Source organism: Enterobacter sp. 301B (genome assembly GCF_003850715.1).
Classification (GTDB): domain Bacteria; phylum Pseudomonadota; class Gammaproteobacteria; order Enterobacterales; family Enterobacteriaceae; genus Enterobacter; species Enterobacter intestinihominis.
This window is the reverse complement of record NZ_PQTC01000004.1, coordinates 115,343-173,013: the sequence shown is the minus strand read 5'-3', so window position 1 is coordinate 173,013 and position 57,671 is coordinate 115,343. Positions and strand designations below refer to the sequence as shown.

Sequence of the window (57,671 nt, the reverse complement as noted above, 5' to 3'; positions counted from 1 at the left end):
AGAGCTGATCGGCATGACGCTGGCGCTCTCCTCGACGGCGATTGCCATGCAGGCAATGAACGAACGTAACCTGACGGTCTCGCAAATGGGGCGCAGCACCTTCTCCGTACTGCTGTTCCAGGATATTGCCGCCATCCCGCTGGTAGCGATGATCCCGCTGCTGGCAACCAGCGGCGCTTCAACGACGCTGGGGGCATTTGCCTTATCTGCGCTGAAGGTTGTCGGTGCGCTGGCGCTGGTAATTCTTTTGGGGCGCTACGTAACGCGTCCGTTGCTGCGCTTTGTGGCTCGCTCTGGCCTGCGCGAAGTATTCAGCGCCGTTGCGTTATTCCTGGTGTTTGGTTTTGGATTGCTGCTTGAAGAGGCTGGGCTGTCGATGGCGATGGGCGCTTTCCTCGCAGGGGTCTTACTGGCAAGCTCCGAATATCGTCACGCGCTGGAAAGCGATATCGAGCCGTTTAAAGGATTGCTGCTTGGGCTGTTTTTCATCGGCGTCGGGATGTCTATCGACTTCGGGACGCTGGTAACCCACCCGCTGCGCATCATCATTCTGCTGGTGGGTTTCCTGGTCATTAAAATGGCGATGCTGTGGCTGATTGCCCGACCGTTAAACGTGCCAAAACCGCAACGCCGCTGGTTTGCCGTGCTGTTGGGGCAGGGGAGTGAGTTTGCTTTCGTGGTCTTTGGCGCAGCGCAAATGGCAAATGTACTCGATCCGGAATGGGCAAAAGCGCTGACGCTGGCGGTCGCGCTGTCGATGGCCGCAACGCCAATTCTGCTGGTGCTGCTGACGCGTCTGGAAAAAACGGGAAGCGAACAGGAGCGAGAAGCCGATGAGATCGACGAGGAGCAGCCTCGCGTGATCATCGCCGGATTTGGCCGCTTCGGGCAGATCGCCGGCCGTTTACTGCTCTCCAGCGGTGTGAAAATGGTTATCCTCGATCACGATCCTGACCATGTTGATACGCTGCGTAAATTCGATATGAAAGTGTTTTATGGTGATGCGACCCGGGCGGACCTGCTGGAATCCGCCGGGGCGGCGAAAGCCGAGGTGCTGATTAACGCCATCGACGATCCTGAGACCAGCATGCAGATGGTTGAGCTGGTTAAAGAGCATTTTCCGCATCTGACCATTATCTCACGTGCGCGCGATGTGGATCACTACATCCAGCTGCGTCAGGCGGGGGTGGCAGCCCCTGAACGTGAAACCTTCGAAGGGGCGCTCAAATCTGGCCGCATGGCGCTGGAAAGTCTGGGGCTTGGTGCGTATGAAGCGCGTGAACGTGCCGATCTGTTCCGCCGCTTTAACCATGAGATGGTGGAAGAGATGGTGGCGATGGCGAGCAGTACGGCAACCGAACGCGCAGCGGTGTTTAAACGCACCAGCACCATGCTGACGGAAATCATCAACGAGGATCGTAATCACCTGTCGCTGGTTCAGCGCCACGGCTGGCAAGGGACGGAAGAGGGCAAGCATACCGGCGATCCTGCGGATGAACCGGAGAGTAAACCCTCTGCGTGAAGTGGAGTTGCCAGCAATATTAAAAAATTTCTAATTCTTTACCCTGCCGCCAGTCGACGAAAGATTAAGCTTTCCGTATAGTGGCGGCAATTTTTTGCATCCGGGAAATTTTCAATGATCAGTCTGATTGCAGCGCTGGCGGTAGACCGCGTTATCGGCATGGAAAACGCCATGCCGTGGAACCTGCCTGCCGATCTCGCATGGTTTAAACGTACTACGTTAAACAAGCCGGTAGTGATGGGCCGCCTGACCTGGGAGTCGATTGGTCGTCCATTGCCGGGTCGTAAGAATATTGTGATCAGTAGCCAGCCGGGCACTGACGATCGCGTGCAGTGGGTGAAATCCGTTGATGAAGCGATTGCCGCCTGCGGCGATGCCGAAGAGATCATGGTGATCGGTGGTGGTCGCGTGTATGAGCAGTTCCTGCCAAAAGCGCAGAAACTGTATCTGACGCACATTGATGCGGAAGTGGAAGGGGATACCCATTTTCCGGATTACGATCCGGACGAGTGGGAGTCCGTATTCAGTGAGTTTCACGATGCGGATGCGCAGAACTCGCACAGCTACTGCTTCGAAATTCTGGAACGTCGTTAACGTTTTCATCCTCTCCCCAAAGGGAGAGGATAAACATCTTCAGGAGGCGACCGCCTCTCCCTCGCCTAAATCCAGCTGTCGGTTGGATGGCTGGACAAAGTAGGTTTTATCTTCCCAGCGTAAGCAGGTTAAATCCCCGCCCCAGCAGCATCCGGTATCCAGCGCATAGATATTTTCCGGGGTGCCTTTTCCTTCCAGTGATGCCCAGTGCCCAAATACCACGCTATATTCGTTTGTCACGGGGCCCGGAATCGCAAACCATGGCTTAAGCGGCGCAGGGGCATTTTCCGGCGTATCTTTGCAATACATATCCAGCTGCCCGTTCGGGAAGCAGTAGCGCATCCGCGTAAAAGCATTGGTGATAAAACGTAGCCGCGCCAGGCCGCTGAGGTCATCACTCCAGTTATTCGGCATGTCGCCGTACATCGCATCAAGGAAGAACGGGTAGGAGTCGCTCGCCAGCACCGCTTCGGCGTCGCGCGCACAGGTTTTTGCCGTCTCAAGATCCCACTGAGGCGTGATGCCGGCATGAGCCATCACCAGCTTTTTCTCTTCGTCAATTTGTAGCAGTGGCTGGCGACGCAGCCAGTTGAGCAACTCATCGGCATCCGGTGCTTCCAGCAGGGGGGTAATGCGATCTTTCGGCTTATTACGGCTGATCCCGGCGTATACGGCCAGCAGATGCAGATCGTGGTTGCCCAGTACCAGCCGCACGCTGTCGCCCAGAGATTTGACGTAACGCAGGACGTCAAGGGAGCCAGGGCCGCGCGCCACTAAATCGCCTGTAAGCCAGAGCGTGTCCTGCCCGGGAGTAAAATCGACCTGTTTTAATAATGCGATCAGTTCATCGTAGCAACCGTGAACGTCGCCAATCAGATATGTAGACATTAGATTAATGAATAAGTGTAGGTACGGCGAGACGGAACACAGGAATAGCAATGCGAAAAGCATTACCGTCGGCATCGACCATTTCGTAATGGCCTTGCATGGTACCCAGTGGCGTTTCAATGACCGCACCGCTGGTGTACTGATACTCTTCGCCAGGGGCGATATGGGGTTGTTCACCGACCACACCTTCACCCTGGACTTCAATTTCGCGGCCATTGCCGTTGGTGATAAGCCAGTAGCGCCCGAGCAGTTGCACAGGCATCCGCCCCAGATTGCGAATGGTTACGGTATAAGCAAAGACAAAACGTTCTTCATCCGGTGTGGATTGGGACTCAATGTAGACGCTTTGAACCTGAACACAGACGCGGGGCGAATCAATCATGGCTTAGCTCTCCTTCGGCGGCGCATTGTCGCTGATGTAATTAGCCAGCTTGCAGTACTGCTCTACGGAAATATTTTCCGCACGCATTGCCGGGTCGATGCCCAACTCAGCTAACACGTCAACGGTAAACAGATTGCCAAGGCTGTTACGAATCGTTTTACGGCGCTGGTTAAAGGCTTCTGTCGTGATACGGCTCAGCACGCGCAGGTCTTTGACCGGATACGGCATCGTTTTATGTGGCACCAGGCGCACAACCGCAGAATCCACTTTTGGTGGTGGCGTGAACGCGGAAGGCGGCACTTCTAATACCGGGATCACGTTACAGTAATATTGCGCCATCACGCTTAAACGACCATACGCTTTACTGTTCGGCCCTGCAACCAGACGGTTAACGACCTCTTTTTGCAACATGAAGTGCATGTCGGCAATGGCATCAGTATAGCTAAACAGATGGAACATCAGCGGGGTGGAGATGTTGTACGGCAGGTTACCGAACACGCGCAGCGGCTGTCCCATTTTTTCTGACAGTTCGCCAAAGTTCATGGTCATCGCATCCTGCTGATAAATCGTCAGCTTCGGCCCGAGGAAAGGGTGCGTTTGCAGACGCGCGGCCAGATCGCGGTCGAGTTCGATAACGGTCAGTTCGTCAAGGCGTTCGCCTACCGGCTCGGTCAGCGCGGCAAGACCCGGGCCGATTTCGACCATGGCCTGGCCTTTCTGCGGATTAATGGCAGAAACGATACTGTCGATCACAAACTGATCGTTGAGGAAGTTTTGCCCGAAGCGTTTACGGGCTAAGTGGCCCTGATGGACTCGATTAGTCATTGAGTATTAACAATCATTTTGATGGCGAGATTAAGCGCCGTGATAAAACTGCCGACATCCGCTTTTCCCTGGCCTGCCAGATCCAGCGCAGTACCGTGGTCAACGGACGTTCGAATAAAGGGTAAGCCGAGGGTGATATTCACCCCGCGACCAAATCCCTGGTATTTTAGCACGGGCAGACCCTGATCGTGGTACATCGCGAGTACGGCATCGGCTTTATCCAGGTATTTGGGCTGGAAAAGGGTGTCGGCAGGCAGTGGCCCGCTGAGGTTCATCCCCTTCGCCCGCATCTCCTCAAGCACCGGAATGATGGTGTCGATCTCTTCAGTGCCCATATGTCCGCCCTCACCCGCGTGCGGATTCAGGCCGCAAACCAGCACATGCGGCTGCGGAATACCGAATTTGGTTTGCAGATCGTGATGCAAAATGCCAATGATCTCACGCAGGAGTTCAGGCGTAATGGCATCCGGAATGGCTTTGATCGGCAGGTGCGTTGTTACCAGCGCAACGCGCATTGCTTCGGTTGCCAGCATCATCACCACTTTCGGGCTGTGCGAACGCTCTTCGAAAAATTCGGTATGCCCGGTAAACGGAATGCCCGCGTCGTTGATTACGCCTTTATGCACCGGACCGGTGATCAGGGCGGCAAATTCGCCCTGAAGGCAACCGTCACAGGCGCGCGCCAGCGTCTCGACAACGTAGTGGCCGTTTTCGATGTGTAACTCACCGGGGACAACAGGTGCACGGAGCGGAACTGAAAGCAGGGTGAGAGTACCAGCCTGCTGCGGTGCGGGCTGTTGGCCTTCAACGTAAGGGAGGAGCGTTAAAGGCAGACCGAGCAAGGCTGCCCGGTCTTGTAACAGTGTTGCATCTGCGCAAACAACCAACTCTACCGGCCAGCTGCGCTGGGCGAGCTGAACCACAAGGTCAGGCCCAATCCCGGCGGGTTCGCCGGGAGTGATCACAACACGATGCGGTTTCATTAGTTGCTCAACACTTTCACGTAAGCGCTGGCGCGTTGTTCCTGCATCCAGGTTGCGGCTTCTTCAGAGAACTTACGGTTAAACAGCATGCGATACGCACGATCTTTCTGCGCCGCGTCGGTTTTATCCACGTTGCGCGTGTCCATCAGCTGGATCAGATGCCAGCCGAAGGAGGAGTGCACTGGCGCGCTCATCTGACCCTTATTCAGCTTCATTAACGCATCGCGGAAAGCTGGATCGTAAATATCCGCTGCCGCCCAACCCAGGTCACCGCCCTGGTTTGCAGAGCCAGGATCCTGAGAGAACTCTTTTGCCGCTTTATCGAAGGTGGTTTTACCGCTCTTGATGTCTGCGGCGATCTGTTCCAGCTTCGCACGGGCCTGATCGTCAGTCATGATCGGAGACGGTTTGAGCAGGATATGGCGCGCATGCACTTCGGTAAACGAAATGTTCTGGCTCTGACCGCGCAGGTCGTTCACTTTCAGAATGTGGAAGCCCACACCGGAACGGATTGGACCGACGATGTCGCCTTTCTTCGCCGTGCTCAGCGCCTGGGCAAACAGGGATGGCAGCTCCTGAATACGGCCCCAGCCCATCTGGCCGCCTTTCAGCGCCTGCTGGTCAGCAGAGTAGGTGATCGCCAGTTTGCCGAAGTCATCGCCATTACGCGCCTGCTCAACGATAGCGCGCGCCTGACTTTCCGCCTCAGCCGCCTGATCGGAGGTTGGGTTTTCCGGCAGTGGGATCAGGATGTGGCTCAGGTTAAGTTCAGTGCTGGCATCATTCTGATTACCCACCTGTTTCGCCAGGGCATCCACTTCCTGAGGCAGGATGGTGACGCGGCGACGGACTTCATTGTTACGCACTTCTGAAATCAGCATCTCTTTACGGATCTGATTACGGTAGGTGGCATAGCTGATGCCGTCATAGGCCAGGCGGCTACGCATCTGGTCCGGGGTAATGTTGTTCTGCTTTGCAATGTTGGCGATCGCCTGATCGAGCTGCTCGTCAGAGATCTTCACACCCATTTTCTGGCCCATTTGCAGGACAATCTGATCCATGATCAGACGTTCCAGGATCTGGTGGCGCAGCGTAGCGTCATCCGGAAGTTGTTGACCTGCCTGGCCCGAGTTGAGCTTTACAGATTTCATCAAACCGTCAACGTCACTTTCAAGCACGACGCCGTTGTTAACCACAGCCGCGACTTTATCGACAACCTGTGGGGCCGCGAAGCTGGTATTCGCAACCATAGCGACACCGAGTAGCAGCGTTTTCCAGTTCTTCATACTTTTTCCATTTCAATTAACCGCAAAGCGGATTACGTTGTAAATCAAGCACATTACAATGAACTACGATACGGCAGAATGTTCGAGCGCAGCATCTGCTGCGTGCCCAGACCGTAGTTAGAGCTCAGGCCGCGCAACTCGATATTAAAGCCAATCACGTTATCGTATTTGCCCTGACTGTTTTGCGTATCCCAGCCGTTAAGTTTGCGTTCGTAACCGACACGTATTGCGTAACAGCAGGAGTTATATTGCAGACCCAGCATCTGGTCAGCAGGTTTTTGGGCATTCGTGTCATAGTAGTAGGCTCCGACGACTGACCAACGATCGGCGATAGGCCAGCTCGCGGCGGTACCCACCTGTGAAATACCGTCTTTGTATTGGTCTGTATTCGCATAGTTTGGCAGTGTCGCCTGGATATACTCCGGGCTGGCGTAACGGTACGTCAACTGCAACATGCGATCTTCATCACGACGATATTCGATGGCAGCGCTGCCCGTCGCGATATTGTCCAGTCGTGTATCGTACTGAACACCACCGCGCAGACCCCAACGATCCGTCATACGCCAGTAGGTGTCGCCCGCCCATACCAGTGAGCCCGTTTTGTTGTCTTTCTCCCAGTTAATGTCGTCATCACCGGTACGAGACTCGGTGAAATAGTAGATTTGACCAACAGAAATGTTAAAACGTTCAACGGCAGCATCATCATAAACGCGCGTTGTGACGCCGGTCGTTAACTGGTTAGCAGACGCAATACGGTCAAGGCCGCCGTAGGTACGATCGCGGAACAGGCCGCTGTAGTCTGATTGCAGGAAGGACGAATCGTAGTTTTGAATTTTGCTCTGATCGCGATAAGGCACGTACAGATACTGCATACGTGGCTCAAGCGTCTGGGTGTATCCATCCGCGAGAAGAGCCATGTCACGTTCGAAAATCAGCTTCCCGTCCATTTTAAATTGCGGAAGCGTACGGTTTACCGACTCTTCAAGATCGGTGCCATAGCGTTTGTTATACCAGTCCAGATTTTTCTGCTGATAGTGGGTGGCCATCAGCTTGGCTTCGGTATTCAGGCTTGCCCAGTCGTTTGACCACGGCAGATTGATCGTCGGCTCGATATGCAGACGCGTTGATTCCGGCATATCCGAGTTGGTGTTGACGAAATGGACCGCCTGAGCGTAAACGTGCGTGTCGAAAGGACCCACATCGTTCTGGTACCAGTTCACGTCCAGCTGCGGCTCTGCACCATAGGTACTACGCGATTGCGTATCAAATACCTGGAACTGCTTGGTCGACACCGTCGCGTCAAAGTTCTCAATGGCGTAGCCCACGCTGAATTTCTGCGTGGCGTAACCGTCGGTACTGGACCCGTATTTAGAGTCGAAGTCGTTGAAGTAATACGGATCGCTGACTTTGGTGTAGTCGATGTTGAAGCGCCACACCTGATCCAATACCCCGGCGTGCTTCCAGTAGTACATCCAGCGGTGCTTATCACCTTCGCTCGGATGTTCGTCCTGGAACACCTTATCTGATGGCAGATAATCAAACTCCATCAGACCCGCGCCCGCTTTGGTCAGATAGCGGAATTCGTTCTCCCACATGATGTTACCGCGCTTATGGATGTAGTGCGGCGTGATCGTGGCGTCCATGTTGGGCGCAATGTTCCAGTAGTACGGCAGGTAGAACTCAAAGTAGTTCGACGTGCTGTACTTGGCGTTCGGGATCAGGAAGCCTGAACGACGTTTGTCACCCACAGGCAGTTGCAGGTAAGGACTATAGAAAATGGGCACCGGGCCGAGTTTAAAACGGGCGTTCCAGATCTCTGCAACCTGTTCTTCACGGTCGTGGATCACTTCGCTGCCCACAACGCTCCAGGTATTTGACCCTGGCAAACAGGACGTAAACGAGCCGTTTTCGAGAATAGTGTAGCGGTTCTCGCCGCGCTGCTTCATCAGGTCTGCGGTACCGCGCCCCTGACGACCGACCATCTGATAATCACCTTCCCAGACGTTGGTGTCTTTGGTATTCAGATTCGACCAGGCTTTCGGACCTTTCAGGATGACCTGATTGTCGTCATAGTGCACATTACCCAGCGCATCCACCGTACGGACAGGCGCCTGAGCACCTTCCGGCTGCTTCTGGTGCAATTGCACTTCGTCAGCCAGCAGACGGCTGTTACCCTGGTTAATATCGACATTGCCCGTAAAGGTTGCATTGTCAGGATAATTACCTTTTGCGCTGTCGGCATTAATGGTGACGGGTAAGTCATTCGTATCGCCTTTCACCAGTGGGCGATTGTAACTTGGGACGCCAAGCATACACTGCGAGGCGAGATCGGCTGCGAGCCCCTGTTGGCTGTACAGGGCGGTGCCAATCATTGTGGCCAGAAGGGTGGGGATACGTTTTTTCATACGTTGTATTTTATTGTTCCGTCATCAGTGGCTACGGCTTACAAACGCTCAGAGACTATCTTACTCATCAGCGCAGTACCAGCGTTAATCCTGCCCGTTTGCGCGCCAGAGTGTTAGGCTCGCTATCGAATGACGAGTATGATAATGCAAATTATAGGCGATGTCCCTCAATTGACCGTGGCGCGACCACTGTAATGATGGCGTTGCGTCGGCCAGGAACATGACCATTCGGGGAGTATATGCAGTATTGGGGTAAAATAATCGGCGTTGCGTTCGCAATTATTATGGGTGCCGGATTCTGGGGTGTTGTTCTTGGCCTCATTATCGGCCATATGTTTGATAAAGCACGCAGCCGCAAAATGGCCTGGTTTGCCAACCAGCGCGAGCGCCAGTCACTCTTCTTCTCCACCACCTTCGAGGTGATGGGGCACTTAACCAAATCAAAAGGGCGCGTAACGGAAGCCGATATTCAGGTTGCCAGCGTCTTTATGGATCGCATGAATCTGCACGGCGAATCCCGCGTCGCGGCGCAGAATGCATTCCGGATTGGTAAAGCGGATAACTACCCGCTGCGTGAAAAAATGCGGCAGTTCCGTAGCATCTGCTTCGGGCGCTTTGATTTAATTCGGATGTTTCTGGAAATTCAAATCCAGGCCGCCTTCGCGGATGGCTCTCTGCATCCGAATGAACGGGACGTCCTGTATGTGATTGCTGAAGAGCTGGGCATTTCCCGCATGCAGTTCGATCAGTTCCTGCGCATGATGCAGGGCGGCGCGCACTTTGGCGGCGGTTATCAACAGCAATCGTCCGGTGGCGGCTGGCAGCAGGCGCAGCGTGGCCCTACGCTTGAAGATGCCTGTAATGTCCTCGGCGTGAAGCCCTCTGACGATGTCACGACCATCAAACGCGCCTATCGTAAGCTGATGAGCGAGCACCATCCGGATAAGCTGGTGGCGAAAGGCCTGCCGCCTGAGATGATGGAGATGGCGAAACAGAAAGCGCAGGAAATCCAGAAAGCCTACGAGCTGATTAAAGAGCAGAAAGGTTTTAAATAAAAAAATGGCCCGACAGTGTCGGGCCATTTTTTCAGAAGTCCACCGGGGCTTTGAACGTCATGGCGTTGCCGAAAGCAGGGTGGGTGATGGTGAGCGTCTGCGCATGCAGTTGCAGGCGCGGCGCTAACGCCAGCGCTTCCGGCGGCGCATAGAATCTGTCACCCAGAATCGGGTGACCCATCGCAAGCATATGCACACGCAGCTGATGGGAGCGCCCGGTAATCGGCTTCAGCAGGACGCGCGCGGTATTATCCGGCGCGTACTCCAGCACTTCATACTCGGTCTGCGCAGCCTTGCCGGTTTCATAACACACCTTCTGCTTTGGCCGGTTCGGCCAGTCGCAAATCAGCGGTAAATCCACCAGCCCTTCCGCCTGCGCCGGATGGCCCCACACGCGGGCGACATACTGCTTCTTCGGCTCGCGCTCGCGGAACTGACGCTTCAGCTCACGTTCTGCCGCCTTATTAAGAGCCACCACAATCACGCCGCTGGTCGCCATATCCAGACGATGGACAGACTCGGCCTGGGGATAATCGCGCTGGATACGCGTCATCACGCTGTCTTTATGCTCTTCCAGACGCCCCGGCACGGACAACAGGCCACTCGGCTTGTTAACCACCATAATGTGCTCGTCCTGATACAGAATGACCAGCCACGGATCCATCGGGGGATTGTAGGGCTCCATTACCATTTTGCGCTCCGCTTACTGATGCGTCACAACGATAAGACGCAGGGCGTCGAGACGCCATCCCGCCTGATTCAGACTTTCCAGCACCTGCTGGCGGTTGCTCTCAATGGCGGCCAGCTCATCGTCACGAATGTTCGGGTTCACCGCTTTCAACGCTTCCAGACGCGACAGCTCGGCAGAAAGCTTCTCATCGGCTTCGCTGCGCGCCGCATCAATCAGCACTCTGGCCGCTTTTTCGGCCTGGGTTTCACCCAGTTGCAGAATGGCATGCACGTCCTGTTGCACCGCATTCACCAGCTTGCTGCCGGTATGGCGGTTCACCGCGCTCAACTGACGGTTGAAGCTTTCAAACTCCACCTGGCCGGCCAGATTCGTACCGTTTTTATCCAGCAGCAGACGCACCGGCGTTGGCGGGAGGAAGCGGTTAAGCTGAAGCTGTTTCGGCGCCTGCGCTTCCACAACGTAGATCAGCTCCACCAGCAGCGTGCCCACAGGCAAGGCTTTGTTCTTCAACAGGGAAATGGTGCTGCTGCCGGTATCGCCGGAGAGGATCAGATCCAGACCGTTGCGGATCAGCGGGTGCTCCCAGGTAATGAACTGTGCGTCTTCGCGGGACAGCGCCACATCACGCTCAAAGGTGATAGTGCAGCCGTCTTCCGGCAGGCCCGGGAAATCCGGCACCAGCATATGATCGGACGGGGTCAGCACGATCATGTTCTCGCCGCGATCGTCCTGGTTTATACCGACGATGTCGAACAGATTCATGGAGAAGCTGATCAGGCTGGTGTCGTCGTCCTGCTCTTCAATGCTTTCGGCCAGCTGCTGCGCTTTTTCACCGCCGTTGGAGTGGATCTCCAGCAGGCGATCGCGACCCTGCTCCAGCTGCGCTTTCAGTGCGTCGTGCTTCTCACGGCAGGATTTAATCAGCTCATCAAAGCCCTCGCTATTTTCAGGCGCGGCCAGGTAACCGATCAGATCGCCATGGACCTGATCGTAAATGGTGCGGCCGGTCGGGCAGGTGTGTTCAAACGCGTCCAGCCCTTCGTGGTACCAGCGCACCAGCACGGACTGGGCGGTTTTCTCCAGATACGGCACGTGGATCTGAATATCGTGCGCCTGCCCGATACGATCCAGACGGCCAATACGCTGCTCCAGCAGATCCGGGTTAAACGGCAGATCGAACATCACCAGATTGCTGGCGAACTGGAAGTTACGGCCTTCAGAACCGATTTCAGAGCACAGCAGAACCTGCGCGCCGCTGTCCTCTTCACCAAACCAGGCCGCAGCGCGGTCGCGCTCAACTATGGACATGCCTTCGTGGAACACGGCGGCGCGAATGCCTTCGCGCTCACGCAGAACCTGCTCCAGCTGCAATGCGGTAGCGGCTTTGGCGCAGATCACCAGCACTTTCTGGGAACGGTGAGCGGTGAGGTAGCCCATCAACCACTCCACGCGCGGATCGAAATTCCACCAGGTGCCGGTGTCGCCTTCGAATTCCTGATAAATCTGTTCCGGGTAGAGCATGTCGCGCGCGCGATCTTCCGCAGATTTACGGGTGCCCATAATGCCGGAGACTTTAATCGCCGTCTGGTACTGGGTCGGCAGCGGCAGTTTGATGGTGTGCAGCTCGCGTTTCGGGAAGCCTTTCACGCCGTTACGGGTGTTACGGAACAGCACGCGGCTGGTACCGTGGCGATCCATCAGCATGTCGATCAGCTCTTTACGCGCGGATCCCGCATTATCGCTGTCGCTGTTCGCGGCCTGAAGCAGCGGCTCAATATCCTGCTCGCCAATCAGATCGCTGAGAGTGTTAAGCTCATCATTAGAGAGACGATTACCGGCCAGCAGCAGCGCGACGGCGTCCGCCACCGGGCGGTAGTTTTTCTGCTCTTCAACAAACTGCTCAAAATCGTGGAAACGGTTGGGATCGAGCAGACGCAGACGGGCGAAGTGGCTCTCAAGACCCAGCTGCTCCGGCGTGGCGGTCAGGAGCAGAACGCCCGGTACGCGCTCGGCAAGCTGCTCAATCGCCATGTATTCACGGCTTGGCGCGTCTTCGCTCCAGACGAGGTGGTGCGCTTCGTCGACGACCATCAGATCCCATTCAGCGTCGCACAGATGCTCCAGGCGCTGCTTGCTGCGGCGCACGAAGTCCAGGGAACAAATGACCAGCTGTTCGGTTTCAAACGGGTTGTCCGCGTCGTGCTGGGCTTCGGCATAGCGCTCATCGTCGAACAGGGAGAAGCGCAGGTTAAAGCGGCGCAGCATTTCAACCAGCCACTGATGTTGCAGCGTTTCTGGAACCACAATCAGCACGCGCTCGGCAGCGCCAGAGAGCAGCTGCTGGTGCAGGATCATGCCTGCTTCGATGGTTTTACCCAGGCCCACTTCGTCAGCCAGCAGCACGCGAGGCGCATGGCGACGGCCCACGTCATGGGCGATATTCAGCTGATGGGGAATAAGGCTGGTACGCTGACCGCGCAGGCCGCTCCACGGCATGCGGTACTGCTCACTCTGGAACTTACGCGCGCGGTAGCGCAGGGAGAAGCGATCCATTCGGTCGATTTGCCCGGCAAACAGACGGTCCTGCGGCTTGCTGAACACCAGTTTGCTGTCGAGCAGCACTTCACGCAGGATGACATTCGTCTCGTCGGTATCAAGACGCGTTCCGATGTAGGCGAGCAGTCCATTCTCTTCTTTTACGTCTTCAACCTTCAGTTGCCAGCCGTCATGGCTGGTCACGGTATCACCCGGATTGAACATTACGCGGGTAACAGGGGAGTCATTGCGAGCGTACAGGCGGTTTTCACCGGTAGCAGGGAAAAGGAGGGTAACCATGCGCGCATCGACGGCAACGACGGTTCCTAATCCAAGTTCGCTTTCTGTATCGCTGATCCAGCGTTGACCAAGTGTAAAAGGCATAGTTGTTCGGCTCTAATCTTTAATTGCAGGCAATAGTTCGACCCCGTCAAAAAAGACGGTCATCGAAAAATGGGTCCGGGAATGGAAAGGGCGCTATGGTACTGGATGGCAACGGTTTCGTCACGCGTCAAAATAGCCCAAGTTGTCCTGTCACTAGTGTAGCAAAGTCGTCGTTGATGAACGGTAAAATTCCCTCCGCAACAGGCTGAAGCTGGCGGGTCAGGTAGTGATCGTAATCGAGCGGAGACTGCTGGTAATCAACGGGTTCTGGTCCGTTCGTTGTCCAGACGTATTTGATCGTTCCCCGGTTCTGATACTGCGGCGCGCGGCCCCGGCGAACGTTCTCTTCATCCGCCAGCCGCGCCGCGCGGACGTGCGGAGGAACATTACGCTGGTAGTCCGCCAGCGGGCGGCGCAGGCGCTTGCGATACACCAGCTGCGCGTCAAGTTCGCCCGCCATCAGGCTGGCTATCGTCTCGCGCACGTAGTCCTGATACGGCTCATTGCGGAACACCCGCAGATAAAGCGTTTGCTGAAACTGCTGTGCCAGCGGCGTCCAGTCGGTGCGCACTGTCTCCAGCCCTTTAAACACCATCCGCTGCTTGTCGCCTTCCTGAATCAGTCCGGCGTAGCGCTTCTTGCTGCCCTGGTCGGTCCCGCGAATGGTCGGCATTAAAAAGCGGGCAAAATGGGTTTCAAACTCCAGCTCTAACGCACTGGTTAACCGCTCTTTTTGCAAACTTTCGCGCCACCAGGCGTTCACGAAGGCGACCAGTTCTTTGCCGATTTGCGCGGCGTCGTCTTCTGAACGGGCCGATTTCAGCCAGACAAAGGTGGAATCGGTGTCGCCATAAATAACGTCATAACCCCGGGATTCAATCAACGCTTTGGTCTGGCGCATAATGTCGTGCCCGCGCATGGTGATGGACGACGCCAGACGCGGATCAAAGAAGCGGCAGGCGCTGGTGCCCAGCACCCCGTAAAAGGCGTTCATAATGATTTTCAGCGCCTGTGAGAGCGGCTTGTTGCCGTGGCGTTTTGCCTCGTCGCGGCCGTGCCAGATGTTTCCCACGATCTCAGGCAGGCAGTGTTTTTCGCGCGAGAAGCGTGCCCCGAGAAAACCTTCAGTACTGTGCGCATCGTCTGGCTGCGCCATCCCCTCGACCAGCCCTACCGGATCAATCAGAAATGTGCGGATAATCGACGGGTACAGACTTTTATAATCCAGCACCAGCACCGAATCATACAGCCCGGGCCGTGAATCCATCACGTAACCTCCGGGACTGGCCTGCGGCGGCACGTCGCCGAGGTTAGGGGCCACATAGCCCGCCCGGTGCATCCGCGGGAAATAGAGGTGGCTGAAGGCCGCTACCGAGCCGCCGTGCCTGTCGACCGCGAGACCGTTCACCGTTGCGCGTTCCAGCAGGAAGGGCATGATCTCGGTTTTATGGAAAATCTGCGTTACCAGCTCACAGTCTTTCAGGTTATAGGTAGCGAGCGCTGGCTTATCCTCATTAAAGCGCCGGTCGATCTCGTCCATTCGGTCCCAGGGATTGTCGATGGATTTACCTTCGCCGAGCAGCGCCTGGGCGACCGCTTCCAGCGAGAAGGAAGAGAAGTTCCAGAAGGCGGATTTCAGCGCCTCGATGCCGTCGACAATCAGACGACCGTTAGCCTGTGCGAAGAATACGCCGTTCTTAAAACCGTGCTCACGCCACTCCAGCTCCGTGTTTCCGCGCCCTAACGTCAGGGGAATGCGGTACCGCTCGGCATGTTTTTGCAACACGCGCAGGTCAAACTGCACCACGTTCCAGCCGATCAGCACGTCGGGATCGTGCTCGGCAAACCACTGGTTAAGCTTCTCCAGCAGCTGTGGTCGGCTGGTAACGTATTCCAGATGAAAATCCAGCGCGGACGCATCGCCGTTTGGGGGCCCGAGCATATAGACAACCCGCTGCCCGCAGCCTTCAAGGCCGATGCAGTACAGCTCGCCGTGACGGGTGGTTTCGATATCCAGCGAGACCCACTTCAGCGGCGGGCGATAGTGCGGGTTAGGCTTCAGGCGCGCGTTCACGAGACAACCGTTCTGCTCAGCGCCGTCCACCCAGACGGGGGCGGTGATAAACCGCTCCATCAGAAAACGTTCCGGCGGGCGAATGTCCGCTTCGTAGAGCGTCACGCCCGCTTCGCGGAGCAATTTTTCATAGCGCATCAGCTGGCGATGGGCGCGGCAGTAGAGGCCATAAACCGGCTGGCGGTGGAAGTCTTTTAGCTCAAGGGGAGTAAGGCGCCAGCCGTTTTCACCGCGCAGCAGCTGCTTTACCTTCTCGACGTGGTGTTCAGGGATAAACGCCACGGACTCCTGAGGCGGCAGGGTAACGTGCAGCGGGCCGTTATCCGTCGCCAGCCAGAACGCAACCTCGGTGCCCTGAGGGGTATCCCGCCAGTGTCGGGTCAGTAAAAAGCCTTCTTGCGCCTGTGCCACGCCGCTATCCCACAAAACAAAACCAGGCCTGATTATAGCCTGGTTGAGGGGTGTTTGCTGGGGTTTTATACAGTGCCTGTTTTGCCGGATGGCGCTACGCTTATCCGGCCAACAGGATCCGTAGGCCCGATAAGCGCAGCGCCACCGGACAATGTTTTACTGCCCGTAGTACGCCTTCGCGCCGTGCTTGCGCAGATAATGCTTATCGAGCAGGGTTTGCTGCATATCCGGCAACTGCGGTGCCAGCTGGCGGCAGAAGATCCCCATGTAGGCGACTTCCTCCAGCACGATCGCGTTGTGCACCGCGTCCTCCGCGTTTTTACCCCAGGCAAACGGGCCGTGGGAGTGCACCAGCACGCCGGGCATTTGCGCCGCGTCGATACCCTGTTTTTCGAAGGTTTCGACGATCACGTTCCCGGTTTCCCATTCGTACTCACCGCCGATCTCCGCATCGGTCATCAGACGCGTGCAGGGAATGGTGCCGTAAAAGTAGTCCGCGTGGGTGGTGCCGGTGGCCGGAATAGGCTGGCCCGCCTGCGCCCAGATGGTCGCGTGACGCGAATGGGTATGCACAATCCCACCGATGGTCGGGAAGGCCTGATACAGCAGGCGGTGAGTGGGCGTATCGGAGGAGGGCTTTTTATCGCCTTCAACCACTTCACCCGTTTCGATGCTGACCACCACCATATCTTCCGCGGTCATCACCGTGTAATCCACGCCCGAAGGCTTGATCACGAACACGCCTTTTTCCCGGTCAACGGCGCTGACGTTGCCCCAAGTCAGGGTCACCAGGTTATGTTTTGGCAGCGCCAGGTTGGCTTCGAGTACCTGACGTTTGAGATCTTCTAACATTGTCGTCTCCTGCCGGATGGCGCTTCGCTTATCCGGCCTACAGAACCGTAGGCCCGGTAAACGAAATGCCACCGGGCATTCAGGGCTTAGCGTTTTGAACCGTAATAGACTTCGTTCCAGCGCAGCGCGTCTTTAAAGGCTGGCAGACGTGTGTCGTTATCAATCACGGTCAGTTCGATGTCGTGCAGCTCGGCAAACTGACGCATATCGTTCAGGTCAAGCGCGTGGCTGAAGACGGTGTGGTGCGCGCCGCCGGCCAGGATCCAGGCTTCCGACGCGGTTGGCAGGTCAGGCTGCGCTTTCCACAGGGCGTTGGCGACCGGCAGTTTCGGCAGAGAATGCGGAGTTTCCACAGCATCGACGCAGTTCACCAGCAGGCGGAAACGGTCGCCGAGGTCGATCAGGCTGGCGTTAATGGCCGGGCCGGTACGGGTGTTGAAGATCAGACGGGCCGGATCCGCTTTGCCGCCAATGCCGAGGTACTGCACATCGAGGATCGGTTTCTCTTCGACGGCGATAGAGGGACACACTTCCAGCATGTGCGAGCCGAGCACCAGATCGTTGCCGTTCTCGAAGTGGTAGGTGTAGTCCTCCATAAAGGAAGTGCCGCCCTGCAGACCGGTCGACATCACCTTCATGATGCGAAGCAGAGCGGCAGTTTTCCAGTCGCCTTCGCCCGCAAAACCGTAGCCCTGCTGCATCAGACGTTGTACCGCCAGACCCGGGAGCTGTTTCAGGCCGTGGAGATCTTCAAAGGTGGTGGTGAAGGCATGGAAGCCGCCCTGTTCCAGGAAGCGCTTCATGCCCAGTTCAATGCGTGCGGCATCCAGCACGTTCTGGCGCTTGTCACCGTTGACCTGTGCCGCAGGCGTCAGGCGGTAGCTGCTTTCGTACTCGTCCACCAGCGCGTTCACGTCGCCATCGCTGATGTCATTCACCACCTGCACCAGGTCGCCCACCGCCCAGGTATTTACGGAGAAGCCGAACTTGATCTGCGCGGCCACTTTATCACCGTCGGTTACGGCAACTTCACGCATGTTGTCGCCGAAACGCACCACTTTAAGGTGACGGGTATCCTGCTTAGAGACCGCCTGACGCATCCATGAGCCAATGCGTTTTTGTGCCTGGCCGTCCTGCCAGTGGCCGGTCACCACGGCATGTTGTTGACGCATACGTGCGCCGATGAAGCCGAACTCGCGACCGCCATGCGCGGTCTGGTTCAGGTTCATGAAGTCCATGTCGATGCTGTCCCACGGCAGGGAGGCGTTGAACTGAGTGTGGAATTGCAGCAGCGGTTTGTTGAGGATAGCCAGGCCGTTGATCCACATTTTGGCTGGCGAGAAGGTGTGCAGCCACACCACCAGGCCAGCGCATTTGTCATCGTAATTGGCATCGCGGCAGATGTTAGTGATTTCGTCCGGCGTAGTACCCAGCGGCTTCAGCACCAGTTTGCACGGCAGTTTGGCTTCCGCGTTCAGCGCATTCACAACGTGCTCCGCGTGTTTCGTCACCTGCTGCAACGCTTCCGGTCCGTATAAATGCTGGCTGCCAATCACAAACCACACTTCATAATTATTAAAAATGGTCATTATCGTGTCCTTAATGTGTCAGGGTTGCCGTAGTGTCCGCGGTGCTTTTGGCCGGGGCGGCGACAGGGAGATAGTGAAGTTCGGCGCTTTTTGCCCATTGCTGGTAGCGCTGATAAAGCTGTTCAAAGCGTTGTGCCTGCTGAGCCTGCGGCTGGAGTGTACTTTCGACGGCGCTCGCCATATGCTGTTGCGCGGTCGGGATATCCGCATGGACGCCTGCGGCCACGGCCGCGAAAATCGCTGCGCCCAGCGCACAGCACTGATCGGAGGCCACAATTTGCAGCGGACGGTTGAGCACGTCGCAGCAGGCCTGCATGATCACCGGGTTTTTACGGGCGATACCGCCCAAAGCCATCACGTTGTTCACGTCAATGCCCTGCCCGGTGAAGCACTCCATAATGGCGCGCGCGCCGAACGCGGTGGCGGCGATCAGGCCGCCAAACAGCGCGGGCGCGTCGGTCGCCAGGTTGAGATCGGTAATCACCCCTTTCAGACGCTGGTTGGCAAACGGCGTACGACGGCCATTGAACCAGTCCAGCACCACCGGCAGGTGATCGAGAGACGGATTTTTTGCCCAGGCTTCGGTGAGCTGCGGCAGGAGCTGTTTTTTGCTCGCGGTAATCTGGGTTTTCAGTTCAGGATGCGCGGCCGCCAGCTGATCCAGCGGCCAGCCGAGCACCCGGCCAAACCAGGCGTAGATATCGCCAAACGCGGACTGACCCGCTTCGAGGCCGATAAAATCGGGCACCACGCTGCCGTCAACCTGACCGCAGATACCCTTCACCGCGCGGTCGCCAACGGTCGTTTTATCCGCCGTCAGAATGTCGCAGGTGGAGGTGCCAATCACTTTCACCAGCGTGTTAGGCTGCGCACCCGCGCCCACGGCGCCCATATGGCAGTCGAACGCGCCGCCGGAAATGGTCACGTTTTGCGGCAGACCGAGGCGTTTCGCCCACTCTTCGCAGAGCATGCCGACCGGAATATCGGCGGTGAAGGTGTCGGTAAACAGCGGGTATGTCAGGTTTTTGTTGATGATCGGGTCGAGTTCATCGAAGAACGCTGCCGGAGGCAGACCACCCCAGCTTTCATGCCACAGCGATTTATGCCCGGCGCTGCAACGGCCACGGCGAATAGCCTGCGGGCGAGTGGTGCCGGAAAGCAGAGCGGGAACCCAGTCGCACAGCTCAATCCATGACGCCGCTGCCTGTGCGACCGACGCGTCCGCGCGGGTAACGTGCAGGATTTTTGCCCAGAACCATTCGCTGGAGTAGATCCCGCCGATGTAGCGCGAGTAGTCGGTTTTGCCCGGCTGGTGGCATAAGCGGGTGATGGCTTCCGCCTCTTCCACGGCGGTATGGTCTTTCCACAGCACAAACATGGCGTTCGGGTTATCGGCAAACTCCGGGCGAAGCGCCAGTACGCGGCCTTCTGCATCAACCGGGGCCGGCGTTGAACCGGTACTGTCGACGCCAATCCCCACGACGTCGGCCCGCTGGGCATCCGTCAGCTCCGCCAGCACGGTTTTGATCGCCGCTTCCATTGATTCAATGTAATCGCGCGGGTGGTGACGGAACTGGTTGTTCGGCGCATCGCAGTAGCGCCCCTCTTGCCAGCGCGGATACCACTCAACGCTGGTTGCTATCTCCCGGCCAGTCGTACAGTCCACTGCCAGCGCGCGAACTGAGTCGCTGCCAAAATCGAGGCCAATTGCAATTGCCATGGTGTTGCTCCATCCAAAACAGGTATGGAAGAACATTAGAGACTGAGGACAAAGATCGTCAGGCAGGATCCGCTAATCTTATGGACTAAATTGCTGTAGCAGCGGAAAGTGTGACGCCGTGCAAATATTCAATGTGGACATTTCTGCCGTACTTATAGACACTTTTGTTACTGCTTATCCGCCCGTGCTGGCGGAGAAATCAGGGGAAAAGGCTGAAACATGGCGGACGTAAAAGAGGCGTGATGCTTTTTGGATCTTTTCGCGGGCCATTTTTATACTGCTTTTATCGATATGGACAATTGGTTTCCTTCAGGACCCTTGGGAGAACTGAATCTATGGCCGAACCGCAAAACGATCCCCTGCTGCCGGGATACTCATTTAACGCCCATCTGGTGGCGGGGCTGACGCCCATTGAGGCCGAGGGGTATCTCGATTTCTACGTCGATCGACCGCTCGGAATGAAAGGGTATATTCTGAACCTGACCGTTCGCGGGGAAGGGGTGATTAAAAACGGCGATCGGCAGTTTATCTGCCGCCCCGGCGATATGCTGCTGTTCCCGCCGGGGGAGATCCACCACTACGGGCGCCACCCGGATGCCAAAGAGTGGTATCACCAGTGGGTCTATTTCCGTCCGCGCGCCTACTGGCAGGAGTGGCTCTCGTGGCCGGCCATTTTCGCGCAAACCGGTTTTTATCGCCCGGATGAGGCGCATCTGGCGCAGTTCCGTGAGCTGTTTGCACAGATTATTGAGGCAGGGCAGGCGGGAGGGCGCTACGCTGAACTGCTGGCCATCAATCTGCTTGAACAGGTGCTGCTGCGCCGCATGGAGGCCATCAACGAGTCGCTTAATCCGCCGCTGGACAACCGCGTCCGCGACGCCTGCCAGTACATCAGCGACCACCTTGCCGACAGCCAGTTTGATATTGCCAGCGTCGCCCAGCATGTGTGCCTGTCGCCGTCACGGCTGTCGCATCTGTTCCGCCAGCAGCTTGGCGTGAGCGTACTCAGCTGGCGCGAGGATCAGCGCATCAGCCAGGCGAAACTGCTGCTCAGCACCACCCGAATGCCTATCGCCACCGTCGGGCGTAACGTCGGCTTTGAAGATCAGCTCTATTTCTCTCGCGTGTTTAAGAAGTGCACCGGTGCCAGCCCGAGCGAATTCCGTGCGGGATGTGAATAATCGGTAAACATTCAGGTGAACTTCAGGCGCATCTTGTAAACTATTCAGACAATTGATGCCTTGACGCGGTGCAGGGCGCTAAGCAGAATCGCTGATTCGTTTTCTGACCGGAATAGTTATGCAGGCATTGCTGGAACATTTTATTACCCAGTCCGTTATGTATTCGCTCATCGCCGTGGCGCTGGTGGCGTTTCTGGAGTCGCTGGCGCTGGTCGGGCTGATCCTGCCCGGCACCGTGATGATGGCGGGGCTTGGGGCGCTTATCGGCAGCGGCGAGGTCAATTTCTGGCAGGCGTGGATGGCCGGTATTATCGGCTGTTTGCTGGGGGACTGGATCTCCTTCTGGCTGGGCTGGCGCTTTAAGAAGCCGCTACACCGCTGGTCGTTCATGAAAAAAAACAAAGCGCTGCTGGATAAAACCGAGCACGCGCTGCACCAGCACAGCATGTTCACCATCCTCGTGGGGCGCTTCGTTGGGCCAACGCGTCCACTGGTGCCGATGGTGGCCGGGATGCTGGATCTGCCCGTCGCGAAGTTTGTGGTGCCGAACATTATCGGCTGCGTCTTCTGGCCGCCGTTCTACTTCCTGCCGGGTATCCTGGCGGGCGCGGCGATTGATATTCCTGACGGTATGCAAAGCGGTGAGTTTAAATGGCTGCTGCTGGGTACGGCGGTGCTGCTGTGGCTGGCGGTTTGGCTCTGCTGGCGCCTGTGGCGCAGCGCGAAAGCGAGCGTCGATCGCCTGACCCGCTATCTCCCGCGCACGCGCCTGCTCTGGCTGGCCCCACTTACGCTCGGCGTGGCGGTGGTAGCGCTGGTGGCGCTGATCCGTCACCCGCTGATGCCGGTGTACGGAGAGATCCTGTTGAAGGTGGTGAGCCGTTAAGGTGTTTTCCCTCTCCCCGTGGGAGAGGGCCAGGGTGAGGGCATCAGACCGCACGAATGCCCAACAATGAAGATGCCCCTGCGTTACCACTCAGAAGTTCTTCTGTTTCTCCATCCCACAAAATACGTCCCTCTGCGATCACCACCGATCGCGGCGCGATGCGTGCGGCATCTTCAATGCTGTGCGAAACCATCAGCATCGTCAGTTGCTCGCGCTCGCACACCTCCTCAACCAGCGAGAGCATCTCCTGGCGCAGAGCCGGGTCGAGCGCCGAAAAGGGTTCGTCGAGCAGCAGCAGCGGCTGCTCGCGCACCAGACAGCGTGCCAGCGCCACGCGCTGGCGCTGGCCGCCGGAAAGCTCCCCCGGAAGTCTGTTGATAAACGCAGACAGGCCCATTTGTTCGGCGATCGCCTCCAGCGTCTGACGCTGCGCAGCACTGAGCTTTAACCCCGGATCCATACCCAGCGCGATGTTCTGCCAGACCGTAAGATGATTGAACAGATTGTTTTCCTGAAACAGCATCGACACCGGGCGCTTAGCCGGCGGAGCGTAGGTAAACTCGCCGTTATCAATGACGATCGACCCGCTGGCAGGCTGCAAAAAACCGGCAATCAGATTGAGCAGGGTACTTTTTCCGGCCCCGCTGGGGCCAAGCACTGCGATTCGCTCTCCCTGACGAACGGAGAGGGTAAAACGCATTGGCAGGTGCTCATAAAGCCAGGTTACATCAGTCAGTTTTAACATCACGCCCCGGAAGTTTTTCGATAACGGTAAATAACGCAAAGCACAGCAGCAACAGGAGCAGCGCCGTGACGGCGCCGTCCTGGCTACGATAGGAGCCAATTTGCTGATAAAGCCAGAACGGCAGCGTGCGGAAATCCTCGTTGCCGAAGAGCGCCACTACGCCAAAATCGCCAATCGACAGCACGCAGGCAAACGCCAGCGCCTGGGCGAGCGGACGTTTCAGTGCGCGCAATTCTACCACCTTCAGACGCTGCCAGCCCTGCATGCCCAGCGACTGACACAGCAAGCTGTAGCGGCTGTTGACGTCGCGCATCGGGTTTTCCAGTACCTTGAGCGCGTAAGGGATGGCCATCAGTGCGTTGGTAAAAATGACGATGCCGTCGGCGCTTTCCGGCAGGCCGATGGTGCTGTTGAACAGTAAAAAGAATCCGGTCGCCAGCACAATGCCCGGCATCGCCAGGATCAGCATACCCGTCAGTTCCAGCGCGTGTCCGGCTTTACGGGCATGACGCGCGTACAGCTCGCGGCTGCTCCAGAGCAGCATCATGGTCAGGATCACGCACAGTAGCCCGGCTGCCAGCGCAATGCGCAAGGAGGTCCACGTCGCTTGCCACAGGACAGGTTGTTGCAGTACCGACAACACATTGCGATTCAGTCCATCAACGATAACGGCCAGCAGCGGGGGCAGCAAAAGCAGGAGTGCCAGTGCGATCAGCATAAAATCCGCGACGCGGCTATACAGGCTGTCCTGCGGATCGCGCCAGCCCGTCATGTTATTGCTTCCTGTGGGGATCGTTTTGCTTAGCCTCTGGCTGAGTAACACCAGTGCCAGACAGCATACCATCTGCACGATCGCCAGCAGCGCGGCGCGGCCCGGATCGTAGTCGTAACTTAAAGCCTGATAGATCGCCAGCTCAATGGTGGTGGCCTGCGGCCCGCCGCCGAGAGAAAGTACGGTCGCGAAGCTGGCAAAGCAGAGCATAAAGATTAGCGCGGCAACCGGGGCAATCTGGCGTCGCAGCCACGGCCATTCGACAAAGCGGAAGAACGACCAGCCGCGCATGCCAAGCTGGGCGGCAATCTGACGCTGCTCACCGGGAATGTTTTCCAGCGCCTGTAAAAAGAGGCGCGTGGCCATCGGCATATTGAAAAAAATATGCGCCAGCAGAATGCCTTTCAGGCCGTATGGCGAGAAGGTCCATTCCAGACCAAGCAGGTTGAAAAGGAATGCCAGCCATCCCTGCCGACCGTAGACGCTCAGAATGCCGAACACCGCCACCAGCACGGGCAGGATCAGCGTCATCGCGCACAGCCGCAGCAGGGCAAGCCTGCCGGGGAAACGTCTGCGATAGAGGGCGCGCGCGAGGAAAATGGCCGGGAGCGTCGACAGCAGCGCGGAGAGAAACGCCTGCCAGAAGGAGAAACGGATGACGTGCCAGAGATAGCTATCGTGCCAGAGCGCGAGCAGATCGCTCTCTGGCGCGTTAAACCACAGCGCGAGAAACGCTCCCAGGCTGACGACCACCATCAGTATAGCGGCGAGCAGCCCGGGAACTAACCAGCCGGGGATCAGCGGCTGACGGCGCGTTGCCATTCACTTATCCATGCGGCGCGCTGGGTGGCAACCTGCTGCGGCGTAAATTCCAGGGAGGTTTGCGGTTTGTTCAGCTGCTCAAAACCTGCCGGCAGCGCAACATCAGTGACCGGGTACATCCAGTTTCCTGTCGGAATAGTATTCTGGAATGCCGGTGAAACCATAAACTTCAGGAATTTCTCGGCGAGCTCCGGCTGTTTGCTCGCGGCGGTGCGGGCGGCCACTTCCACCTGCAAATAATGCCCTTCAGCAAAGTTCGCGGCGGCGTAGTTGTCTTTCTTCTCGGCGATAATGTGGTAGGCCGGAGAAGTCGTGTAGCTCAGCACAAGGTCGCTTTCGCCTTTCAGGAACAGGCCGTAGGCTTCGCTCCAGCCTTTGGTGACGGTAACGGTTTTCGCAGCCAGTTTCTGCCACGCCTCAGGCGTTTTGTCGCCATAGACTTTCTGCATCCACAACAGCAGCCCCAGACCCGGCGTGCTGGTGCGCGGATCCTCATAAATCACGCGCCACTTCTGATCGCTTTCGACCAGCTCTTTCAGGCTTTTGGGCGGATTCTTCAGCTTGTTTTTATCGTAGACAAACGCAAAGTAACCGTAATCAAAGGGAACGAAGGTGTCGTTTTTCCAGCCGCCCGGCACGTTGACGGCATCTGCCGCCACGCCGCTTTTGGCGAACAGTCTGGTTTGAGTGGCGGCTTGCAGCAGGTTGTTATCCAGCCCGAGCACCACGTCGGCTTTGCTGTTTTTGCCTTCCATACGCAGCCGGTTAAGCAGAGAGACACCATCTTCCAGTGCCACGAATTTCAGCTCGCAGTTGCAGTCGGCTTCAAAGGCTTTTTTCACCGCCGGGCCGGGGCCCCAGTCGGCGGAGAAGGAGTCGTAGGTGTAGACCGTCAGGACAGGCTTAGCAAAAACAGGCAGCGCAAACAGCGCCAGCAGAGGAAGAACGTTTTTTAACACTTTGCACCTCAGGGTTGAGTGGCAAAGGATTTTGAGAGACAGCCTCAAATCCCTTCGCCGGCGTTATCCGGATCAGGTTCGACGGGTATTATCTCAGCGCACATCAGTGATGCAGCACCCCGTTGAGAACGGCGCTATTGTAATGATTTGGTGAATATTACGAAAGCGTTATGGCTCCGGCGGCGCAAACCACGCGGATTTAAAATCAAACCAGCCCAGGGTATTCATTCGCAGGCCGCGCATGCTGCGCTGCCCTTGGATCAGCAGCCAGTGGTGAATCAACGGTACGATCGTCTGCCCGGCCAGCAGCTCCTGACACCAGGCGGCCAGATCCATTTCTCCTGCCCGCCACCGTGCGGCGTCTCGCTGCCAGTCCCGATTGATACAGTGCTGAATCAGGGGCACTTCATACAGGTGAGAGAAGAGCGAAAAATCAAGCGGCAGCGTGAAGTTCGCACTGTTGAGCCAGATATCGCTGATAACATCTCCACGGTGCCATTCATCATAGTCCACTTCCTGTATCGCCAGCGTCACGCCCTCGGCTGCCAGCAGCTTACTCATGATCCTTGCGATAAACCGGTGTTCAATGTGATCGCGATAGTAGCTGAGGGTGATGGTCTCCAGTCCGGCAGGTTTTTCACTGCGTACTGGCTGCGCATGGTGCCAGCGCGGAAGCAGGCCATAGGCCGGGAACCACCAGGTCTGGTATTGCTCCTCTGCGTGATAAATCAGGTTAGCGGGCGCCAGAACATGGCTGATCCACCTGCGTACGTCGTGATTCGCCCCGCGATGGCTGCGGCTATCGAAGAGCAGGTAATAGCAGCCCTCCTCCAGGCGGCTTTCGAACGCCTTTTCACCGGCTGTTGGCCCTTCCAGCGTCAGGCCTGCGCTCAGCTCTTCGTTGAGATCCGGTAGCACCCAGACGTTGACTTCGTCGATCAGCGCCCTATAGCCAAAGTAATCATCAAAGGCGCGGATCTTCAGCTGATTACTGTTGTTCCGTGAAACGGAGTAGGGGCCCGTACCAATCGGCTGGCTGGAAAAATTGTTCAGGGATCGCCACTCGGCAGGCAGGATCATCGAGGGCACGTAGCCCAGAAGCCACGGAAGCCATTTGTCCGGCTGCGATAGCTCAATATCCAGCGTCCATGCCGTTGGGGAGTGGATCCGCGCGATATGCGAGTAGAGCGGCAGCGTGCGGGCGCGCTCTAAGGAGTCGATAACGTCGCGCATCTCCAGCTCGCGTCCATGGTGGAAATGAATGCCGGGACGTAAAAAGAAGCGCCAGTGCAACGGAGACACCTGTTGCCAGTGATGGGCAATATCCGCTTCCAGTTCCCCGTTTTCCTCATTTATCCGCGTCAGGCCGCTAAAAATCTGCCGGGCCATGTAGGTTTCAGAGCGACGTAACGCCGTACCGGGCAACAGATTTTTCATTGGGCGATAGTAAAGCACTCGCAGAATGTGGCGTCCCTGACGAAAGCTGCGTCCCAGATGCGAGACCAGCATCTGGCGCACGGCGGCTTTGTCGCCCACCAGCTGGACCAGCTGATCGATGCGGTCTTGCTCCAGCAGATCCTCCGCCCGCTGTTGCTGCAACGCCAGGCCGGTATAGAGGAAAGTCAGGCGCGAGCGCTTACCGCGTCCGGCTTCGGCCTCCCAGTTTAGCCAGCCCTGCTGCTGCATGGTGTTAAGGAGGGTACGCATATGACGCCGGGAGCAGTTGAGGAGCTCAGCCAGCTCGTTCAGCGTGGTCTCCTGCGATTGCCCCTCGCAGCACTGCCAGAGGCGGATAAATTGTTGTTGCAGACGACCAGAAGGCATAAAAGAGGAACTCCTGACAAAAAATCAGCAATTTATTAATCCCTATATTAAGCCAATAATCCTTATCGATGAAGCGAGGAGGTAAATTATGAAGAGGTCTACCGCACGTCAGTTTTATCAGCACTATTTTTCAGCGACAAAGGGAGTGTCCTGGCTGGCCCGCCAGTGCGCAGAGCAGCGGCTGAGAATACTGGAAGATCTGATGCAGTGGGACGTTACGAAACCGACCTCTTCTCGCTAACTCGCCTCGATCATGTGTGACTGAGTATTGGTGCTAATCACCCGCCAGCAAAATGTTTTTGCTGGCTTTTTTCGTTTACTATTTCACCCAATTTCGATTCGCTTTCATAAGGACTTGCGCATGCTCTGGTTGATGACGATGGGGCGACGCCTGAACGGCGTGTACGCCGCTTTTATGCTGGTGGCCTTCATGATGGGCGTGGCCGGTGCGCTACAGGCGCCGACGCTGAGCCTGTTTCTCAGTCGTGAGGTTGGGGCGCAGCCATTTTGGGTAGGCCTGTTCTACACCGTCAACGCCATTGCCGGGATCCTCGTCAGCCTGTGGCTGGCGAAACGATCCGACAGCCAGGGCGATCGCCGCAAGCTGATCCTCTTTTGTTGCGCCATGGCCGTGGGCAACGCGTTGCTGTTTGCCTTTAATCGTCACTACCTGACGCTTATCACCTGTGGCGTGCTGTTGGCCTCTCTGGCGAACACCGCCATGCCGCAGCTCTTCGCTCTGGCCCGGGAGTACGCCGACAACTCGGCGCGGGAAGTGGTGATGTTCAGCTCGGTGATGCGTGCGCAGCTCTCTCTCGCATGGGTCATCGGCCCCCCGCTGGCGTTCATGCTGGCGCTGAACTACGGTTTCACCGTCATGTTCACCATCGCCGCGGGAATTTTTGCCATCAGCCTGGCGCTGATAGCCTTTGTGCTGCCATCGGTGGCGCGCGTAGAGCAGGTGACGGACAAGCCCATCACCCAGGTAAGCGGCTGGCAGGATAAAAACGTCCGCATGTTGTTTATCGCCTCCACGCTGATGTGGACCTGCAACACCATGTACATTATCGATATGCCGCTGTGGATCAGCAGCGATCTGGGACTGCCCGACAAGCTCGCGGGGATCCTGATGGGCACCGCTGCCGGGCTGGAGATCCCGGCGATGATTCTGGCGGGTTACTACGTAAAACGTTTCGGAAAGCGTCGGATGATGGTCGTCGCCGTGGCGGCTGGGGTGGTGTTCTACGCGGGGTTAATCCTTTTCCATTCGCGGGAAGCTTTGCTGGCGTTACAGCTATTTAACGCGGTATTTATCGGAATCGTTGCCGGGATCGGCATGCTCTGGTTCCAGGATTTAATGCCGGGGCGAGCAGGCTCCGCGACCACGCTGTTTACTAACAGTATCTCTACCGGCGTGATTCTGGCAGGGGTGATTCAGGGGGCGCTGTCGCAAAGCTATGGACATGCATCCGTGTACTGGGTGATCGCAGCGATTTCGGTCATCACGCTTGTGTTAACGTGCCGGGTTAAAGACGTTTGATTCTGGAAGGCGGCTTCACGAAATGAAACGATTTTCTGACAGGAGCAGAGAAGGCGCATAGAGTGCGTGACGGGTGCTTGAGGCTGTTTGCCTCAGGCTTTCGCAAGAGGCAAACAGTGGAGAGTCCCACATCAAAAAAATGATGGGGAGACCAACTTCACAACCAACATTGCGAGGTTAGTCTCTTCATTGCCGAAAAGCAATAAGGAGGCTGGAATGCCAAAACGTACTCTGCTGTTAGGTTTGTTTCTGATCTGTACGACGTTGTTGATCTTCACCTGGATGGTGCGTGACTCGCTGTGTGAGCTGCACTTCAGACAGGAGAAAACAGAGCTGGCGGCAGTGTTGGCTTACGAAGCAAAACGTTAGCGGTATTGGCGGGGAAAGTTTCCCCGCCTCTCCAGAGTGGTTACGCCTCAACGCACCCTTATCAATGGCCCGCGCCCTGCGGGCCATTGCCTTTAGCCCATAAACGCAGGCTGTTTTTTCTCGTAGGCGGAGATAGCCTCTTCGTGTTGCAGCGTCAGGCCAATGCTATCCAGACCGTTCAGCATGCAGTGGCGACGGAACGCATCAATGCTAAAGCTGTAGGTCTTGTCACCGGCTTTCACCACTTCTGCTTCCAGATCCACTTCAAACGACATCCCCGGATTTGCCTGCACCAGCGCAAACAGTTCATCGACCTGTTCGTCACTCAGCGTCACCGGCAGCAGCTGGTTGTTGAAGCTGTTGCCGTAGAAGATATCCGCGAAGCTTGGGGCGATAACCACTTTAAAACCGTAGTCGGTCAATGCCCATGGCGCGTGTTCACGCGACGATCCGCAGCCAAAGTTTTCCCGCGCCAGCAGAATGGAGGCGCCTTTGTATTGCGGAAAGTTCAGGACGAACTCCGGGTTCGGCACTTCGCCTTTATCGTCGAGGAAGCGCCAGTCGTTGAACAGATGCGCCCCAAAACCCGTGCGCGTCACTTTCTGCAAAAACTGTTTAGGAATGATCGCGTCAGTATCGACGTTAGCGGCGTCCAGCGGGACAACACGGCCCGTATGTTGGGTAAATTTCTCTGCCATGATTGTCTCCTTATTTCAGGCTGCGAATATCGGCGAAATGACCGGTGACTGCCGCAGCGGCGGCCATTGCCGGGCTGACCAGGTGGGTGCGCCCACCGCGGCCCTGACGGCCTTCAAAGTTACGGTTGCTGGTGGAGGCACAGCGCTCGCCCGGATTCAGGCGGTCGTTGTTCATCGCCAGACACATGGAGCAGCCGGGCAGGCGCCACTCGAAGCCTGCTTCGATAAAGATCTTATCCAGACCTTCCGCTTCCGCCTGGGCTTTCACCGGACCGGAGCCCGGCACAACCAGCGCCTGCACGCCCGGTGCCACTTTGCGGCCTTTTGCAATTTCTGCCGCAGCGCGTAAATCTTCGATACGGGAGTTAGTGCAGGAGCCGATGAACACTTTATCAATGCTCACGTCGGTCAGCGGTACGCCGGGTTTCAGCCCCATATAGGCCAGCGCCTTTTCCGCACTCGCGCGCTCGACCGGATCGGCGAAGGAAGCCGGGTCAGGAATGCTGTCGTTGACGGAAATGACCTGGCCCGGGTTGGTGCCCCAGGTGACTTGCGGGGCGATCTCTTCCGCCTGCAACGTCACAACGGTATCAAAAATTGCCCCCTCGTCCGTTTTCAGGGTTTTCCAGTACGCAACCGCGTCGTCAAAATTCTGTCCTTTCGGCGCATGAAGACGCCCCTTCACATAGTTGAAGGTGGTGTCGTCTGGGGCCACCAGGCCTGCTTTGGCACCCATCTCAATGGCCATGTTGCACAGGGTCATACGACCTTCCATGCTCAGCGCCTGAATAGCGTCGCCGCAGAACTCAACGACGTGACCGGTACCGCCTGCACTGCCGGTTTTGCCGATAATCGCCAGCACGATATCTTTCGCGGTGATACCCGGCGCGGCTTTCCCCTTCACTTCAATCTTCATGGTTTTGGCGCGGCCCTGCTTCAGGGTCTGCGTCGCCAGAACGTGTTCCACTTCAGAGGTGCCAATCCCGAACGCCAGGGCGCCAAATGCGCCGTGCGTCGCGGTGTGGGAGTCGCCGCAGACAATGGTCATGCCCGGCAGGGTAATACCCTGTTCAGGCCCCATTACGTGGACGATGCCCTGATAGGGGTGGTTCAGATCGTACAGCTCCACGCCAAACTCGTTACAGTTCTTAATCAGCTCCTGCATCTGGATACGCGCCATCTCGCCAGATGCATTAATGTCTTTGGTCTGGGTGGAAACGTTGTGATCCATCGTGGCAAAGGTTTTACCCGGCTGACGCACCGGGCGCTTGTGCGCACGCAGGCCGTCAAATGCCTGAGGAGACGTCACTTCGTGTACCAGATGACGGTCGATGTACAACAGTGGGGTTTCGTCTGGCGTCTCGTAAACAACGTGCGCATCAAACAACTTCTCATATAACGTCTTAGCCATGATTACACCCCTTCAGCGACATAGCGGGCAATGATGTCGCCCATTTCATCGGTACTGACTGCCGCCGTGCCGCGTGCTAAATCACCGGTACGGACGCCTTCTTCTAACGCCCGGTTAATGGCGTTTTCAATTGCGGTTGCTGCATCGCCTGCATCCAGGCTGTAGCGCAGCAGCAGAGCCAGGGAGAGGATCTGCGCAATCGGGTTGGCGATGTTTTTGCCTGCGATATCCGGCGCGGAGCCCCCCGCCGGTTCGTACAGGCCAAAGCCTTCTTCGTTCAGGCTGGCGGAGGGCAGCATGCCCATGGAGCCAGTGATCATGGCGCATTCATCCGAGAGAATATCGCCGAACAGGTTGGAGCACAGCAACACGTCAAACTGAGACGGATCTTTGATCAGCTGCATCGTTGCGTTGTCGATATACATATGCGACAGCGCAACGTCCGGGTACTGCTTAGCGACTTCACTGACGATTTCGCGCCACAAAATGGAAGACTGGAGCACGTTCGCTTTATCAATCGAGGTCACTTTACGGCGGCGTTTGCGCGCTGACTCAAACGCGATATGGGCGATACGTTCAATTTCAAAACGGTGATAGACCTCGGTATCAAACGCTTTCTCATGCTGACCGCTGCCTTCGCGACCTTTTGGCTGACCGAAGTAGATGCCGCCGGTCAGCTCACGCACGCAGAGAATGTCGAAACCGTTGGCCGCGATATCCGCGCGCAGCGGGCAAAACTCTTCCAGCCCCGGGTACAGCTTCGCCGGACGCAGGTTGCTGAACAGTTTGAAATGTTTACGCAGCGGCAGCAGCGCACCGCGCTCCGGCTGCTCTGCTGGCGGCAAATGTTCCCACTTAGGGCCGCCCACGGAGCCAAACAGCACGGCATCGGCATTTTCACAGCCTTCCACAGTGGCTTTCGGCAATGGCGTACCGTGGTTATCAATTGCAATACCGCCCACATCGTAGTGGCTGGTGGTAATTTTCATCGCAAAACGCGAACGAACGGCTTCCAGTACTTTCAGCGCCTGTGCCATCACTTCCGGGCCAATACCGTCACCCGGCAACACAGCAATATGGTAATTCTTCGACATCACACGGTTTCCTTGTTGTTCTCTTTATTCTGAGCTTTGCGTTGCAACTCTTTTTCGACTTCGGCGGCGCGCCAGATGTTGTTCAGGACATGCACCATCGCTTTCGCGGAGGATTCGACGATATCTGTCGCCAGACCCACACCGTGGAAGCGGCGACCGTTATAATTGACGACGATATCCACCTGACCCAGGGCGTCTTTACCGTGCCCTTTAGCCGTCAGGTCGTATTTCACCAGCTCTACGTCGTACTCAGTGACGCGGTTAATCGCCTGGTAAATGGCATCCACAGGGCCGTTGCCGTTGGCGGCTTCCGCTTTAATTTCATCCCCGCAGGCCAGCTTAACGGAGGCGGTGGCGATGTCGCTTGAGCCGGACTGGACGTTGAAGTAGTCCAGACGGAAGTGCTCTGGCTCTTCCTGCTGTTTGTTGATGAATGCCAGCGCTTCCAGATCGTAATCGAACACCTGGCCCTTCTTGTCCGCCAGCTTCAGGAAGGCGTCGTACAGCTGATCCATGTTGTAATCGCTGTCCTTGTAGCCCATCTCTTCCATACGGTGCTTCACTGCCGCGCGACCAGAGCGTGAGGTCAGGTTCAATTGAACCTGGTTCAGACCGATGGATTCCGGAGTCATGATTTCGTAGTTTTCACGGTTCTTCAGCACCCCATCCTGGTGGATACCGGAAGAGTGAGCGAACGCGCCCGTACCGACAATCGCTTTGTTGGCCGGAATCGGCATGTTGCAAATCTGGCTGACGGTCTGGCTGGTGCGCCAGATTTCGTTGTGATTGATGCGTGTGTGCACGTCCATGATGTCTTTGCGCACTTTGATCGCCATGATCACTTCTTCCAGCGAACAGTTGCCTGCGCGTTCGCCGATGCCGTTCATCGCGCCTTCTACCTGACGCGCGCCGGCGTGCACCGCCGCGATAGCATTGCCAACGGCCAGACCCAGGTCATCGTGGGTGTGTACAGAGATAATGGCTTTATCAATATTTGTTACGCGGTCATACAGACCGGTAATGATGTTGGCAAACTCAAACGGCATGGTGTAGCCGACGGTATCCGGGATGTTGATGGTTCTGGCTCCGGCATTAATAGCGGCTTCCACTACACGGGCCAAATCGTCAATCGGCGTGCGGCCTGCATCTTCACAGGAAAATTCCACGTCGTCAGTGTAGTTACGCGCCCGTTTAACCATATACACCGCACGTTCGATCACTTCATCCAGCGTGCTGCGCAACTTGGTTGCAATGTGCATGGGGGAGGTGGCAATAAAAGTATGGATACGGAAAGCTTCTGCAACTTTCAGGGATTCCGCGGCCACATCGATATCTTTCTCAACGCAGCGAGCCAGAGCGCACACGCGGCTGTTTTTGATGGTGCGGGCGATGGTCTGCACTGACTCAAAATCACCCGGCGAGGAGACAGGAAAACCGACCTCCATTACGTCTACACCCATGCGTTCCAGGGCCAGCGCAATTTGCAGTTTTTCTTTAACACTCAGGCTCGCCTGTAATGCCTGTTCACCGTCACGTAAAGTAGTATCGAAAATAACGACTTGCTGGCTCATGGGTTAGGTCCTTGTCAGTCTTAGGGCGCCTTGCTACGAGCATAAAAAAACCCGCGCAGTGGCGCGGGTTTTTAGTTTTACTGAAGACGATTCAACGCTGAATTTCGCCCGCCAGTCTACCGCGCACAGTGGATGCGTTTAGTAGTAGTAGACCGGTGAAACGAAGGGTGCGAATCATGAATCCTGCTCCAGGTGAATGCGATATGCTTTTAGTGGTACTGGATACGCCGACTCATGTCAACCCCTCCCGGACAAAACGGAGACCCAACGCAGGGAGAATACATTAGCTAATTGTGCTGGTTTTTGCGTGGCTAACCGATTTTATTGTCTATTATTGGACTGGGGATTCATCTCTGGAATAATTTGAATATAATTGGTAGCAATTGAACATACTATTTTCACCAACATGCTATGAAATGGAATGTGTTTCATATCATTGATTTATAAACTTCATGAATGATTTACGGGTAAGTAAGTTATCAAAATTGATATCAATTTGTTAATGAATATGCGTTGTATACTATTAATAGTTTAATAACGCTTAAGTCATTATTAATGAGAGCGTTGATTGTGTATTTGTCTGGTTTATGGTTTCATGCTCACAATAAAGTTTGAGATATCTTTTGAACGATTTTTAACTCTTCATTTATGGGGTGCGTAAAGCCGCTCGGTGAATGGGGCTCTTTATATATTCCGAATTTTAAATAATTTCCTTTCGCTTGTTGTATATGCATGGTAAATCATATTTTTCGAAGTTATTACTGTACCTGGGCAAAGGGAATTTAGCGTGACGGTGGAGTCAGAAATGCCAGAAAATAATATTAACCAACCACAGACTTATGATGGGGTTAAGCCTCAGTTACGCACAGTGGATCTTAACTTGTTAACTGTATTCGATGCAGTGATGCAGGAGCAGAATATTACGCGAGCAGCGCAATCTCTGGGAATGTCTCAGCCTGCCGTGAGTAATGCCGTAGCCAGACTTAAGGTGATGTTTAACGACGAGTTATTCGTTCGTTATGGGAGGGGAATTCAGCCCACAGCGCGTGCATTCCAGCTATTCGGTTCGATTCGTCAGGCGCTACAGCTAGTTCAAAATGAACTTCCCGGTTCGGGCTTTGAACCCTTAAGCAGTGAGCGGGTTTTCCATCTCTGTGTTTGCAGTCCGTTAGATAATTATTTGACGTCTGTTATATATAATAAAGTTGAACAGATCGCCCCAAATATTCATCTCGTTTTTAAATCATCATTAAATCAAAACACTGAACACCAGCTTCGTTATCAGGAAACAGAGTTTGTTCTGGGATACGAAGAGTTCCGCCGTCCAGAGTTTGCCTGTGTTCCGTTGTTCAAAGACGAAATGGTGTTAGTCGCCAGTAAAAAACATCCCCGTATGAATTCGCCGCTGCGTGAAAGCGATGTTTACAGTGAGCAACACGCCGTTGTTGCTCTTGACAGATATGCCTCATTCAGTCAGCCGTGGTATGACACCGCCGATAAACAAGCCAGCGTGGCTTATCAGGGAATGGCCATGGTCAGTGTATTAAATGTCGTTTCTCAGACGCAGTTAGTCGCTATTGCGCCGCGCTGGCTTGCTGAAGAGTTCTCCGATTCACTGAATCTGCAAATTTTACCTCTGCCGCTCAAGCTTAATAGCCGTACCTGTTATCTTTCCTGGCATGAGGCTGCGGGTCGGGATAAAGGGCATCAGTGGATGGAAGAGCTGCTGATCAATATTTGCCGTCGCTAGGTTCTGGTGAATAAACCGCATGGCGTCATGCGGTTTATTCTGCGGTTTTTAAAACTGGCGATATTATGTTCTGTGTTCATTTTTTCAGTTACTTATGCATGCTCAAAAATAGATGATTTCCTGATCCATCCTCTTTTTAAGAGATGAATTATTATTGTCTCCACTCATACCAGACGAATTCACCATATTCATGTCTGTCAGCTGTTTTTTCTGCTTTTATTGCCCATTCCCGCATCCCGTTTGCTAATTGCCTGCCTCATAACGAGCGGTTAAGGTATCCATCACTCTGCACATTATAAGATGGGTTTACCCTGTCAGAAGACGGCGCGGAAATGAATTCTGTAGACCGTCTATAACAAAAGCCTGGAGGCAAAGCATGGAGATGTTGTCTGGCGCGGAAATGGTCGTCCGATCGCTTATCGATCAGGGCGTGAAACAAGTGTTCGGCTATCCCGGAGGCGCGGTTCTCGATATTTATGACGCGCTGCACACGGTAGGCGGTATTGATCATGTTCTGGTTCGTCATGAACAGGCTGCTGTGCATATGGCTGACGGCCTGGCCCGCGCCACGGGCGAAGTGGGTGTTGTGCTGGTCACTTCCGGGCCGGGGGCGACCAATGCCATTACCGGCATAGCGACTGCGTATATGGACTCTATTCCACTGGTCATTCTTTCCGGACAGGTGGCGACGTCGCTGATTGGCTATGATGCGTTTCAGGAGTGCGACATGGTGGGGATCTCACGCCCCGTGGTGAAGCACAGCTTTCTGGTTAAACAAACTGAAGATATCCCGGGCGTACTGAAAAAAGCCTTCTGGCTGGCCGCCAGCGGTCGTCCTGGGCCAGTGGTTGTCGATCTGCCAAAAGATATTCTCAATCCGGGGAATAAACTGCCTTACCTTTGGCCTGAGTCGGTGAGCATGCGTTCGTATAATCCGACCACGCAAGGGCACAAAGGACAGATTAAACGTGCGCTTCAAACGCTGCTGTCTGCGAAAAAACCGGTGGTCTATGTGGGGGGCGGCGCCGTCAATGCAGCCTGCGAAACGCAACTACGCGAACTGATCGAGAAGCTTAATCTTCCTGTCGCGTCATCACTGATGGGGCTGGGGGCATTCCCTGCCACGCATCGGCAGGCGCTGGGCATGCTGGGTATGCACGGCACCTACGAAGCCAATATGACGATGCACAATTCTGACGTGATTTTTGCCGTCGGCGTGCGTTTTGACGATCGCACCACGAACAACCTGGCGAAATACTGCCCGAATGCGACGGTGCTGCACATTGATATCGATCCTACTTCTATCTCTAAAACGGTGCCGGCGGATGTGCCGATCGTGGGAGACGCACGACAGGTGCTGGATCAAATGTTGGATCTGCTGGCGCAGGAGACCGCCTCTCAACCGCTGGACGAGATCCGCGACTGGTGGCAACAAATCGAGCAATGGCGTGGCCGTCAGTGCCTTAAATACGACACGCAAAGTGAGAACATCAAACCGCAGGCGGTGATCGAGACGATCTGGCGTCTGACCAATGGCGATGCGTATGTCACTTCTGACGTGGGCCAGCATCAGATGTTTGCTGCGCTGTATTACCCGTTTGATAAACCGCGTCGCTGGATCAACTCAGGCGGGCTCGGCACGATGGGCTTTGGTTTGCCCGCCGCGCTGGGGGTAAAGCTGGCGTTGCCAAACGAAACGGTTATCTGCGTAACGGGTGACGGCAGTATACAGATGAATATTCAGGAACTTTCTACTGCGCTGCAATATGAACTGCCAGTGCTAGTGCTGAACCTGAATAACGGTTACCTCGGCATGGTAAAACAGTGGCAGGATATGATTTATTCGGGCCGTCACTCTCAGTCCTATATGAAATCACTTCCGGACTTTGTCCGTCTGGCTGAAGCCTATGGTCATATTGGCATGCGGGTAACCGATCCGTCAGAGCTGGAAGCGAAGCTCGGCGAAGCGCTTGAGCACGTTAAAAACAATCGCCTCGTCTTCATGGACGTTATCGTCGATGGCACAGAGCACGTTTATCCGATGCATATTCGTGGCGGTGGTATGGATGAAATGTGGTTAAGCAAAACGGAGAGAACCTGATATGCGCCGGATATTATCTGTATTACTGGAAAATGAGTCGGGCGCACTGTCGCGGGTTATTGGGCTTTTTGCCCAGCGCGGCTATAACATTGAAAGCCTGACCGTGGCACCGACCGATGATCCTACGCTCTCGCGCATGACGATCCAGACTGTCGGCGATGCGAAAGTGCTTGAGCAGATCGAAAAGCAATTACACAAGCTGGTTGACGTACTGCGCGTCAGCGAGCTGGGGCAGGGTGCTTACGTCGAACGTGAAGTGATGCTGGTGAAAATTCAGGCCAGCGGTTACGGCCGTGAAGAGGTCAAGCGCAACACGGATATTTTCCGTGGGCAGATTATTGACGTCACGCCTTCTATATATACTGTCCAGCTTGCCGGAACGAGCGATAAGCTGGACGCTTTCCTGGCCTCTGTCAGGGATGTGGCAAAAATTGTTGAAGTTGCGCGCTCTGGCGTTGTTGGCCTCTCGCGCGGCGATAAAATCATGCGTGAGTAGCGCAATAGGTTCGCCTCTTTCAGCCCGGTAGCCAAAGCCGGGCTTTTTTTTGCGTAATCCGCCGACAACGCAGACAAAAGCGGTTGCCGTGAAGGCTATTCTGCGTTTAGATGTTAAAATATTTAACCATAACCTTGACAGGGCCATGGACTCTTTTCTTTTTTTGAGGGGCAATTGTGAAACTGGATGAAATCGCCCGGCTCGCCGGCGTGTCGAGAACCACGGCCAGCTATGTGATTAACGGTAAAGCAAAGCAGTATCGTGTCAGCGATAAGACCGTTGAGAAAGTGATGGCAGTCGTTCGTGAGCATAATTACCATCCGAATGCTGTCGCCGCAGGTTTACGTGCCGGGCGCACCCGCTCTATTGGCCTGGTGATCCCGGACCTGGAAAACACCAGCTATACCCGCATCGCCAACTATCTGGAACGTCAGGCTCGTCAGCGGGGCTATCAGCTGTTGATTGCCTGCTCCGAGGATCAGCCCGACAACGAGATGCGCTGCATTGAGCATCTGCTGCAACGTCAGGTTGATGCCATCATCGTGTCGACCTCTTTACCACCCGAGCATCCGTTCTATCAGCGCTGGGCGAACGATCCGTTCCCGATAGTGGCGCTGGATCGTGCGCTCGATCGTGAACATTTCACCAGCGTCGTGGGTGCCGATCAGGACGATGCAGAAATGCTGGCTGCCGAGCTGCGTACCTTCCCGGCTGAAACGGTGCTGTATCTTGGCGCTTTGCCTGAACTTTCGGTAAGCTTCCTGCGTGAACAAGGGTTCCGTACGGCATGGAAAGACGATCCGCGTGACGTTCATTATCTCTATGCCAACAGTTATGAGCGCGAAGCGGCTGCCCAGCTGTTCGAGAAATGGCTGGAAACGCACCCGATGCCGCAGGCGTTGTTTACCACCTCGTTTGCTCTGTTGCAGGGAGTGATGGACGTGACGTTACGTCGCGATGGCAAGCTGCCATCCGATCTGGCGATTGCTACCTTCGGTGATAACGAACTGCTCGACTTCCTGCAATGTCCAGTGCTGGCCGTGGCTCAGCGTCACCGTGACGTCGCCGAGCGCGTGCTGGAGATTGTTCTGGCAAGCCTGGATGAACCCCGCAAGCCGAAACCCGGGCTTACGCGTATCAAACGTAATCTCTATCGGCGCGGAATTTTGAGCCGCCATTAATATTTCCACAGGGGCGGTATAACTGCCCCTTTTGCGGCGAATTTATTGCGATAAATAATTCCCGGATAAAAATTAGGATTTATCTCTAAGATTCATAGCCTGCTATTTTTCTGAATCCATTTTGGTGTTAAAAAGCACAATTATAAATTTTTGACTGACATTTCTTTGTATTGTTTTGTTACAAACAGGCGCCAGCCGATGAATATTCAGCCATTTTTCACTCTCCCTCCAGGCCTCAATGCACACGAACGAATCCATATTGCCTCGGGATTAAACTGGTGCTGTTATCCCCCGGCGATATGCCTTAAAATGCTGCCCGCGTCGCAAACTGACACTTTATATTTCCCTGCGATGATATTGAGTGAGTCTTAACGCTCGTGTGCATATTCGGTTTTTTTCTTACAAATATTCATAACGTTAATTTTGCCTCGCCAGTTGTTTAGTTATTAGCCAGGTCACTCTTGCTCTGTAAATAGGATGCTTTCGGGTCCGTACAGAGAGAGTCCTGGCTTGACAAGCTTTTCCCTCGCTCCGTAAACTCCTTCAGGTGGGAATTTGTGGGTTAAAGTGGTGAGGAGGGGTGAGGCTGGCATGTTCCGTGGAGCAACGTTAGTCAATCTCGACAGCAAAGGGCGTTTATCGGTACCAACCCGATACCGTGACCAGCTGATTGAGAACGCTTCGGGTCAACTGGTTTGCACCATTGACATCAACTCCCCCTGCCTGCTGCTTTATCCTTTGCCTGAATGGGAAATCATTGAGCAAAAGCTGTCGCGACTGTCGAGCATGAACCCGCAGGAACGCCGCGTACAGCGGTTGTTATTGGGACATGCCAGTGAATGTCAGATGGATAGCGCCGGGCGATTATTGATTGCGCCTGTGTTGCGGCAACATGCCGGTCTGACTAAAGAAGTGATGCTGGTCGGGCAGTTCAACAAGTTTGAACTGTGGGACGAAACGACCTGGTATCAACAGGTCAAGGAAGATATCGACGCTGAGCAGTCTGATTCCGCAACATTATCGGAACGGCTGCAGGACTTGTCTCTATAAATATGATGGAAAATTATAAACATACAACGGTGCTGCTGGATGAGGCCGTTAACGGCCTGAATATTCGTCCAGATGGCATCTATATTGATGGCACTTTTGGTCGCGGTGGCCACTCGCGTTTGATCCTCTCTCAGCTTGGAGCGGAAGGGCGCCTGCTGGCAATTGACCGCGATCCGCAGGCGATTGCCGTTGCGCAAACCATCGATGACCCTCGCTTTTCCATCGTGCATGGACCTTTCTCTGCGCTTGCGGATTATGTCGCCGAGCGCGGCCTGACCGGCAAAATCGACGGGATCCTCCTCGATCTTGGTGTCTCTTCACCACAGCTTGATGATGCAGAACGCGGCTTCTCCTTTATGCGCGACGGTCCGCTGGATATGCGTATGGACCCCACCCGCGGCCAGTCTGCCGCCGAGTGGTTACAAACTGCTGACGAAGCGGATATTGCCTGGGTGATCAAAACCTTCGGCGAAGAACGCTTTGGCAAACGTATTGCGCGCGCCATCGTGGAGCGCAACCGCGTTGAGCCAATGACCCGTACCAAAGAGCTGGCAGAAGTCATCGCGGCGGCAACGCCAGTGAAGGACAAGCACAAACATCCTGCGACCCGTACCTTCCAGGCGGTTCGTATCTGGGTAAACAGTGAACTGGAGGAAATAGAGCTGGCGCTAAAAAGCTCGCTCGACGTGCTGGCCCCGGGTGGGCGGTTATCCATCATCAGCTTCCATTCGCTGGAAGATCGCATCGTTAAGCGCTTTATGCGTGAACAGAGCCGCGGTCCGCAGGTTCCAGCTGGGCTGCCGATGACGGAAGAACAACTCAGAAAGCTGGGAGGCCGTCAGTTGCGAGCATTAGGCAAGTTGATGCCGGGCGAAGAAGAGGTGGCAGAGAATCCACGTGCCCGTAGTTCAGTGCTGCGTATTGCAGAGAGGACGAACGCATGATCAGCAGAGTGACAGAGACCCTAAGCAAAGTTAAGGGATCGTTAGGAAGCAACGAGCGCCATGCCTTGCCTGGCGTGATCGGCGACGATCTTTTGCGGTTTGGGAAGCTGCCACTCTGCTTGTTCATTTGCATCATTGTGACGGCAGTCATGGTGGTAACCACCGCTCACCATACCCGTTTATTAACTGCGCAGCGCGAACAGATGGTACTGGAACGCGATGCGCTGGATATTGAATGGCGAAATCTGATCCTTGAAGAAAACGCGCTCGGCGATCACAGCCGGGTTGAACGGATCGCAACGGAAAAACTGCAATTACAGCATGTTGATCCTTCGCAGGAAAATATCGTAGTACAAAAATAAGGGAAAACGCGACGCATGAAAGCAGCGGCAAAAACGCTTAAACCAAAACGCCAGGAAGAACAGGCCAACTTTATCAGTTGGCGTTTTGCGTTGCTTTGCGGCTGCATTTTACTGGCGCTGGGTTTCCTGCTGGGACGCGTGGCGTGGATACAAATCATCGCGCCTGACATGCTGGTGCGTCAGGGGGATATGCGTTCTCTGCGCGTGCAGGAAGTTTCTACCTCTCGTGGGATGATCACCGACCGCTCCGGCCGCCCGCTGGCGGTGAGCGTACCGGTGAAGGCGATCTGGGCCGATCCTAAAGAGCTGCATGACGCAGGCGGGATCACCCTTGATAACCGCTGGAAGGCGCTCTCAGACGCGTTGAAAATGCCGCTGGATCAGCTGGCGTCACGCGTTAACGCCAACCCGAAAGGGCGCTTCATCTATCTTGCCCGTCAGGTGAACCCTGATATGGCTGACTACATTAAAAAACTCAAGCTGCCCGGCATTCATCTGCGGGAAGAATCCCGCCGTTATTATCCTTCCGGCGAAGTCACCGCGCACCTGATTGGCTTCACCAACGTGGATAGCCAGGGGATTGAAGGCGTTGAAAAAAGCTTCGACATGTGGCTTACCGGCCAGCCTGGCGAGCGAATCGTGCGTAAAGACCGCTATGGTCGCGTCATTGAAGATATTTCCTCGACAGACAGCCAGGCCGCGCACAACCTGGCCCTGAGTATTGATGAGCGCTTGCAGGCGCTGGTCTATCGTGAGCTGAACAACGCCGTCGCGTTTAACAAGGCGGAATCGGGCAGTGCCGTGCTGGTGGATGTGGCGACAGGTGAAGTGCTGGCGATGGCCAGTAGTCCCTCATACAACCCGAATAATTTTGCCGGTACAGCAAAAGATGCGATGCGTAACCGCTCCATCACCGATGTGTTTGAACCCGGTTCAACCGTAAAACCTATGGTGGTGATGACGGCTCTACAGCGGGGCATCGTCAACGAAAATACCGTTCTGAATACGATCCCTTATCGAATTAACGGCCACGAAATAAAAGACGTGGCACGTTACAGCGAACTGACCCTGACCGGGGTCTTACAGAAGTCGAGTAACGTCGGTGTGTCAAAACTGGCGTTAGCGATGCCGTCCTCAGCGTTAGTAGATACTTACTCACGTTTTGGGCTGGGAAAGGCGACCAATTTGGGGTTGGTCGGAGAACGCAGTGGCTTATATCCTCAAAAACAACGGTGGTCTGACATAGAGAGGGCCACCTTCTCTTTCGGCTACGGGCTAATGGTAACTCCCTTACAGTTAGCGCGAGTCTACGCAACGATTGGCAGCTATGGCATTTATCGCCCGCTGTCGATCACCAAAGTTGATCCACCGGTTCCGGGGGAACGTGTTTTCCCGGAATCTATCGTCCGTACCGTCGTACATATGATGGAAAGCGTCGCGCTGCCCGGTGGTGGTGGCGTGAAGGCTGCGATTAAGGGCTATCGTATCGCCATCAAAACCGGTACAGCGAAAAAAGTGGGGCCGGACGGCCGCTATATCAACAAATACATTGCCTATACCGCAGGCGTAGCGCCTGCAAGCAATCCGCGTTTTGCGCTGGTGGTCGTCATCAACGATCCGCAGGCGGGTAAATACTACGGCGGCGCCGTCTCCGCGCCTGTGTTCGGGGCTATTATGGGCGGCGTGTTGCGCACCATGAACATTGAACCGGATGCGCTGGCGACGGGCGAAAAAAATGAATTTGTAATTAATCAAGGCGAGGGAACAGGTGGCAGATCGTAATTTGCGCGACCTTCTTGCTCCGTGGGTGCCTATGCTACCTGCGCGAGCACTGCGAGAGATGGTACTGGATAGCCGCGTAGCGGCTTCTGGCGATCTTTTTGTGGCAGTGGTAGGTCATCAGGCGGACGGGCGTCGTTATATCCCGCAGGCGATTGCGCAAGGTGTTGCTGCCATTATTGCTGAGGCCAAAGATGAGGCAACAGACGGTGAGATCCGTGAAATGCACGGCGTGCCGGTCATCTATCTCAGCCAGCTGAATGAGCGTCTCTCCGCGCTGGCAGGGCGTTTTTACAACGAACCTTCCGACCAGTTAAAGCTGGTTGGCGTGACAGGAACCAACGGAAAAACCACCACCACTCAGCTGATGGCACAATGGGCTCAGCTGCTGGGTGAAACCGGTGCCGTCATGGGCACGGTGGGGAACGGTATTCTGGGCAAAGTAAGCCCGACGGAAAACACTACAGGCTCGGCGGTTGACGTGCAGCGTGTGCTGGCAGGCCTTGCAGAGCAGGGGGCGACCTTCGCGGCGATGGAGGTCTCCTCCCATGGTCTGGTACAACATCGCGTGGCGGCACTGAAATTTGCCGCCTCTGTCTTTACAAACCTGAGCCGCGATCACCTTGATTATCATGGTGATATGGAGCACTACGAAGCGGCGAAATGGCTGCTTTATTCCATTCACCACCACGGGCAGGCGATCATTAACGCCGACGACGAAGTCGGTCGCCGCTGGCTGGAAAAACTGCCAGATGCGGTGGCGGTGTCGATGGAAGATCGCATTAATCCGAACTGTCGTGGCCGCTGGCTGAAGGCAGTCGAAGTGAACTACCACGATAGCGGGGCGACGATCCGCTTTGCTTCCACCTGGGGCGAAGGTGAAATTGAAAGCCGCCTGATGGGGGCTTTCAACGTCAGTAACCTGCTGCTGGCGCTGGCGACGCTGCTGGCGCTGGATTACCCGATGGTGGATCTGCTGAAAACGTCTGAGCGTTTGCAACCGGTCTGTGGCCGCATGGAAGTGTTCAGTGCGCCGGGCAAGCCGACGGTGGTCGTGGATTACGCCCATACGCCGGATGCGCTGGAAAAAGCGCTGGAAGCGGCGCGTCTGCACTGCGCAGGCAAGCTCTGGTGCGTGTTTGGCTGCGGTGGCGATCGCGACAAGGGTAAACGTCCGCTGATGGGCGCCATCGCTGAGCAGTTCGCGGATATTCCCGTGGTGACCGATGACAACCCGCGTACCGAAGAGCCGAGGGCCATTATCAACGACATTCTGGCGGGCATGCTGGATGCTGGGCGTGCGCGCGTGGTCGAAGGCCGTGCGGAGGCCGTGACTAACGCCATTATGCAGGCGCAGGAGAACGATGTGGTTCTGCTGGCCGGTAAAGGTCATGAAGATTATCAGATCGTCGGCAATCGTCGTCTGGATTACTCCGACCGCGTGACGGCAGCGCGTCTGCTGGGAGTGGTGGCATGATTAGCATTACGTTAAGCCAGGCCGCTGCGGTATTGCAGGGGATGCTGCATGGTCAGGATCAGACCATCGAGGCTGTGACCACCGACACCCGTAAGGTGACGGCGGGCTGCCTGTTTGTGGCGCTGAAGGGTGAACGTTTTGACGCCCACGATTTTGCGCAACAGGCTAAAGATAACGGCGCGGGTGCGCTGCTGGTCAACCGTAAGCTCGATATCGATTTGCCGCAGATTGTGGTGAAAGATACGCGCCTGGCGTTTGGTGAGCTGGCGGCATGGGTTCGCCAGCAGGTGCCAACACGCGTCGTGGCGCTGACGGGCTCGTCGGGCAAAACCTCCGTTAAAGAGATGACGGCGGCGATCCTTAGCCAGTGCGGAAACACGCTTTATACGGCGGGCAACCTTAATAATGACGTCGGTGTACCGATGACGCTGCTGCGCCTGACCCACGAGCATGAATATGCGGTGATTGAGTTAGGGGCTAACCATCAGGGCGAAATCGCCTGGACCGTGAGCCTGACGCGTCCGGAAGCGGCGCTGGTGAATAACCTGGCGGCGGCACATCTTGAAGGTTTTGGTTCGCTGGCCGGTGTGGCGAAAGCGAAAGGTGAAATTTATACCGGCCTGCCGGATGACGGCATCGCCATTATGAATGCCGATAACAATGACTGGCTGAACTGGCAGAGCATCATTGGTTCACGCAAAACCTGGCGCTTCTCCCCGAATGCGGCAATCAGTGATTTTTCGGCGACCAACATTCATGTGACGTCACACGGCACCGAGTTCACCCTCCTGACCCCAACGGGCGACATCGACGTGCTGCTGCCGTTGCCGGGTCGTCATAACATCGCCAATGCGCTTGCTGCGGCAGCGCTCTCAATGGCGGTAGGGGCTTCACATGCTGCGATAAAAACTGGTCTGGCAAATTTAAAAGCCGTGCCGGGGCGTCTGTTCCCGATCCAGCTGGCTGAAAACAAACTCCTGCTGGATGACTCCTACAACGCTAACGTCGGCTCCATGACGGCGGCCGTGCAGGTCTTGTCTGAGATGCCGGGCTATCGCGTGATGGTTGTGGGCGATATGGCCGAGCTGGGTGATGAAAGCGAAGCCTGCCACGTACAGGTTGGCGAAGCGGCGAAAGCTGCCGGGCTTGACCGCGTACTGAGCGCAGGCACGCTGAGCAAGGCCATTTCCGATGCCAGTGAAGTTGGCGAACATTTTGCCGATAAATCTGCACTGATCGAACGCCTGAAGGCATTGATTACAGAAAAACAGATTGTGACTGTTTTAGTTAAAGGTTCACGTAGTGCCGCCATGGAAGAGGTTGTGCACGCATTACAGGAGAACGGGACATGTTAGTTTGGCTGGCCGAACATTTGGTCAAATATTATTCAGGCTTTAACGTCTTTTCCTATCTGACGTTTCGCGCCATCGTCAGCCTGCTGACTGCGCTGTTCATCTCGTTGTGGATGGGCCCGCGCATGATTGCCCGTCTGCAAAAACTCTCTTTCGGCCAGGTTGTACGCAACGATGGTCCGGAATCACACTTCAGCAAGCGCGGTACGCCGACCATGGGCGGGATCATGATCCTGACCGCGATTGTGGTGTCCGTTCTGCTGTGGGCTTATCCGTCTAACCCCTACGTCTGGTGCGTGCTGACCGTTCTGGTTGGCTACGGGATCATCGGTTTTGTTGATGACTACCGCAAAGTCGTGCGCAAAGACACCAAAGGTTTGATCGCCCGCTGGAAGTATTTCTGGATGTCGGTAATTGCGCTGGGTGTGGCCTTCGCGCTTTACCTGGCAGGAAAAGACACCCCGGCCACCGAGCTGGTGGTGCCGTTCTTCAAAGACGTGATGCCGCAGCTGGGGCTGTTCTACATTCTGCTGGCTTACTTTGTAATCGTCGGCACCGGCAACGCCGTCAACCTGACCGATGGTCTGGACGGCCTGGCCATCATGCCAACCGTGTTTGTCGCGGGCGGTTTCGCGCTGGTGGCGTGGGCGACCGGTAACATGAACTTTGCAAACTACCTGCACATCCCGTACCTGCGACACGCTGGTGAGCTGGTGATCGTCTGTACGGCGATTGTCGGCGCGGGGCTGGGCTTCCTGTGGTTCAACACCTATCCGGCGCAGGTCTTTATGGGCGACGTCGGTTCACTGGCACTGGGCGGCGCGCTGGGCATTATCGCCGTGCTGCTGCGTCAGGAGTTCCTGCTGGTGATTATGGGCGGTGTGTTTGTGGTTGAGACCCTGTCGGTGATTTTGCAGGTCGGTTCCTTCAAGCTGCGCGGCCAGCGCATCTTCCGTATGGCACCGATTCACCACCACTATGAACTGAAAGGCTGGCCGGAGCCGCGCGTCATTGTGCGCTTCTGGATTATTTCGCTGATGCTGGTGCTGATTGGCCTGGCAACGCTGAAGGTACGTTAATCATGGCAGATTACCAGGGCAAAAAAGTCGTTATCATCGGGTTGGGCCTCACCGGCCTCTCCTGCGTGGACTTTTTCCTTGCGCGTGGCGTGACGCCGCGCGTGATGGATACGCGCGTCTCTCCGCCGGGTCTGGACAAGCTGCCGGAGCAGGTTGAACGCCACCTGGGTGGTCTGAATGATGAGTGGCTGCTGGTCGCCGATCTGATTGTTGCCAGCCCGGGCATGGCGCTGGCGCATCCTTCGCTGAGTGCCGCGGCGGATGCAGGCGTTGAGATTGTTGGCGATATCGAACTGTTCTGCCGGGAGGCGCAGGCCCCGATCGTTGCCATTACCGGTTCAAACGGTAAAAGCACCGTCACCACCCTGGTGGGTGAGATGGCGAAAGCGGCGGGCAAAAATGTCGGCGTGGGCGGTAACATTGGCCTACCCGCGTTGATGCTGCTCGATAAAGGGTGTGAGCTGTTTGTACTTGAGCTTTCCAGCTTCCAGCTGGAAACCACTTCAAGCCTGCATGCGGCGGCAGCGACGATCCTTAATGTCACCGAAGATCATATGGACAGATACCCGTTCGGCTTGCAGCAGTACCGCGCGGCCAAGCTGCGTGTCTATGAAAATGCCAAAGTCTGCGTGGTGAATGCCGATGATGCACTCACCATGCCGGTGCGTGGCGCAGACGATCGCTGCATTAGCTTCGGTATTAACATGGGTGACTATCACCTTAACCGCCAGCAGGGCGAAACCTGGCTGCGGGTGAAAGGTGAGAAGGTGCTGAACGTGAAAGAGATGATGCTCTCCGGCCAGCATAACTACACCAACGCCCTGGCGGCGCTGGCGCTGGCGGATGCCGTTGGCCTGCCGCGATCTTCAAGCCTGAAGGCGCTGACCACCTTTACCGGCCTGGCTCACCGTTTTCAGCTGGCGCTGGAACACAACGGCGTACGCTGGATTAACGATTCCAAAGCGACCAATGTGGGTAGCACCGAGGCGGCATTGAACGGTCTGCACGTTGAAGGCACACTGCATCTGCTGCTGGGCGGCGACGGTAAATCAGCCGATTTCTCCTCGCTGAAGCAGTACCTCAACGGTGATAACGTGCGCCTTTATTGCTTTGGCCGCGATGGCAGCGAGCTTGCGGCGTTGCGTCCTGAGGTCGCCGAACAAACCGAGACCATGGAACAGGCGATGCGCCTTATCGCCCCACGCGTGAAGCCCGGCGATATGGTGCTGCTCTCGCCAGCCTGTGCCAGCCTCGATCAATTTAAGAATTTCGAACAGCGGGGCGATGTCTTTACCCGCCTGGCGAAGGAGTTAGGCTGATGCGTTTATCTCTCCCTCGCCTGAAAATGCCGCGTCTGCCAGGGTTTGGTATCCTGGTATGGCTGTTTACGGCGCTGAAAGGCTGGGTGATGGCTTCACGGGATAAAGATTCCGACAGCCTGATTATGTACGACCGCACGCTGTTCTGGCTCACGCTGGGGCTGGCAGCGACCGGCTTTATTATGGTCACCTCGGCGTCGATGCCTGTCGGACAGCGTCTGGCAAACGATCCGTTCCTGTTTGCCAAGCGTGACGGGCTGTACATCATTCTCGCGTTCTGCCTGGCAATGATCACCTTACGCCTGCCGATGTCGTTCTGGCAGCGGCACAGTACGGCCATGCTTATCGCCTCAATCATCATGCTGTTGATCGTTCTGGTCGTCGGGAGCTCCGTTAACGGGGCATCACGCTGGATCGCCTTTGGTCCGCTGCGTATTCAGCCTGCAGAGTTCACCAAGCTTTCGTTGTTCTGCTACCTGGCAAACTACCTGGTGCGTAAAGTCGACGAAGTTCGTAACAACCTGCGCGGCTTCTTAAAACCGATGGGCGTGATTCTGGTGCTTGCGATCCTGCTGCTGGCGCAGCCCGACCTCGGTACGGTAGTCGTACTGTTTGTCACTACGCTGGCGATGCTGTTCCTGGCGGGAGCAAAACTGTGGCAGTTCATTGCCATCATCGGGATGGGGATTTCGGCGGTGGTGCTGCTGATCCTCGCCGAACCATACCGTATCCGCCGTGTGACCTCGTTCTGGAACCCATGGGAAGATCCGTTCGGCAGCGGTTATCAGCTGACACAGTCGCTGATGGCGTTTGGCCGCGGCGAAGTCTGGGGCCAAGGCCTGGGCAACTCGGTGCAAAAACTGGAGTATTTACCGGAGGCGCATACCGACTTCATCTTCTCCATTATTGGGGAAGAACTGGGTTATATCGGTGTGGTATTGGCGCTATTAATGGTATTCTTCGTCGCTTTCCGCGCCATGTCGATTGGCCGTAAAGCGCTGGAGATCGATCACCGCTTCTCCGGTTTCCTGGCCTGCTCAATTGGTATCTGGTTTAGCTTCCAGGCACTGGTAAACGTTGGGGCCGCAGCGGGTATGCTGCCGACCAAAGGTCTGACGTTGCCGTTGATCAGTTATGGTGGTTCGAGTCTATTGATCATGTCGACGGCCATCATGTTTTTGTTACGCATAGATTATGAAACGCGTCTGGAGAAAGCTCAGGCGTTTACACGAGGTTCACGATGAATCAACCGAAGCGGTTAATGGTGATGGCAGGCGGGACCGGCGGACACGTGTTCCCGGGACTGGCGGTTGCGCACCATTTAATGGAACAGGGCTGGCAGGTACGCTGGCTGGGAACCGCAGACCGCATGGAAGCCGACCTTGTACCTAAACACGGTATCGAGATCGACTTTATTCGTATTTCTGGCCTTCGTGGCAAAGGGATCAAGGCGCTGCTGCTGGCGCCGGTGCGCATTTTCAATGCCTGGCGTCAGGCGCGCGACATTATGAAGCGCTTTAAGCCTGACGTCGTTCTGGGCATGGGCGGCTACGTTTCCGGTCCGGGAGGACTGGCGGCGTGGTCACTGGGCATCCCTGTTGTTCTGCATGAGCAGAACGGTATTGCCGGGTTGACCAACAAATGGCTGGCAAAAATCGCCACCAAAGTTATGCAGGCCTTCCCCGGGGCATTCCCGAAAGCGGATGTCGTAGGGAACCCGGTGCGTGTGGACGTGCTGGCGCTGCCGCTGCCAGATGCACGTCTGGCGGGCCGAGAAGGGCCGGTGCGCGTGCTGGTTGTCGGCGGTTCCCAGGGCGCACGTATTTTAAACCAGACGATGCCACAGGTTGCGACAAAACTGGGTGATGCGGTGACCATCTGGCACCAGAGCGGGAAGGGCGCTCAGCAGAGCGTTGAGCAGGCCTACGCGCAGGAAGGTCAGCCGCAGCATAAAGTGACTGAATTTATTGATGATATGGCCGCAGCCTATGCCTGGGCCGATGTCGTGGTCTGTCGTTCGGGTGCGCTGACGGTGAGCGAAATCGCCGCCGCCGGTTTGCCAGCGCTGTTTGTGCCGTTCCAGCACAAAGACCGACAGCAGTACTGGAATGCGCTGCCGCTTGAGAAAGCGGGTGCCGCAAAAATTTTTGAGCAGCCACAATTTACCGCTGATGCGGTCGCCACTACCCTGGCGGGCTGGAACCGAGATGTATTACTGGAGATGGCGCAACGCGCACGCGCGACCGCTATCCCGGATGCAACGGAACGGGTGGCAAAAGAAGTGAGCCTGGCAGCCCAGGCATAATTCTCGCAGCGCGTGTTGCGCTGCACGATTTTTTTGAAGTAGTCGATGGCGTTTAGAGAATGAATACACAACAACTGGCAAAACTGCGTTCTATCGTGCCCGAGATGCGTCGCGTCCGGCACATTCACTTTGTCGGCATCGGTGGTGCTGGCATGGGCGGTATTGCCGAAGTGTTAGCTAACGAAGGCTATCAGATCAGCGGGTCTGACCTGGCGCCAAACCCTGTTACGCAGCAGCTGGCGTCGCTGGGGGCGACTATCTATTTCAATCATCGCCCGGAAAACGTGAGCGATGCGAGCGTGGTTGTAGTGTCCAGCGCGATCTCCGCGGATAACCCGGAAATCGTTGCGGCGCATGAGGCGCGCATTCCGGTGATCCGTCGCGCGGAAATGCTGGCGGAACTGATGCGTTTCCGTCACGGCATTGCGGTGGCCGGTACGCACGGTAAAACCACAACAACAGCGATGGTCTCCAGCATTTATGCGGAAGCGGGTCTCGACCCAACGTTCGTTAACGGTGGTCTGGTGAAAGCCGCTGGCGTGCATGCGCGTCTGGGCCACAGCCGTTATCTGATTGCGGAAGCGGATGAAAGCGACGCGTCGTTCCTGCATTTGCAGCCGATGGTGGCTATCGTCACCAATATCGAAGCTGACCATATGGATACCTACCAGGGCGACTTCGAGAACTTAAAGCAGACCTTTATTAACTTCCTGCACAACCTGCCGTTCTATGGCCGTGCGGTGATGTGCGTGGACGACCCGGTGATCCGCGAGCTGCTGCCGCGCGTCGGGCGTCAAATTACCACCTACGGCTTCAGCGAAGACGCTGATGTACGCGTGGAAGATTATAAGCAGATTGGTGCGCAGGGACATTTCACCCTGGCACGCCAGGATAAAGAGCTCCTGCATGTCACCCTGAACGCGCCGGGACGTCACAATGCCCTGAATGCGGCGGCGGCGGTGGCTGTTGCAACGGAAGAAGGCATTGATGATGAGGCGATCCTGCGCGCGCTGGAAAGCTTCCAGGGAACGGGCCGTCGCTTCGACTTCCTGGGTGAGTTCCCACTGGAGCCAGTAAACGGTAAGCCAGGTTCTGCGATGCTGGTCGATGACTACGGTCACCATCCGACGGAGGTGGACGCAACCATCAAAGCGGCACGCGCGGGTTGGCCGGAAAAGAATCTGGTCATGATCTTCCAGCCGCACCGTTACACACGTACCCGCGATCTGTATGACGATTTTGCCAACGTCCTTTCGCAGGTCGATACCCTGCTGATGCTGGATGTTTATGCCGCGGGTGAAGCGCCGATTCCGGGCGCGGACAGTCGGTCTTTATGTCGTACCATCCGCGGACGCGGTAAAGTGGACCCTATCCTGGTCCCCGACCCGGTGCAGGTAGCTGAAATGCTTGCCCCGGTCCTGACGGGTAACGATCTCATCCTGATTCAGGGTGCGGGAAATATCGGCAAAATCGCCCGTACCTTAGCTGAAATCAAACTGAAGCCGCAAACTCAGGAGGACGAGCGTCATGGCTGATAAGATTGCTGTCCTGTTTGGCGGCACTTCCGCCGAACGCGAGGTTTCTCTGAATTCGGGCGCTGCCGTGCTGGCGGGCCTGCGTGAAGGTGGTGTGGACGCGCATCCGGTTGATCCGAAAGAGGTGGACGTTACGCAGCTGAAAGCGATGGGCTTCGATAAAGCCTTTATCGCGTTGCATGGCCGCGGCGGTGAAGACGGCACGTTGCAGGGGCTGCTGGAGCTGATCGGTATGCCGTACACCGGCAGTGGCGTGATGGCATCCGCTATCTCCATGGATAAACTGCGCAGCAAACTGCTGTGGCAGGGGGCGGGTCTGCCCGTTGCGCCATGGGTTGCACTGACGCGCCGTGAATTTGAATTGGGCTTGTCGGACAGCGTTAATACACGCATTGCGGCACTGGGCTTACCGGTTATTGTGAAGCCTAGCCGTGAAGGGTCGAGCGTGGGAATGTCCAAAGTTGATAAAGCTGTAGATTTGGCTGACGCTTTAGCACTGGCATTTCAACATGATGAAGAAGTTCTGATTGAAAAATGGCTTAGCGGGCCGGAATTTACCGTCGCGATGCTTGGTGAAGAAATTTTACCGTCAATACGCATCCAACCCGCCGGAGTCTTCTATGATTATGAGGCGAAGTATCTCTCTGATGAGACGCAATATTTCTGCCCAGCTGGCCTTGAAGCACAACGTGAAGCGGAATTACAGTCTCTGGTGCTTAAAGCCTGGAATGTTTTAGGATGCCGAGGCTGGGGACGAATTGATGTGATGCTTGACGGTGATGGGCAATTTTATCTGCTGGAAGCAAACACGTCTCCGGGTATGACCAGCCATAGCCTTGTGCCGATGGCGGCGCGTCAGGCGGGAATGAGCTTCTCGCAATTAGTCGTACGTATTCTGGACCAGGCGGGCTGATATGTCTCAGGCTGCGTTGAACACGCGCAACCGCGATGACGAAGAAGAATATTCTTCTTCGCGCCGGAGTAATGGAACGCGTCTTGCAGGGATTATCTTCCTGCTCGGGGTGCTGTGCACCGTGTTTATCAGCGGCTGGATGGTGCTGGGCTGGATGGAAGACGCACAGCGGTTGCCGCTGTCGAAGCTGGTAGTGACCGGAGAGCGTCACTACACGCGTAACGATGACATTCGCCAGTCAATTCTGGCGCTGGGGTCGCCTGGCACCTTTATGACGCAGGACGTCAACATTATCCAGAGTCAGATTGAACGTCTGCCGTGGATAAAACAGGCGAGTGTCAGAAAGCAATGGCCTGATGAATTGAAGATTCATCTGGTTGAATATGTGCCGATTGCGCGTTGGAATGATCAGCATATGGTTGACGTAGACGGAAATTCGTTCAGCGTCCCGAGCGATCGTGTCAACAAGCAGAATTTACCGATGTTGTATGGCCCGGAAGGCAGCGAAAACGAAGTATTGCAGGGTTTTCGTGAGATGGGGCAGGTGCTGGCTAAGGATCGCTTTACGTTAAAAGATGCTGCGATGACGGCGCGCCGTTCCTGGCAGCTGACCTTAACGAATGGCATTAAGCTCAATCTTGGCCGCGGCGACACAATGAAACGTCTGGCGCGTTTTGTAGAACTTTACCCGGTTTTACAGCAGCAGGCGCAGACGGATGGCAAACGGATAAGCTACGTTGATTTGCGCTATGACTCAGGCGCAGCAGTCGGTTGGGAGCCGGCTCCGGTCGAGGAACCTAATCAGCAACAAAATCAGGCACAGGTACAGGCAGAACAACAATGATCAAGTCGACGGACAGAAAATTGGTAGTAGGACTGGAGATTGGCACCGCGAAGGTTGCCGCTTTGGTAGGGGAAGTTCTGCCCGACGGTATGGTCAATATCATTGGCGTGGGCAGCTGCCCTTCCCGTGGTATGGATAAAGGTGGGGTAAACGACCTTGAGTCGGTGGTGAAATGCGTTCAGCGCGCCATCGACCAGGCTGAATTGATGGCAGATTGCCAGATTTCCTCTGTCTATCTGGCTCTTTCTGGTAAGCACATCAGCTGCCAGAATGAAATCGGTATGGTGCCGATTTCTGAAGAAGAAGTGACGCAGGAAGACGTTGAGAACGTTGTCCACACGGCGAAATCTGTGCGTGTTCGCGACGAGCACCGTGTGCTGCATGTGATCCCGCAAGAATACGCGATCGACTACCAGGAAGGTATCAAGAATCCGGTCGGTCTGTCGGGCGTACGTATGCAGGCAAAAGTGCACCTGATCACATGTCACAACGATATGGCGAAGAACATTGTAAAAGCCGTTGAACGTTGTGGCCTGAAAGTTGACCAACTAATTTTCGCCGGACTTGCCGCGAGCTATTCCGTGCTGACCGAAGACGAACGTGAACTGGGCGTCTGTGTGGTCGATATTGGTGGTGGTACAATGGACATGGCTGTCTATACCGGCGGTGCGTTGCGCCACACCAAAGTGATCCCGTACGCCGGGAATGTGGTGACCAGCGATATCGCTTACGCCTTTGGTACGCCACCGAGCGATGCAGAGGCGATTAAAGTGCGCCACGGTTGCGCGCTGGGCTCTATCGTCGGCAAAGACGAGAGCGTTGAAGTGCCGAGCGTAGGCGGTCGACCGCCGCGCAGCCTGCAACGCCAGACGCTGGCAGAGGTAATTGAGCCGCGTTATACCGAGCTGCTCAACCTGGTCAACGAAGAGATTTTGCAGTTACAGGAACAGCTTCGCCAGCAGGGTGTGAAACATCATCTCGCAGCGGGGATTGTATTAACCGGCGGGGCAGCGCAAATTGAAGGTCTTGCGGCCTGCGCTCAGCGCGTGTTCCATACGCAGGTGCGTATTGGTGCGCCGCTGAATATCACCGGTTTAACGGATTATGCTCAGGAGCCGTACTATTCAACGGCGGTGGGCCTGCTGCACTACGGGAAAGAATCCCATTTAAGTGGTGAGGCAGAGGTGGAAAAACGCGTCTCGGTGGGGTCGTGGGTCAAACGACTTAACACCTGGTTGCGAAAAGAATTTTAATTTTTTAAGAGACCGGAGAGAATTAGCGGTCTCGGGCGACAGGCACAACGGAGAGAGAGATTATGTTTGAACCTATGGAATTAACCAACGACGCGGTGATTAAAGTCATCGGCGTCGGTGGCGGCGGCGGTAACGCCGTAGAGCACATGGTGCGCGAGCGCATCGAAGGTGTTGAATTCTTCGCGGTGAACACCGATGCGCAGGCGCTGCGTAAAACGGCTGTTGGCCAGACGATTCAGATCGGTGGTGGCATCACCAAAGGTCTGGGAGCAGGGGCTAACCCGGAAGTGGGCCGCAACGCGGCTGAAGAAGATCGTGAAGCGCTGCGCGCTGCACTGGACGGTGCAGACATGGTCTTCATCGCAGCGGGTATGGGTGGCGGTACAGGTACCGGTGCAGCACCCGTTGTGGCGGAAGTCGCTAAAGATTTAGGTATTCTGACCGTTGCTGTCGTGACCAAGCCTTTCAACTTTGAAGGTAAGAAGCGTATGGCTTTCGCGGAGCAGGGTATCACCGAGCTGTCCAAGCACGTGGACTCTCTGATTACCATTCCGAACGACAAGCTGCTGAAAGTACTGGGTCGCGGTATCTCTCTGCTGGACGCCTTTGGCGCGGCAAACGACGTGCTGAAAGGCGCGGTTCAGGGTATCGCTGAACTGATTACCCGTCCTGGCCTGATGAACGTTGACTTTGCAGACGTTCGCACCGTGATGTCCGAGATGGGCTACGCGATGATGGGCTCTGGCGTGGCGAGCGGTGAAGACCGTGCGGAAGAAGCCGCTGAAATGGCGATCTCTTCTCCACTGCTGGAAGATATCGATCTGTCTGGCGCGCGCGGCGTGCTGGTCAACATTACCGCTGGCTTTGACCTGCGTCTGGATGAGTTCGAAACCGTGGGTAACACCATCCGTGCATTCGCCTCTGACAACGCTACCGTTGTTATCGGTACGTCCCTTGACCCGGAAATGAATGACGAACTGCGTGTGACTGTTGTGGCCACCGGTATCGGTATGGACAAGCGTCCTGAGATCACCCTCGTGACCAACAAACAGACTCAGCAGCCGGTGATGGATCGTTACCAGCAGCACGGTATGTCGCCTCTGACTCAGGAGCAAAAACCGGCTGCGAAAGTGGTGAACGACCCGACTCCACAAACGGCAAAAGAGCCAGATTATCTGGATATCCCGGCGTTCCTGCGTAAGCAAGCTGACTAAGAATTGGCTGGAATTTGGGGATTTGCGCTCTTTGTGCTAAACTGGCCCACCGTTAGTGATATACACTCTCGGTTGGATAGTTAATTTGGCGAGATTATACGATGATCAAACAAAGGACACTTAAACGTATCGTTCAGGCGACGGGTGTCGGTTTACATACCGGCAAGAAAGTCACACTGACGTTACGCCCTGCGCCGGCCAATACCGGGGTCATCTATCGTCGCACCGACTTGAATCCACCGGTAGATTTTCCGGCCGATGCCAAATCTGTGCGTGATACTATGCTCTGTACTTGTCTGGTGAACGAGCATGACGTGCGGATTTCTACCGTAGAGCACCTGAACGCCGCCCTGGCGGGTCTGGGTATCGACAACATTATAGTTGAAGTCGATGCGCCAGAAATCCCGATCATGGACGGGAGTGCTGCTCCGTTCGTTTATTTGTTGCTGGATGCCGGCATCGAAGAACTGAACTGCGCGAAGAAATTTGTTCGCATTAAAGAGACCGTTCGCGTCGAAGATGGCGACAAATGGGCTGAATTCAAACCGTACAATGGTTTCTCGTTGGACTTCACCATCGATTTTAACCATCCGGCGATTGACTCCAGCACCCAGCGCTATGCGATGAACTTCTCTGCGGATGCGTTCAT

The 57,671-nt window shown here is 55.8% G+C and carries 48 protein-coding genes and 1 riboswitch (2 of these 49 running past the window's edge); of the genes, 28 read left to right on the top strand and 20 right to left on the bottom strand.

Annotated elements, in window-relative coordinates:
• Positions 1 to 1,522, top strand: the 3' portion of a protein-coding gene (kefC, locus tag C3451_RS06360; RefSeq protein WP_124304257.1) for a glutathione-regulated potassium-efflux system protein KefC. 344 nt of this gene lie to the left of the window's left edge; only the last 1,522 of its 1,866 coding nucleotides appear in the window; its start codon lies off the left edge, out of view; it ends in the stop codon at positions 1,520 to 1,522.
• A 114-nt stretch (positions 1,523 to 1,636) separates the two neighbouring features.
• Positions 1,637 to 2,116, top strand: a complete 480-nt coding sequence (gene folA, locus C3451_RS06350) for a type 3 dihydrofolate reductase (RefSeq protein ID WP_003856431.1) — start codon at positions 1,637 to 1,639, stop codon at positions 2,114 to 2,116.
• 39 nt (positions 2,117 to 2,155) lie between these two features.
• Here the strand turns inward: folA and apaH are convergent, their stop codons facing one another.
• Genes apaH through lptD form a run of 6 tightly spaced genes read right to left on the bottom strand, consistent with a single transcriptional unit; the run spans position 2,156 to position 8,885 of the window.
• Complete coding sequence (gene apaH, locus C3451_RS06345; protein ID WP_022647017.1) at positions 2,156 to 3,004, bottom strand: bis(5'-nucleosyl)-tetraphosphatase (symmetrical) ApaH; 849 nt, start codon at positions 3,002 to 3,004, stop codon at positions 2,156 to 2,158.
• Between the two features lie 4 nt (positions 3,005 to 3,008).
• Positions 3,009 to 3,386, bottom strand: coding sequence for a Co2+/Mg2+ efflux protein ApaG (gene apaG, locus C3451_RS06340; RefSeq protein WP_003856425.1), 378 nt, complete (start codon positions 3,384 to 3,386; stop codon positions 3,009 to 3,011).
• Positions 3,387 to 3,389: 3 nt separating this feature from the next.
• Positions 3,390 to 4,211, bottom strand: coding sequence for a 16S rRNA (adenine(1518)-N(6)/adenine(1519)-N(6))-dimethyltransferase RsmA (rsmA, locus tag C3451_RS06335; RefSeq protein ID WP_003856423.1), 822 nt, complete (start codon positions 4,209 to 4,211; stop codon positions 3,390 to 3,392).
• Positions 4,208 to 5,194 (bottom strand): 4-hydroxythreonine-4-phosphate dehydrogenase PdxA, encoded by a 987-nt coding sequence (pdxA, locus tag C3451_RS06330; RefSeq protein ID WP_022647019.1) that lies wholly within the window; start codon positions 5,192 to 5,194, stop codon positions 4,208 to 4,210. The genes rsmA and pdxA overlap by 4 nt, the downstream gene beginning before the upstream one ends.
• Positions 5,194 to 6,480, bottom strand: coding sequence for a peptidylprolyl isomerase SurA (gene surA / locus C3451_RS06325; protein ID WP_124304256.1), 1,287 nt, complete (start codon positions 6,478 to 6,480; stop codon positions 5,194 to 5,196). The genes pdxA and surA overlap by 1 nt, the downstream gene beginning before the upstream one ends.
• Before the next feature lie 53 nt (positions 6,481 to 6,533).
• Positions 6,534 to 8,885, bottom strand: coding sequence for an LPS assembly protein LptD (lptD, locus tag C3451_RS06320; protein ID WP_045622488.1), 2,352 nt, complete (start codon positions 8,883 to 8,885; stop codon positions 6,534 to 6,536).
• Between the two features lie 239 nt (positions 8,886 to 9,124).
• On the opposite strand from lptD, the gene djlA reads away from it, so the two are divergent.
• Positions 9,125 to 9,940 (top strand): co-chaperone DjlA, encoded by an 816-nt coding sequence (gene djlA / locus C3451_RS06315; protein ID WP_023299305.1) that lies wholly within the window; start codon positions 9,125 to 9,127, stop codon positions 9,938 to 9,940.
• Between the two features lie 31 nt (positions 9,941 to 9,971).
• On the opposite strand, the gene rluA is transcribed toward djlA, so the two are convergent.
• The 6 genes from rluA to araB form a co-directional block, all read right to left on the bottom strand.
• Complete coding sequence (rluA, locus tag C3451_RS06310; RefSeq protein WP_003856412.1) at positions 9,972 to 10,631, bottom strand: bifunctional tRNA pseudouridine(32) synthase/23S rRNA pseudouridine(746) synthase RluA; 660 nt, start codon at positions 10,629 to 10,631, stop codon at positions 9,972 to 9,974.
• Between the two features lie 12 nt (positions 10,632 to 10,643).
• Positions 10,644 to 13,550 (bottom strand): RNA polymerase-associated protein RapA, encoded by a 2,907-nt coding sequence (gene rapA, locus C3451_RS06305; RefSeq protein ID WP_023299306.1) that lies wholly within the window; start codon positions 13,548 to 13,550, stop codon positions 10,644 to 10,646.
• 127 nt (positions 13,551 to 13,677) lie between these two features.
• Positions 13,678 to 16,035, bottom strand: coding sequence for a DNA polymerase II (polB, locus tag C3451_RS06300; RefSeq protein WP_045622493.1), 2,358 nt, complete (start codon positions 16,033 to 16,035; stop codon positions 13,678 to 13,680).
• A 156-nt stretch (positions 16,036 to 16,191) separates the two neighbouring features.
• Positions 16,192 to 16,887 carry an L-ribulose-5-phosphate 4-epimerase gene (araD, locus tag C3451_RS06295; protein ID WP_022647024.1) on the bottom strand — a complete coding sequence of 232 codons (696 nt, stop codon included), beginning with the start codon at positions 16,885 to 16,887 and terminating at the stop codon, positions 16,192 to 16,194.
• Between the two features lie 86 nt (positions 16,888 to 16,973).
• Positions 16,974 to 18,476 (bottom strand): L-arabinose isomerase, encoded by a 1,503-nt coding sequence (gene araA, locus C3451_RS06290; RefSeq protein ID WP_015572656.1) that lies wholly within the window; start codon positions 18,474 to 18,476, stop codon positions 16,974 to 16,976.
• Positions 18,477 to 18,486: 10 nt separating this feature from the next.
• Complete coding sequence (araB, locus tag C3451_RS06285; RefSeq protein ID WP_045622486.1) at positions 18,487 to 20,196, bottom strand: ribulokinase; 1,710 nt, start codon at positions 20,194 to 20,196, stop codon at positions 18,487 to 18,489.
• Between the two features lie 335 nt (positions 20,197 to 20,531).
• Here araB and araC point away from each other — a divergent pair, with 335 nt between their 5' ends.
• Together araC and C3451_RS06275 are read left to right on the top strand one after the other, a co-directional pair.
• On the top strand, positions 20,532 to 21,377 hold the full coding sequence (gene araC, locus C3451_RS06280) for an arabinose operon transcriptional regulator AraC (RefSeq protein ID WP_032625458.1): 846 nt from the start codon (positions 20,532 to 20,534) through the stop codon (positions 21,375 to 21,377).
• Between the two features lie 118 nt (positions 21,378 to 21,495).
• Positions 21,496 to 22,263 (top strand): DedA family protein, encoded by a 768-nt coding sequence (locus tag C3451_RS06275; protein ID WP_017383796.1) that lies wholly within the window; start codon positions 21,496 to 21,498, stop codon positions 22,261 to 22,263.
• A gap of 43 nt (positions 22,264 to 22,306) precedes the next feature.
• On the opposite strand, the gene thiQ is transcribed toward C3451_RS06275, so the two are convergent.
• The 4 genes from thiQ to sgrR form a co-directional block, all read right to left on the bottom strand.
• Positions 22,307 to 23,008 carry a thiamine ABC transporter ATP-binding protein ThiQ gene (gene thiQ / locus C3451_RS06270; RefSeq protein ID WP_032621321.1) on the bottom strand — a complete coding sequence of 234 codons (702 nt, stop codon included), beginning with the start codon at positions 23,006 to 23,008 and terminating at the stop codon, positions 22,307 to 22,309.
• Positions 22,992 to 24,602 carry a thiamine/thiamine pyrophosphate ABC transporter permease ThiP gene (thiP, locus tag C3451_RS06265; protein WP_045622485.1) on the bottom strand — a complete coding sequence of 537 codons (1,611 nt, stop codon included), beginning with the start codon at positions 24,600 to 24,602 and terminating at the stop codon, positions 22,992 to 22,994. The genes thiQ and thiP overlap by 17 nt, the downstream gene beginning before the upstream one ends.
• A complete protein-coding gene (thiB, locus tag C3451_RS06260) occupies positions 24,578 to 25,561 on the bottom strand; it encodes a thiamine ABC transporter substrate binding subunit (RefSeq protein ID WP_045308059.1) in 984 nt (327 codons plus the stop codon). The genes thiP and thiB overlap by 25 nt, the downstream gene beginning before the upstream one ends.
• A gap of 31 nt (positions 25,562 to 25,592) precedes the next feature.
• A riboswitch (TPP riboswitch) is annotated at positions 25,593 to 25,693 on the bottom strand.
• Positions 25,694 to 25,729: 36 nt separating this feature from the next.
• A complete protein-coding gene (sgrR, locus tag C3451_RS06255; RefSeq protein ID WP_124304255.1) occupies positions 25,730 to 27,385 on the bottom strand; it encodes an HTH-type transcriptional regulator SgrR in 1,656 nt (551 codons plus the stop codon).
• Positions 27,386 to 27,473: 88 nt separating this feature from the next.
• On the opposite strand from sgrR, the gene sgrT reads away from it, so the two are divergent.
• The 3 genes from sgrT to C3451_RS06240 all read left to right on the top strand — a co-directional run bounded on the left by sgrT (position 27,474) and on the right by C3451_RS06240 (position 29,294).
• Positions 27,474 to 27,626 carry a glucose uptake inhibitor SgrT gene (gene sgrT / locus C3451_RS06250; protein WP_003856388.1) on the top strand — a complete coding sequence of 51 codons (153 nt, stop codon included), beginning with the start codon at positions 27,474 to 27,476 and terminating at the stop codon, positions 27,624 to 27,626.
• Positions 27,627 to 27,746: 120 nt separating this feature from the next.
• Positions 27,747 to 28,925, top strand: coding sequence for a sugar efflux transporter (locus C3451_RS06245; protein WP_022647031.1), 1,179 nt, complete (start codon positions 27,747 to 27,749; stop codon positions 28,923 to 28,925).
• Between the two features lie 216 nt (positions 28,926 to 29,141).
• The gene (locus C3451_RS06240; RefSeq protein WP_010427008.1) at positions 29,142 to 29,294 is read left to right on the top strand and encodes a Hok/Gef family protein; all 153 of its coding nucleotides are present in this window, start codon (positions 29,142 to 29,144) and stop codon (positions 29,292 to 29,294) included.
• 92 nt (positions 29,295 to 29,386) lie between these two features.
• On the opposite strand, the gene leuD is transcribed toward C3451_RS06240, so the two are convergent.
• Genes leuD through leuA form a run of 4 tightly spaced genes read right to left on the bottom strand, consistent with a single transcriptional unit; the run spans position 29,387 to position 34,068 of the window.
• A complete protein-coding gene (gene leuD / locus C3451_RS06235; protein WP_045622483.1) occupies positions 29,387 to 29,992 on the bottom strand; it encodes a 3-isopropylmalate dehydratase small subunit in 606 nt (201 codons plus the stop codon).
• A gap of 10 nt (positions 29,993 to 30,002) precedes the next feature.
• The gene (leuC, locus tag C3451_RS06230) at positions 30,003 to 31,403 is read right to left on the bottom strand and encodes a 3-isopropylmalate dehydratase large subunit (RefSeq protein WP_038415324.1); all 1,401 of its coding nucleotides are present in this window, start codon (positions 31,401 to 31,403) and stop codon (positions 30,003 to 30,005) included.
• Between the two features lie 2 nt (positions 31,404 to 31,405).
• Entirely contained in the window at positions 31,406 to 32,497 is a 1,092-nt protein-coding gene (gene leuB, locus C3451_RS06225) for a 3-isopropylmalate dehydrogenase (RefSeq protein ID WP_022647034.1), read from the bottom strand.
• Positions 32,497 to 34,068: a 2-isopropylmalate synthase gene (gene leuA / locus C3451_RS06220; protein ID WP_045622482.1), complete on the bottom strand. Its 1,572-nt coding sequence runs from the start codon at positions 34,066 to 34,068 to the stop codon at positions 32,497 to 32,499. The genes leuB and leuA overlap by 1 nt, the downstream gene beginning before the upstream one ends.
• A gap of 805 nt (positions 34,069 to 34,873) precedes the next feature.
• Between leuA and leuO the strand changes: the two genes are divergently transcribed.
• The 20 genes from leuO to lpxC form a co-directional block, all read left to right on the top strand.
• Positions 34,874 to 35,818 (top strand): transcriptional regulator LeuO, encoded by a 945-nt coding sequence (gene leuO, locus C3451_RS06210; protein ID WP_022647036.1) that lies wholly within the window; start codon positions 34,874 to 34,876, stop codon positions 35,816 to 35,818.
• Positions 35,819 to 36,194: 376 nt separating this feature from the next.
• Positions 36,195 to 37,919, top strand: coding sequence for an acetolactate synthase 3 large subunit (gene ilvI, locus C3451_RS06205; RefSeq protein WP_045308063.1), 1,725 nt, complete (start codon positions 36,195 to 36,197; stop codon positions 37,917 to 37,919).
• 1 nt (position 37,920) lies between these two features.
• A complete protein-coding gene (gene ilvN / locus C3451_RS06200; protein WP_001252742.1) occupies positions 37,921 to 38,415 on the top strand; it encodes an acetolactate synthase small subunit in 495 nt (164 codons plus the stop codon).
• Between the two features lie 176 nt (positions 38,416 to 38,591).
• Entirely contained in the window at positions 38,592 to 39,596 is a 1,005-nt protein-coding gene (cra, locus tag C3451_RS06195; protein ID WP_003856369.1) for a catabolite repressor/activator, read from the top strand.
• A 591-nt stretch (positions 39,597 to 40,187) separates the two neighbouring features.
• Entirely contained in the window at positions 40,188 to 40,646 is a 459-nt protein-coding gene (gene mraZ, locus C3451_RS06190) for a division/cell wall cluster transcriptional repressor MraZ (protein WP_014830641.1), read from the top strand.
• A 2-nt stretch (positions 40,647 to 40,648) separates the two neighbouring features.
• Positions 40,649 to 41,590, top strand: coding sequence for a 16S rRNA (cytosine(1402)-N(4))-methyltransferase RsmH (gene rsmH, locus C3451_RS06185; protein ID WP_003856366.1), 942 nt, complete (start codon positions 40,649 to 40,651; stop codon positions 41,588 to 41,590).
• On the top strand, positions 41,587 to 41,952 hold the full coding sequence (gene ftsL / locus C3451_RS06180) for a cell division protein FtsL (RefSeq protein WP_003856363.1): 366 nt from the start codon (positions 41,587 to 41,589) through the stop codon (positions 41,950 to 41,952). Before rsmH ends, ftsL begins: the two co-directional genes overlap by 4 nt.
• A gap of 15 nt (positions 41,953 to 41,967) precedes the next feature.
• Positions 41,968 to 43,734 carry a peptidoglycan glycosyltransferase FtsI gene (ftsI, locus tag C3451_RS06175; protein ID WP_124304254.1) on the top strand — a complete coding sequence of 589 codons (1,767 nt, stop codon included), beginning with the start codon at positions 41,968 to 41,970 and terminating at the stop codon, positions 43,732 to 43,734.
• Positions 43,721 to 45,208, top strand: coding sequence for a UDP-N-acetylmuramoyl-L-alanyl-D-glutamate--2,6-diaminopimelate ligase (gene murE, locus C3451_RS06170; protein ID WP_045622475.1), 1,488 nt, complete (start codon positions 43,721 to 43,723; stop codon positions 45,206 to 45,208). The genes ftsI and murE overlap by 14 nt, the downstream gene beginning before the upstream one ends.
• On the top strand, positions 45,205 to 46,563 hold the full coding sequence (gene murF / locus C3451_RS06165; protein ID WP_045622473.1) for a UDP-N-acetylmuramoyl-tripeptide--D-alanyl-D-alanine ligase: 1,359 nt from the start codon (positions 45,205 to 45,207) through the stop codon (positions 46,561 to 46,563). The genes murE and murF overlap by 4 nt, the downstream gene beginning before the upstream one ends.
• Complete coding sequence (gene mraY / locus C3451_RS06160) at positions 46,557 to 47,639, top strand: phospho-N-acetylmuramoyl-pentapeptide-transferase (RefSeq protein ID WP_003856353.1); 1,083 nt, start codon at positions 46,557 to 46,559, stop codon at positions 47,637 to 47,639. The genes murF and mraY overlap by 7 nt, the downstream gene beginning before the upstream one ends.
• Positions 47,640 to 47,641: 2 nt before the next feature.
• Positions 47,642 to 48,958 (top strand): UDP-N-acetylmuramoyl-L-alanine--D-glutamate ligase, encoded by a 1,317-nt coding sequence (murD, locus tag C3451_RS06155; protein WP_023299321.1) that lies wholly within the window; start codon positions 47,642 to 47,644, stop codon positions 48,956 to 48,958.
• Positions 48,958 to 50,202 carry a cell division protein FtsW gene (ftsW, locus tag C3451_RS06150; RefSeq protein ID WP_022647044.1) on the top strand — a complete coding sequence of 415 codons (1,245 nt, stop codon included), beginning with the start codon at positions 48,958 to 48,960 and terminating at the stop codon, positions 50,200 to 50,202. The genes murD and ftsW overlap by 1 nt, the downstream gene beginning before the upstream one ends.
• The gene (gene murG / locus C3451_RS06145) at positions 50,199 to 51,263 is read left to right on the top strand and encodes an undecaprenyldiphospho-muramoylpentapeptide beta-N-acetylglucosaminyltransferase (RefSeq protein WP_045622470.1); all 1,065 of its coding nucleotides are present in this window, start codon (positions 50,199 to 50,201) and stop codon (positions 51,261 to 51,263) included. Before ftsW ends, murG begins: the two co-directional genes overlap by 4 nt.
• A 59-nt stretch (positions 51,264 to 51,322) precedes the next feature.
• The gene (murC, locus tag C3451_RS06140; RefSeq protein WP_022647046.1) at positions 51,323 to 52,798 is read left to right on the top strand and encodes a UDP-N-acetylmuramate--L-alanine ligase; all 1,476 of its coding nucleotides are present in this window, start codon (positions 51,323 to 51,325) and stop codon (positions 52,796 to 52,798) included.
• On the top strand, positions 52,791 to 53,711 hold the full coding sequence (locus tag C3451_RS06135; RefSeq protein WP_023330111.1) for a D-alanine--D-alanine ligase: 921 nt from the start codon (positions 52,791 to 52,793) through the stop codon (positions 53,709 to 53,711). Before murC ends, C3451_RS06135 begins: the two co-directional genes overlap by 8 nt.
• Before the next feature lies 1 nt (position 53,712).
• A complete protein-coding gene (gene ftsQ / locus C3451_RS06130; RefSeq protein ID WP_003856342.1) occupies positions 53,713 to 54,555 on the top strand; it encodes a cell division protein FtsQ in 843 nt (280 codons plus the stop codon).
• Positions 54,552 to 55,808 (top strand): cell division protein FtsA, encoded by a 1,257-nt coding sequence (gene ftsA, locus C3451_RS06125; protein WP_003856340.1) that lies wholly within the window; start codon positions 54,552 to 54,554, stop codon positions 55,806 to 55,808. Before ftsQ ends, ftsA begins: the two co-directional genes overlap by 4 nt.
• 62 nt (positions 55,809 to 55,870) lie before the next feature.
• Positions 55,871 to 57,022 (top strand): cell division protein FtsZ, encoded by a 1,152-nt coding sequence (ftsZ, locus tag C3451_RS06120; RefSeq protein ID WP_022647048.1) that lies wholly within the window; start codon positions 55,871 to 55,873, stop codon positions 57,020 to 57,022.
• Positions 57,023 to 57,123: 101 nt separating this feature from the next.
• A protein-coding gene (gene lpxC / locus C3451_RS06115) for a UDP-3-O-acyl-N-acetylglucosamine deacetylase (RefSeq protein ID WP_006810110.1) crosses the window boundary here: on the top strand, positions 57,124 to 57,671 show its 5' portion. Its footprint extends 370 nt past the window's final position; 548 of the gene's 918 nt are visible here — the first part of the coding sequence; its start codon is at positions 57,124 to 57,126; the stop codon falls past the right edge of the window.

Bases quoted from the DNA above. Each gene is read 5' to 3' on its own strand.
- folA (WP_003856431.1), top strand. From the start codon at position 1,637: ATGATCAGTCTGATTGCAGCGCTGGCGGTAGACCGCGTTATCGGCATG.
- apaH (WP_022647017.1), bottom strand. From the start codon at position 3,004: ATGTCTACATATCTGATTGGCGACGTTCACGGTTGCTACGATGAACTG.
- apaG (WP_003856425.1), bottom strand. From the start codon at position 3,386: ATGATTGATTCGCCCCGCGTCTGTGTTCAGGTTCAAAGCGTCTACATT.
- rsmA (WP_003856423.1), bottom strand. From the start codon at position 4,211: ATGACTAATCGAGTCCATCAGGGCCACTTAGCCCGTAAACGCTTCGGG.
- pdxA (WP_022647019.1), bottom strand. From the start codon at position 5,194: ATGAAACCGCATCGTGTTGTGATCACTCCCGGCGAACCCGCCGGGATT.
- surA (WP_124304256.1), bottom strand. From the start codon at position 6,480: ATGAAGAACTGGAAAACGCTGCTACTCGGTGTCGCTATGGTTGCGAAT.
- lptD (WP_045622488.1), bottom strand. From the start codon at position 8,885: ATGAAAAAACGTATCCCCACCCTTCTGGCCACAATGATTGGCACCGCC.
- djlA (WP_023299305.1), top strand. From the start codon at position 9,125: ATGCAGTATTGGGGTAAAATAATCGGCGTTGCGTTCGCAATTATTATG.
- rluA (WP_003856412.1), bottom strand. From the start codon at position 10,631: ATGGTAATGGAGCCCTACAATCCCCCGATGGATCCGTGGCTGGTCATT.
- rapA (WP_023299306.1), bottom strand. From the start codon at position 13,550: ATGCCTTTTACACTTGGTCAACGCTGGATCAGCGATACAGAAAGCGAA.
- araD (WP_022647024.1), bottom strand. From the start codon at position 16,887: ATGTTAGAAGATCTCAAACGTCAGGTACTCGAAGCCAACCTGGCGCTG.
- araA (WP_015572656.1), bottom strand. From the start codon at position 18,476: ATGACCATTTTTAATAATTATGAAGTGTGGTTTGTGATTGGCAGCCAG.
- araB (WP_045622486.1), bottom strand. From the start codon at position 20,196: ATGGCAATTGCAATTGGCCTCGATTTTGGCAGCGACTCAGTTCGCGCG.
- araC (WP_032625458.1), top strand. From the start codon at position 20,532: ATGGCCGAACCGCAAAACGATCCCCTGCTGCCGGGATACTCATTTAAC.
- C3451_RS06275 (WP_017383796.1), top strand. From the start codon at position 21,496: ATGCAGGCATTGCTGGAACATTTTATTACCCAGTCCGTTATGTATTCG.
- thiQ (WP_032621321.1), bottom strand. From the start codon at position 23,008: ATGTTAAAACTGACTGATGTAACCTGGCTTTATGAGCACCTGCCAATG.
- thiP (WP_045622485.1), bottom strand. From the start codon at position 24,602: ATGGCAACGCGCCGTCAGCCGCTGATCCCCGGCTGGTTAGTTCCCGGG.
- sgrR (WP_124304255.1), bottom strand. From the start codon at position 27,385: ATGCCTTCTGGTCGTCTGCAACAACAATTTATCCGCCTCTGGCAGTGC.
- sgrT (WP_003856388.1), top strand. From the start codon at position 27,474: ATGAAGAGGTCTACCGCACGTCAGTTTTATCAGCACTATTTTTCAGCG.
- C3451_RS06245 (WP_022647031.1), top strand. From the start codon at position 27,747: ATGCTCTGGTTGATGACGATGGGGCGACGCCTGAACGGCGTGTACGCC.
- C3451_RS06240 (WP_010427008.1), top strand. From the start codon at position 29,142: ATGCCAAAACGTACTCTGCTGTTAGGTTTGTTTCTGATCTGTACGACG.
- leuD (WP_045622483.1), bottom strand. From the start codon at position 29,992: ATGGCAGAGAAATTTACCCAACATACGGGCCGTGTTGTCCCGCTGGAC.
- leuC (WP_038415324.1), bottom strand. From the start codon at position 31,403: ATGGCTAAGACGTTATATGAGAAGTTGTTTGATGCGCACGTTGTTTAC.
- leuB (WP_022647034.1), bottom strand. From the start codon at position 32,497: ATGTCGAAGAATTACCATATTGCTGTGTTGCCGGGTGACGGTATTGGC.
- leuA (WP_045622482.1), bottom strand. From the start codon at position 34,068: ATGAGCCAGCAAGTCGTTATTTTCGATACTACTTTACGTGACGGTGAA.
- leuO (WP_022647036.1), top strand. From the start codon at position 34,874: ATGCCAGAAAATAATATTAACCAACCACAGACTTATGATGGGGTTAAG.
- ilvI (WP_045308063.1), top strand. From the start codon at position 36,195: ATGGAGATGTTGTCTGGCGCGGAAATGGTCGTCCGATCGCTTATCGAT.
- ilvN (WP_001252742.1), top strand. From the start codon at position 37,921: ATGCGCCGGATATTATCTGTATTACTGGAAAATGAGTCGGGCGCACTG.
- mraZ (WP_014830641.1), top strand. From the start codon at position 40,188: ATGTTCCGTGGAGCAACGTTAGTCAATCTCGACAGCAAAGGGCGTTTA.
- rsmH (WP_003856366.1), top strand. From the start codon at position 40,649: ATGATGGAAAATTATAAACATACAACGGTGCTGCTGGATGAGGCCGTT.
- ftsL (WP_003856363.1), top strand. From the start codon at position 41,587: ATGATCAGCAGAGTGACAGAGACCCTAAGCAAAGTTAAGGGATCGTTA.
- ftsI (WP_124304254.1), top strand. From the start codon at position 41,968: ATGAAAGCAGCGGCAAAAACGCTTAAACCAAAACGCCAGGAAGAACAG.
- murF (WP_045622473.1), top strand. From the start codon at position 45,205: ATGATTAGCATTACGTTAAGCCAGGCCGCTGCGGTATTGCAGGGGATG.
- mraY (WP_003856353.1), top strand. From the start codon at position 46,557: ATGTTAGTTTGGCTGGCCGAACATTTGGTCAAATATTATTCAGGCTTT.
- murD (WP_023299321.1), top strand. From the start codon at position 47,642: ATGGCAGATTACCAGGGCAAAAAAGTCGTTATCATCGGGTTGGGCCTC.
- ftsW (WP_022647044.1), top strand. From the start codon at position 48,958: ATGCGTTTATCTCTCCCTCGCCTGAAAATGCCGCGTCTGCCAGGGTTT.
- murG (WP_045622470.1), top strand. From the start codon at position 50,199: ATGAATCAACCGAAGCGGTTAATGGTGATGGCAGGCGGGACCGGCGGA.
- murC (WP_022647046.1), top strand. From the start codon at position 51,323: ATGAATACACAACAACTGGCAAAACTGCGTTCTATCGTGCCCGAGATG.
- C3451_RS06135 (WP_023330111.1), top strand. From the start codon at position 52,791: ATGGCTGATAAGATTGCTGTCCTGTTTGGCGGCACTTCCGCCGAACGC.
- ftsQ (WP_003856342.1), top strand. From the start codon at position 53,713: ATGTCTCAGGCTGCGTTGAACACGCGCAACCGCGATGACGAAGAAGAA.
- ftsA (WP_003856340.1), top strand. From the start codon at position 54,552: ATGATCAAGTCGACGGACAGAAAATTGGTAGTAGGACTGGAGATTGGC.
- ftsZ (WP_022647048.1), top strand. From the start codon at position 55,871: ATGTTTGAACCTATGGAATTAACCAACGACGCGGTGATTAAAGTCATC.